The sequence below is a fragment of the Klebsiella sp. R390 genome (assembly GCF_051131745.1).
Lineage (GTDB): Bacteria > Pseudomonadota > Gammaproteobacteria > Enterobacterales > Enterobacteriaceae > Klebsiella.
The window spans coordinates 1489579-1545670 of sequence record NZ_CP180445.1 but is presented as its reverse complement, the minus strand read 5'-3'; the positions used below and the strand labels follow the sequence as shown (position 1 = coordinate 1545670).

Here is a 56092-nt window from a genome sequence, read left to right as displayed (position 1 = left end):
AAAAAGTTAGAGGGTAGATCGGCGCCTTCCTGCGCGTTGACCGTGCTGGCGAGACGCAATGCGGCCCCGTCGTTGGCGGCGGGCGACATGGAGTAATGCTCGCGGGTATGCGGGCGGTATTGCGCCGCCAGTTGCCCGGCGGCAAACCCGCCGGCGGCCAGCACCACACCACGGCGAGCCAGCAGCGTCTCCTGTTGCCCGTTGTGCTCAATGGTGACACCGGTGACGGCACCATCTTGCTCCACCAGGGACAGGACGTTGATGTTCAGGCGCAGCGTCATGCCTTTGCGCAGTGCCACCGTCGCCATGCGGGCAATCAGTGCGTTGCCCATCGCCAGGCGGGTGCCGCGATGATGTTTGAGGCGGTCGCGGCCGTAGCGCAGCAGCAGCTTTGTGCAGTGCGATAACGAGCGTAGCGAGCGGCGCATATCGAGGAAATGCTGAATATCAACGCGGTTCACCATCATGCCGCCAAACAACAGCATGCCCGGCGGCGGCGCGCGGAGATCGCGAAAGCGCTCGCCGAGCAGGCGGCCGTCATACTCGACCACTTCCAGCGCGCGTCCGCTATCGACCGCGCCGGGTTCATCAGGGTAATAGTCCGGCGAGAGTGGGCGCAGGCTGTACTTTACTGCGCCCTCTTGTTCGAGATAGGCCAGCGCCTCGCGACCGGAAGCAACAAACGCTTCGACGAACTCCGGGCGGTAATGCTGCTCACCGATAATGGTCTTCAGATAGGTTTTGATCTCCTCACCGGTGCCGCTTTTCCCCTGTGCCCGCGCCTGGTCGGTATCGTTGATCCACACTGCGCCGCCGGAAATGGCCGAGGTGCCACCAAACTGTGGCGCTTTTTCCAGCATCAGCACCGACAGCCCCTGGCAGCAGGCGGTGACGGCGGCAGCAAACCCGCCGGCGCCACTGCCGATGACAATCACGTCCCAGTTGTTCATGCCGCGGCTCCTTGCGCCTGCGGGATCGCGCCGATGAACTGCCCCATCAGCTGCATTTGCGCCAGCGCCATTTCCGGCCCGGTCTGGACTATGCAACCGCGGGCCTTGGCAAAGGTCAGCAGGGGCGTCATCACCGGGGCGGTGACGACGTCGGCGACGTGAGTTGTCGCGTCGAGTGTTTCCAGCAGGGGCTGCGGCAGCGGCAGCGGATCGAAATTGGCCATTCCCGCCGGAGAACCGTTCACCAGCAAATCAATGCCGCTCAGGGTGTCGGGCAGGGAAGTGAGGAGCACCTCAGGGAAGTGGGTCGCGAGGCGGTTATGCAGCAGCTGTAAGGTGTCCGGGTTCTGGTCGTGCAGCGCCAGCTGGCGGATGCCGGCTTCGCACAACCCCCATGCAATAGCGCTCCCGACGCCGCCGCAGCCGGAAAGCAGCGCGCTTTTTCCCGCAGCCTGAAAACCGTGAGCGTCAGCGGCAAGGGCGAAGCCAACGCCGTCCAGCATATCGCCCTGCAGACGGCCATCCGCCAGCTTGCGTACCACATTGACGGCGTTGAGGTGACGGGCGCGGGGCGTGAGCTCATCAACCAGCGCGGCGGCGCGCTGTTTGTGCGGCACGGTAACCAGTACGCCGCTCATGTTTTGCCAGCCGCGCAGCGCCTGCAGATAGTCAGCCACCGACTCGGGGGCGATATCCACCGGGATCATCACGCTGTCCATCTGCTGGTCAGCGAAATAGCGGTTGAAGTTCTCCGGCGATTTTACCTGGGTAATCGGATGGCCGATAACGGCGACGACCTGCGTGAATCCACTGACCATTTCAAACCTCATTTGTTAAATGAATGTTGTGAAAGTATTTCAGTGGAACCTGAGAGCGACAACGCAGAATTCGGACGTATTGGTTGTTAATCGCACCACCACTGCGATAATCGCAGTGAATCGATGTCAATGTTGCAGAAATGTGAGCCAATATGCAAAACACCATCCATCCACGTGATTTGATTGTCGGCCTGCAAAAGGGGCTGGCATTGATCCAGCTTTTTTCCAAAGATTTCCCCCGACTTAGCGTGCCTCAGGCGGCGAAAATGAGCGGCCTGACCCAGAGTGCCGCCCGGCGTTTTCTACTGACCTTACTCCACGAGCGTTATCTGCAGACCGATGGCCGTTACTATTGGCTGACGCCGAAAGCGCTGCGTTTGGGGCAGGCCTATGTTGATTCGGCGCAGTTTCCGCGGATGGTGCGACCGATCGTGGAGTACATTGCCAGCCGGACGGAGGAACACGCTTCGGTGGGGGTGATTGATGAAGATGAGCTGGTGTATATCGCGCGCAGCAAACATACCCCGTTTAACTCGACATCGGTGAGGTTAGGGGAGCGGGTACCGATATTTTGTACCGCCGGGGGACGACTGTGGCTGGCCTCGTTACCGGAAGAGGAGTGTGAAGCAATTCTGCAGCGGAGCAAACGTGAACAACGCACACCCTATACGGTGACGGATGTGCCGACGCTGATGGAACGGATTGCGGCGGTACGGCGTCAGGGTTATGCAACCATCGAACAAGAGTTTGAAATTGGCATGCTGGTGCTGGCGGTACCGTTATCCGACAGGGAAGGGGCCTACTGGGGGGCGTTGAGCCTGACTTCGCATCAGTCACGGACTTCTCTTGAGGCGCTGTGTCGTGACCATCTCGACTTGCTTTACAGCGCGCAGGCGATGCTGGTGGGCTAAGCATTACGCTTACAGCAAATGAGGTAAAAAATGGGCAGGTTGTTAACCTGCCCGGGGTATTACGCGACAGAGACGGTAATAAAGTTGTTCCAGTCATTCCCTGCATTAGTCACGAAAGTGGACCAGCTGTTTGATGCCGTGCTGACAAAGGTGTTCCAGTTGTCATGTCCGGCGGAAACAAAGGTGTTCCAGTTAGACTGACCGTTAAGAAAATTGCCGAATTCCCCTACGCTGCTCACCACGAAAGTGGCGAAAGATGTTCCTGATGTGGCGGTAAAATCCGCGAACCCACGCGCGGAGTTGACTACAAAGTTTGTAAAGCCAGAAGCCGCGTTCACCAGATTAAAACCACCAGAAACGTATTCCATTTCGCTAATAGTTAACTCTTTCATTTATATTCCTTTATTTAACGGATCGTGTATTTAACGGACCCTGATAGGTGAGCAATGCGCTCACAACGGAAGACTAACATCGTGGCAAAATATTAGGCGGGTGTGGATGTTGATTTTTTCATCATTTTTACATGAACATTTCAGCGAAAAATTCATACTGGTCTTCATAAATATGAAATTATATTGGTGATTTCTTGCCTGAAGTGAACACGATTCGAGTAGGGGAGGGCGTTCAGGGGGATGAATAAAAAAACAGCCCCCGGTCTTGCGAGCGGGGGCTGCTGAGCGATGACTTAATGCATTCTTATCTGACGTAGGCCAGCAGACTGTGTGAATCAGGCACCATAAAGTCGACGGACATCATAACCGACAGGGCGGTAATGGCGACGATGGAAAAGACGAACAGCTTACGCGCCCAGACTTTATCATCCGCCACTTTGTAACCGCGCAGGGCCATGCCCAGCCACCAGACGCTCACCGCGGCTGCCACGACCAGGTATTTATACCCGGCGTAACCGCCCAGAGAGAGCATCAGCGTGGCGACGGCAAAGGCCACGATGTACAGCGTGATGTGGTTTTTCGCCACGGAGATGCCTTTCACTACCGGCAGGACCGGAATGTTCGCCGCCTGATAATCCTTGAAGCGGAAAATCGCGATGGCGTAAGAGTGAGGCATCTGCCAGAGGCTGAAGATCGCCAGCAGAATCGCCGCGCCACTGTCAAAATTACCGGTGACCGCACAGTAGCCAATCACCGGCGGCGCTGCGCCGGAGAGTGAGCCAATCAGCGTGCCGTAAACGGAGTGGCGTTTCATGTACAGGCTGTAGACGCCGACATAAACCACGAACCCCATCACCCCCAGCCAGCAGGCCAGTGGATTAGCGCCGAACCACAGGAGCATAAAGCCAGCAATACCCAGCAAGGTGGCGTATACCAGCGAAACTGGTGGCGAGATCAACCCTTTGACCAGCACCCGGTTTTTCGTCCGTTCCATCTTACGATCGATGTCACGGTCGATGTAGTTGTTGAATACACAACCCGAGGCGACCACCAGGGACACTCCAAGGAGTGTCCATGCAAACAGCGGATAGTCGATGTGGCCTTTGGAGGCCAAAAGGAAACCGCCGATCACGGAGATCAGGTTGCCAAAAATGATGCCAGGTTTCGTGACTTGCAGGTATTGCTTAAACATACTCGCCGCTCTTAGTGCATCATCATGTTGTAGTTCAGGTTCCACATAATCCAGATGGAGCCTACCACTACGATTGCAATGATGATTACGGTGAAGATAAATGCGGTCAGGTTCCAACCCTCGTCAGACTTGCTGTTCATGTGCAGGAAGTACACCAGGTGTACGACAATCTGCACAACAGCAGTGACCAGGATGGTCCCCAGAATAGCCGCATGCGATGCGGAGCCACTCATGACCATCGCAAACGGAATCACCGTCAGAATGATCGACAGGACGAAGCCTGTCATGTAGCTCTTTACGCTGCCGTGAGAAGCGCCGTTATGATCGCTAGAATGACTCATTACATTGCCCCCATCAGATAAACAACCGAGAACACGCAGATCCACACTACGTCCAGGAAGTGCCAGAACAGACTCAGGCACATGATACGGGTGCGGTTAGTTGGGGTCAGGCCGCGACGAGAAACCTGTACCATCAGAACTGCCATCCAGATCAGACCGGAAGTCACGTGCAGACCGTGGGTACCAACCAGCGCGAAGAACGCTGACAGGAAGCCGCTACGATCCGGGCCCATACCTTCAACAATCAGGTGATGGAATTCATAGATTTCCATCGCGATGAACCCTGCCCCGAAGAGGAAGGTCAGCGCCAGCCAGGAAACAACCTGGCTCTTGTTGTTTTTGTACATGGCGATAGCCGCCATGCCGTAGGTGATGGAGCTGAACAGCAGCAGCGCGGTTTCAACCAGTACGAACGGCAGTTCGAAAATATCTTTGCCGGTCGGTCCGCCCGCCGTGCCGTTCACCAGAACGGCATAGGTAGCAAACAACGTGGCGAAGATAATGCAGTCGCTCATCAGGTAGATCCAGAAACCGAAGACTTTCATCGGTCCTGTATCATGGTGCCCGTGTTCGTGCGCGTGGGCGTTATGCGCAAGAGTATCAGTTGCCATTTTTCAGCCCTGCTTTGTTAATCTCGTCGAAATGCTGATTTTCCAGTTTCTCGACTACTGCAACCGGCACGTAGTAATCCACGTCCTCGTCAAAGCTCTTAATAATCCAGGTCACCAGGATGCCGACGAAGCTTGCAATCGCCAACCACCAGATGTGCCAGATCATTGCGAAACCAAACACCGTTGCGAAGGCGGCAATAACGATGCCCGCGCCGCTGTTTTTCGGCATGTGAATTTCTTCATAGCCGGCTGGTTTCTTGTACGCTTCGCCTTTTTCTTTCATTTCCCAGAACGCATCACGCTCGTGAATCTGCGGAACGATGGCGAAGTTGTAGAACGGCGGAGGAGAAGAGGTCGCCCACTCCAGCGTACGGCCGCCCCATGGGTCACCGGTCAGGTCACGGTTCTGATCGCGGTCGCGGATAGAAACGTAGAACTGAATCAGCTGGCACAGGATACCGCAGGCAATCAGCGCTGCACCACAAGCTGCGACAACCAGCATCGGGTGGAACTGCGGGTCAATCTGCTGGCTCAGGCGACGGGTCATACCCATGAAGCCCAGCACGTACAGCGGCATAAATGCAACGAAGAAGCCGATGATCCACAGCCAGAACGCGCGTTTACCCCAGGTTTCGTTCAGGGTAAAGCCGAAGGCTTTTGGCCACCAGTAGGTCAGGCCAGCGAAGCAACCAAATACCACACCACCGATAATAACGTTATGGAAGTGGGCAATCAGGAACAGGCTGTTGTGCAGAACGAAGTCTGCGCCCGGTACCGCCAGCAGTACGCCGGTCATACCACCTACTGAGAAGGTCACGATAAAGCCAATCGTCCACAGCATTGCGGAGTTGAAGACGATACGACCCTGATACATGGTAAACAGCCAGTTGAAGATCTTCACCCCGGTCGGGATGGCGATAATCATAGTGGTAATACCGAAGAAGGCGTTTACGTTTGCGCCAGCACCCATGGTGAAGAAGTGGTGCAGCCAGACGATGAACGACAGGACGGTAATACACACGGTTGCCCACACCAGCGAGGTGTAGCCAAACAGACGTTTACGCGAGAAGGTTGCAGCGATTTCGGAGAAGACACCGAATACCGGCAGAACCAGGATATACACTTCCGGATGGCCCCAGGCCCAAATCAGGTTGATGTACATCATCATGTTGCCACCCATATCGTTGGTAAAGAAATGGGTGCCCAGATAGCGATCCAGGGTCAGCAGCGCGATGGTGACGGTCAGAATTGGGAAGGAGGCGATAATCAGGATGTTGGCGCACAGAGATGCCCAGGTAAATACCGGCATCTTGAACATCGTCATGCCAGGGGCACGCATCTTGATAATCGTCACGAAGAAGTTAATACCGGTCAGCGTAGTACCAATACCGGAGAGCTGAAGTGCCCAGATCCAGTAATCGACCCCGACACCCGGGCTGTACTCAATTCCCGACAGCGGCGGATAGGCCAGCCAACCGGTCTGTGCGAACTCACCGACGCCCAGAGACAGGTTAACCAGAATCACACCGACAACGGTGAACCAGAAGCTCAGGTTGTTGAGGAACGGGAAGGCTACGTCGCGCGCACCGATCTGCAGCGGAACCACGAGGTTCATCAGACCGATAACAAACGGCATCGCTACGAAGAAGATCATGATAACGCCGTGGGCGGTAAAGATCTGGTCGTAGTGGTGAGGCGGCAGGAATCCTGCTTCCCCGGCCGAGGCCAGCACCTGCTGGCTACGCATCATAACGGCGTCAGCAAAGCCACGCAGCAACATCACGATTGCTACGATGACATACATGATACCAAGTCGTTTGTGGTCAACCGAAGTCAGCCACTCATTCCAAAGGTAGGACCACTTACCGAAGTAAGTGATTGCCGCCAGAAGCGCCAGTCCCCCGATGATAATCGCAGCCACCGTAACCACAATAATGGGTTCATGGTAGGGCACTGCATCCAGTGTAAGTTTTCCGAACATCGTTTTCTTCCTCGGCCCCTTAGTGAGCGGTTTCCGCGTGGCTCATGTCCATGCCTTCCATTCCTTCGTGCGCTGCGTGCTCGCCTTCCGGGTGGGACATCTCCATGCTCTTACCGTGAGACATAAATTTGTTAACAACATCTTTGAACAAATCAGGTTTCACGTCAGAGAAGTATTCCACTTTGTTGTATTCGCTAGGCGCAGCCAGTTTGTCGAAGGTCGCCATGGAATCCATTGCGTTCGATGACTGTTTTGCTTTCGCTACCCACTGATCGAAGGTTGCACGATCCGGCGTGGCGATAGCTTTGAACTTCATACCTGAGAAGCCCGGGCCGCTATAGCTTGCGGAGATACCGTCATAAGTACCAGCTTCGTTCGCGATCAGGTGCAGCTGAGTCTGCATCCCGGCCATTGCGTAAATCTGGCTGCCTAAACGTGGGATAAAGAACGAGTTCATCACGGAGTTGGAGGTTACTTTAAAGTGTACCGGTACGTTCGCCGGGAAGGCGATTTCGTTGACGGTAGCAATACCCTGTTCCGGATAAATAAAGAACCATTTCCAGTCCATCGAAACGACTTCGATGACGATCGGTTTCTCTTCGTGAGCAAGCGGTTTGCTTGGCTCAAGCGCGTGCGTGGTTTTCCAGGTCAGAACGGCCAGGAACAGGATAATCAGAATAGGAACCGTCCAGACCACCGCTTCAACTTTGTTGGAGTGTGACCAGTTCGGGCTATACTTCGCATCTTTATTGCTCGCACGATACTTCCAGGCAAATCCTACTGCCATTAAGACGGCGGGAATAACGACAATCATCATCAGGCCAAAGGCCGTCAGGATCAAAGAACGTTGCTCCAGTCCAATCTGTCCTTTTGGGTCAAGGAGCGCAGAATCACAACCACTGAGTAATACAGTACCTGCGATTAATGACATCCATCCCAAACTTTTATTGTATTTCCTAAGTCTCATTGAACGACCTCAATTCCACGGAATCTGGTGGCGCTTAAAGTGTACGGGCATTTTACGGGAAGGTTGCATTACTGTAAACATGATTGGAGCAGTGTCAGTTCCGTGTTAGTGGGTTCTGCTTGCTTTGTCACATATGTAACTGAGTATGACGACATCGCTTGCAAAGCCCGATATACGTAGGATCTACGAAGAAAGCGATAAAAATGGATGGGTTTATAGATGAATGGGTATAACCATCAGTAAAATAGAACAAATGATTAACAATTAATTATCAAATAAAAGACATTGGGCAGGGAAAATATTAAACCACTTTTGCTGAATCGGTTAAATTATTTAATGTTTTGAATAAAAGTTGTCAATAATTTCCGAAAATGTTAAGCGCACAAAACAACAAATGAAAAATGGAAAATATAGGATCGTTAATAAACCGTTATAATTACGTTGAGTAACTACAACGGTTTATTAGGCAGACCTGTACATTAAATCAGCGCCGTCTTGCGTAATGCCAGATAATCGAGAAGGCTGCCGAGCAGGATGCCGCCGACGGCTGTCAGCGCCGCCACTTCCAGCAAGCCTGGCAGGAATGAAAATGCGGTGAAATCCAGCGCATTCAGCACCAATAGCAGCAGCCATATTCCCAACATCAATGTTCCGAGGGCGAGGATCAGCAGCGCCAGCCTGTAGGTCTGCGCGTATTCCGTGCGCGGCAAGAAGGTTCCGCTGCGTTGGGTGTGTTCGAGTGTGCTGCGACACAACAGCAGCAGCAGGATACCGGGCACTGCCGCAAATACTGAGAACAGATAAAACGTTGGCCAGCCGTGGGCTTCAACAAACCAGCCGGCAATCGGCCCAACATAGACACGCCCGACTGCTGACAGCGCTGACAAGAGGGCAAACTGAGTGGCGGAAAAAGATTTATTGCACAGCGTCATTAATAGCGCGACAAACGCCGCTGTTCCCATGCCGCCGCACAGGTTTTCGAAAAAGACCGCCGTCGCCATCGAGTACAGATGTTTGTCTGTTATCGATAGCAGCCAGTAACCGGCATTTGATACGCCCTGTAGGATCCCGAAAATGAGCAGGGCGCGGAACAGGGTAAGGCGTTGCATTAATATGCCGCCGTACAGCGCGCCGACGATCGTGGCGAACAGACCCAGCGTTTTATTTACCATCCCGACTTCGCCAGCATCGAAACCGACGCCGCGGATCAGGAAGGTCGTGGTCAGACTCATGGCGAAAGCGTCGCCGAGCTTATAAAGGACGATCAACAACAGAATCAGCCAGGCGTTGTTGCGTCCGAAGAAATCGCGCAACGGCTCCGCGACAGCCTGCTCGAGGCTCCTCGGGACCGGAATAACGTCGCTCGGCTCCGGTGCCAGCAACGTGGCAATAATGCAGGGGATCAGCAGCGCGGCCATCAGCCAGTACATGCCCTGCCAGCCCAGCCAGCGATCGGCCAGCCACAGCGCCAGTCCGCCAGAAACCAGCATCCCTAAGCGATAGCCCAGTACGCTAATCGCTGCGCCGGTACCACGCTCTTCTGCCGGAAGAATATCGGTTTTCCAGGCGTCGAAGACAATATCCTGGGACGCAGAACAGAAGGCGATAACCACCGCCAGGGCAGCCATCCAGCGCAACTGAGTCGCGGGCTCAAGGAATCCCATCGCCGCAATGGCAATCAACAGCAGGCATTGTGTGGTCAGGAGCCAGCCGCGGCGCCGGCCAAGGAACGGCGGTGTGTAGCGGTCCATTAAGGGCGACCAGAGAAACTTAAAGACGTAAGCCTGGCCAACAAGAGAGAAGAAGCCGATGGTTTTCAGATCGATATTTTCAACCGTCATCCACGCCTGGAGCGTGCCTGAGGTCAAAGCAAGCGGTAAACCAGAAGCAAAACCGAGAATCAGCAGGATAGCTGATTTAGGCTGCTGAAAAATGCGTAAATAATGATTAGACATGGCTTATAGCGTAAACCCGGCGCGAGGCCGGGTTTACCAACAGATTAACGTGCGTTTTGCTTGATGAAATCGTGAATGCTGGTGTCCTGCGCCATATCGGCGATGGTATCGGTCAGGACGCTGTTGACAGCATTAGCAATGTTCTGGTTAGAGGCCTGGAAGGCACCTTCAACAGAATAGCTGGCGCGATAATTTTTGGTCATCTTAGTGCCGTTAGCGGCGGTAGCGATAATCGCAATATCGGCCTTGGTGGCGATGTTGTAACGCACGTTACCCTGGGAGACATCGGCATACAGTTTGTTGACGATGATCTGCAGGTCAACGGCACCGTTCGGTCCGATCATATAACCGCGAGCGGTCATTTGTTTTTCAAGCACTTCCTGCAGCAGGAAACGCAGATCGCGGGAGGCGGTCAGTGTGACCTGCTGGTTATCGCGCGTCACTTTTGCCAGCGCCTGGTCCGGACGCTGGTCAGCGCCGTTAATGCTGACGGTTACGCCCATCAGGCTCGGATCCTGCTGTGGCAGGCTCATTTTCGGCGATACATCAATGGTGGTCGGTGGCGTAGCGCATCCTGCCAGCATAAACAGCGCGACCAAAGGAAAAAGAATTTTCTTAAACATGTTCAGGGTCTCAACGCAGGGGGTGGTTTTACTCGTCATATTTGATGCTACAGGGGCGTTAGCGGCTGTTGCTGTAGTTCAAGCTATGTCGGGTAATTGAGAAAGATTCCCGCCATCATAACATTGCCAACGGCGAGGGGAAGTGGCAACGCATGTAATTTCATCGCGTTGTCTGTTTTATGACCTTTACCCATTTTTATCGCGATCCTGGCGGGCGTTCTGGCGTCAACAGTGAGTAAACTAAATACTTTTGAATGAAAATATAAGAAGAATGCTAATTTTTTGTTGTTTTCCCCTAATGGAAGCGGTAAAAGCGGCTAACATTTAAAAGGAATGGCGGCATCTCAGCGTTGTCGGAGGAGAAAATTCATGATGATACGTGAGCAGATCGAAGCAAAACTTAGAGCAGCGTTCGACCCGGTGTATCTCGAAGTCGTGGATGAAAGCTATCGCCACAATGTGCCTGCGGGTTCTGAAAGTCATTTTAAAGTGGTGTTGGTTAGCGATCGTTTTACCGGCGAGCGTTTCCTTAATCGTCACCGGATGATTTACGGTACGTTGACCGAGGAACTGTCGAGCACCGTGCACGCGCTGGCGTTGCATACCTATACGATTAAAGAGTGGGAAGGGCTTCAGGACACCATCTTTGCGTCTCCTCCTTGTCGCGGAGCAGGAAGCATCGCCTAGAAATCGCATTTGCAACTGCCGGAGCTTTTCCAGTATGTTGCGTGAAGATTTATCCAAAAACGGCCTACGGGCCGTTTTGTTTTGCCTGAAAATGTGCTCAGTGGGCACTTTTTAAGGCAAATTTGCGCGGGAATTGTGAAAAATGCCGCAGCAGTGGGCGACAACCGTTCTCGACTCACAAAAGTGATGCCGCTATAATGCCGCGTCTTATATTATGAATGTCTTCGGGATGATTCTGACGACAGGGAATGTGTTTCTGATTTGAAGAGGGCATCCCGGTTCTGCGAAGCCACTGACACGCGCTTCCAGAGTTGACCGAGCACTGTGATTTTTTTGAGGTAACAAGATGCAAGTTTCAGTTGAAACCACTCAGGGCCTTGGGCGCCGTGTAACGATTACTATCGCCGCTGACAGCATCGAGAATGCTGTCAAAAGCGAGCTGGTCAACGTGGCGAAAAAAGTTCGCATTGACGGCTTCCGTAAAGGGAAAGTGCCGATGAATGTTGTTGCTCAGCGTTATGGCGCATCCGTTCGCCAGGACGTGCTGGGTGACCTGATGAGCCGTCATTTCGTTGACGCTATCATCAAAGAGAAAATCAATCCGGCCGGTGCGCCGAACTACGTTCCAGGCGAATACAAGCTGGGTGAAGACTTCACCTACGCGGTAGAATTCGAAGTTTACCCGGAAGTTGAACTGCAGGGTCTGGAAGCAATCGAAGTTGAAAAACCGGTTGTTGAAGTGACCGAAGCTGACGTCGACACCATGCTGGACACCCTGCGTAAGCAGCAGGCTAACTGGAAAGACAAAGACGGCGCTGTTGATGCAGAAGATCGCGTCACCGTTGATTTCACCGGTTCTGTTGACGGCGAAGAGTTCGAAGGCGGCAAAGCGACTGACTTCGTACTGGCAATGGGCCAGGGCCGTATGATCCCAGGCTTTGAAGACGGCATCAAAGGTCACAAAGCTGGCGAAGAATTCACTATCGACGTGACCTTCCCGGAAGAATACCACGCAGAAAACCTGAAAGGTAAAGCAGCTAAATTCGTCATCAACCTGAAAAAAGTTGAAGAACGTGAACTGCCGGAACTGACTGCTGAATTCATCAAACGTTTTGGCGTTGAAGATGGTTCCGTAGAAGGTCTGCGCGCTGAAGTGCGTAAAAACATGGATCGCGAGCTGAAAGGCGCCGTGCGTAACCGCGTGAAGTCTCAGGCTATCGAAGGTCTGGTCAAGGCTAACGACATCGATGTCCCGGCTGCACTGATCGACAGCGAAATCGACGTTCTGCGTCGTCAGGCTGCTCAGCGTTTTGGTGGCAACGAGAACCAGGCGCTGGAACTGCCGCGCGAACTGTTTGAAGAGCAGGCTAAACGCCGCGTTGTTGTTGGTCTGCTGCTGGGCGAAGTTATTCGTACCAACGAGCTGAAAGCTGACGAAGAGCGCGTTAAAGGCCTGATCGAAGAGATGGCTTCCGCTTACGAAGATCCGAAAGAAGTTGTTGAGTTCTACAGCAAAAACAAAGAACTGATGGACAACATGCGTAACGTTGCGCTGGAAGAGCAGGCTGTTGAAGCCGTTCTGGCAAAAGCCAAAGTGTCTGAAAAAGCCACTACCTTCAACGAACTGATGAACCAGCAGGCGTAATTTCGCCTACCAGGTTTAACGTTCAGGTAAAACCCGTTGCCGAGAGGCGCGGGTTTTTTTTATCGCAACGATAGCCTCAGGATGAGTGTGAAAACGCGATATCAATGATAGCGTTACGACAAAAGCTTGTTATGCTTGAATTATGATTGCATCGTCCCCATTACGAGGAGACGAAACTGCACATGTGGAATCATGCATAATGACGACACGTGATTTCCCAGAATTGTTCAGGTTGCCGGCATTCGTCTGATATCCAGCTAATTTGAGCGATGACGGGTAGAAGGCTCTGGCTGATAATCCGTCCATAAGGTTACAATCAGTGCGGCAGGTTTATTCAAATTTTATCCAGGAGACGGAAATGTCATACAGTGGCGAACGAGATAACTTTGCACCCCATATGGCCCTGGTGCCGATGGTCATTGAACAGACCTCGCGCGGTGAACGTTCTTTTGATATCTATTCCCGTCTGCTCAAGGAACGCGTCATCTTTCTGACCGGCCAGGTAGAAGACCACATGGCGAACCTGATTGTGGCGCAGATGCTTTTTCTGGAAGCAGAAAACCCGGAAAAAGACATTTATTTATACATTAACTCTCCGGGCGGGGTGATCACCGCCGGGATGTCGATTTACGACACCATGCAGTTCATCAAGCCTGACGTGAGCACCATTTGTATGGGCCAGGCGTGTTCAATGGGCGCCTTCCTGTTAACCGCAGGGGCAAAAGGCAAGCGTTTCTGCCTGCCGAACTCTCGCGTCATGATCCACCAGCCGCTGGGCGGCTATCAGGGTCAGGCGACGGATATCGAGATTCACGCCCGTGAGATCCTGAAAGTGAAGGGTCGGATGAATGAACTGATGGCACACCATACGGGTAAATCCCTGGAGCAGATTGAGACCGACACCGAGCGTGATCGTTTCCTTTCCGCCTCTGAAGCGGTGGAATACGGCCTGGTCGATTCCATTTTGACCCATCGTAATTGATGCCCCTGGCGTGAGGGTGCCGCTATACTTGTCTGGAGTAAGGCGGCACAACGCTGATGAGCGGCTTGCGCCTGAGAATGGCATTTGCGTCGTCGTGTGCGGCACAAAGAACTTAATAAGAGGTTTGGACTCATGACAGATAAACGCAAAGATGGTTCGGGCAAACTGTTGTATTGCTCTTTTTGCGGCAAAAGCCAGCATGAAGTGCGTAAGCTGATCGCCGGGCCATCCGTGTATATCTGCGACGAATGCGTTGACTTATGTAACGACATCATTCGCGAAGAGATTAAAGAAGTTGCGCCGCATCGCGAGCGCAGTGCGCTGCCGACGCCGCACGAAATTCGCCACCATCTGGACGATTACGTTATCGGTCAGGAACCGGCGAAAAAGGTGCTGGCCGTCGCGGTCTACAACCACTACAAACGTCTGCGCAATGGTGACACCAGCAACGGCGTTGAGCTGGGTAAAAGTAACATTCTGCTGATCGGGCCGACTGGCTCCGGTAAAACGCTGCTGGCCGAAACGCTGGCGCGCCTGCTGGATGTTCCGTTTACGATGGCGGACGCCACCACCCTGACTGAAGCCGGTTACGTGGGTGAAGACGTCGAAAACATCATTCAAAAACTGTTGCAGAAATGCGACTACGACGTGCAGAAAGCACAGCGCGGTATCGTGTATATCGATGAAATCGACAAGATTTCTCGTAAATCCGATAACCCGTCGATCACCCGTGATGTATCAGGGGAAGGCGTGCAGCAGGCGCTGCTGAAGCTGATCGAAGGTACCGTGGCTGCTGTGCCGCCGCAGGGTGGCCGCAAGCATCCGCAGCAGGAATTCTTGCAGGTTGATACCTCCAAGATTCTGTTTATCTGCGGCGGGGCGTTTGCCGGTCTGGATAAGGTCATCTCCCACCGCGTTGAAACCGGCTCAGGTATTGGTTTCGGCGCGACGGTGAAGGCGAAATCCGACAAAGCCAGCGAAGGCGAGCTGCTGTCCCAGGTTGAGCCGGAAGATCTGATCAAATTTGGTCTGATTCCGGAGTTTATCGGCCGTCTGCCGGTCGTAGCGACCCTGAACGAGCTGAGCGAGGACGCGCTGATCCAGATCCTGAAAGAGCCGAAGAATGCCCTGACCAAACAGTATCAGGCATTGTTCAATCTGGAAGGTGCGGAGCTGGAGTTCCGTGATGAAGCGTTGGATGCGATCGCTAAAAAAGCGATGGCGCGTAAAACCGGTGCCCGTGGCCTGCGTTCAATCGTTGAAGCTGCACTGCTGGATACCATGTACGATCTGCCGTCGATGGATGACGTCGAAAAAGTGGTGATTGACGCTTCGGTGATTGATGGCCAAAGCAAGCCGCTGCTGATCTACGGTAAACCGGAAGCACAACAAGCATCTGGTGAATAATTCACCAAATTGCTCAAGCAGTTAACCAAAAAGGGGGGATTTTATCTCCCCTTTTATTTTTCCTGCATTCCTGCCGTTGAATGTGTGGAATACATCCCCATATACTGGTTTACATATTAACAGCGTCGCGATGGAAGGTCGTGCCGCTGGCTACCTGGCGGACTTTAAACTAAGAGAGAGCTCTATGAATCCTGAGCGTTCTGAACGCATTGAAATCCCCGTATTGCCGTTGCGCGATGTGGTGGTTTATCCGCACATGGTCATACCCCTGTTTGTAGGGCGGGAAAAATCTATCCGTTGTCTTGAAGCGGCTATGGACCATGATAAAAAAATCATGCTGGTTGCGCAGAAAGAAGCTTCGACGGATGAGCCGGGTGTAAATGATCTTTTCACCGTCGGGACCGTGGCGTCAATTTTACAGATGTTGAAGCTGCCTGATGGCACCGTCAAAGTGCTGGTTGAAGGCCTGCAGCGCGCGCGTATTTCTGCGTTATCTGACAACGGCGAGCATTTCTCTGCTAAAGCGGAGTATCTCGAATCGCCAGCAATCGAAGAGCGCGAGCAGGAAGTACTGGTGCGCACCGCGATTAGTCAGTTTGAAGGCTACATCAAGCTGAACAAAAAAATCCCGCCAGAAGTGCTGACGTCGCTCAACAGCATCGACGATCCTGCACGCCTGGCCGACACCATCGCTGCCCACATGCCTCTGAAGCTGGCTGATAAGCAGTCCGTCCTCGAGATGTCCGACATCAACGAACGTCTGGAATATCTGATGGCGATGATGGAATCGGAAATCGATCTGCTGCAGGTTGAGAAGCGTATTCGCAACCGTGTGAAAAAACAGATGGAGAAATCTCAGCGTGAGTATTATCTGAATGAGCAGATGAAGGCCATCCAGAAAGAGCTCGGCGAGATGGACGATGCCCCGGACGAGAACGAAGCGCTGAAGCGTAAGATCGACGCGGCGAAAATGCCGAAAGAGGCAAAAGAAAAAACCGAAGCGGAACTGCAAAAACTGAAGATGATGTCACCGATGTCGGCGGAAGCGACCGTCGTACGTGGCTATATCGACTGGATGGTGCAGGTGCCGTGGAATGCGCGCAGCAAAGTCAAAAAAGATCTGCGTCAGGCTCAGGAAGTCCTCGATACTGACCATTACGGCCTTGAGCGCGTGAAGGATCGTATCCTTGAGTATCTTGCAGTGCAGAGCCGCGTGAACAAGCTCAAAGGGCCAATTCTGTGCCTGGTAGGGCCGCCGGGGGTGGGTAAGACCTCTCTGGGCCAATCTATCGCCAAAGCCACCGGACGTAAGTACGTGCGTATGGCGCTGGGCGGCGTGCGTGATGAAGCGGAAATTCGCGGCCATCGTCGTACCTACATTGGCTCCATGCCGGGCAAATTGATCCAGAAAATGGCGAAAGTGGGCGTTAAAAACCCGCTGTTCCTGCTTGATGAGATCGATAAAATGTCTTCTGACATGCGCGGCGATCCGGCTTCGGCGCTGCTGGAGGTGTTGGATCCAGAACAAAACGTGGCCTTTAACGACCATTATCTGGAAGTGGACTACGACCTCAGCGATGTCATGTTCGTGGCAACCTCTAACTCCATGAACATTCCAGCACCGCTGCTGGATCGTATGGAAGTGATTCGTCTGTCCGGTTACACCGAAGATGAAAAACTGAACATTGCCAAACGCCACCTGCTGTCAAAACAGATTGAGCGTAATGCGCTGAAAAAAGGCGAGCTGACCGTTGAGGACAGCGCGATTGTCGGGATTATTCGTTACTACACCCGTGAAGCTGGCGTGCGTGGACTGGAGCGTGAAATCTCCAAACTGTGCCGTAAAGCGGTGAAACAGCTGCTGCTGGATAAGTCCCTGAAGCACATCACGATTAATGGCGAAAACCTGCATGATTTCCTCGGCGTACAGCGCTACGACTACGGTCGTGCGGATAGCGAAAATCGTGTTGGCCAGGTTACCGGTCTGGCGTGGACGGAAGTGGGCGGCGATCTGCTGACCATTGAAACCGCCTGCGTGCCGGGTAAAGGCAAGCTGACCTACACCGGTTCGTTGGGTGAAGTGATGCAAGAGTCTATTCAGGCGGCGTTGACGGTGGTGCGTTCTCGTGCGGATAAACTGGGTATTAACTCGGATTTCTACGAAAAACGCGACATTCACGTCCACGTTCCTGAAGGGGCAACGCCGAAAGATGGTCCGAGTGCCGGTATTGCCATGTGCACCGCGCTGGTCTCCTGCCTGACCGGGAATCCGGTACGCGCCGATGTCGCGATGACCGGGGAAATTACCCTGCGTGGCCAGGTGCTGCCGATCGGTGGTCTGAAGGAAAAACTGCTGGCAGCGCATCGCGGTGGCATTAAGACTGTTCTGATTCCTGATGAAAATAAACGCGATCTGGAAGAAATTCCTGACAACGTTATCGCTGATTTAAACATTCATCCGGTGAAACGAATCGAAGAAGTTCTGACACTTGCGTTGCAGAATGAGCCTTTTGGCATGCAGATCGTCACCACAAAATAGTGATTTCGCGCAAATAGCGTTAAGAAAAGTGGGGCTGGGAAGTAAAATCGTACTTGCCAGCCTTTTTTTGTATAGCTAACTTAGATCGCTGGCAGGGGGTCATCTACAACTCTGTTGTAAGGGCATGACAGTCCTGATATAACTGCTGCGCGGTCGCACCACGAAGGATTCTGGTGCGATATAAATTATAAAGAGAGGAAGAGAACAGTGAATAAATCTCAACTGATTGACAAAATTGCTGCGGGTGCGGACATTTCTAAAGCTGCAGCCGGACGTGCGTTAGATGCTTTAATTGCTTCTGTTACTGAATCTCTGCAAGCTGGGGATGATGTTGCGCTGGTTGGGTTTGGTACCTTTGCGGTAAAAGAGCGCGCTGCCCGTACTGGCCGCAACCCGCAAACCGGTAAAGAAATTACTATTGCCGCCGCTAAAGTTCCGGGTTTCCGTGCCGGTAAAGCGCTGAAAGACGCAGTAAACTGATCAAGTTCCCGTCAGGGAAGGTGACGAAATACAAGGGCGCATCGTGAGATGTGCCTTTTTTCTTTGTCCAGAACCCGACTTTATGTGTGTTTATGCGCACTTGTGGGCTGACAATCACCCCATTTTCTTGTCAAAATAGGTCCTCACGCGCGGCAGCCATCACGTGCTATGCTGCGCGAGCTAAAGTCATCTACAGCGGAGCGTTGTTACACCATGATGGACAACCTACGCACGGCCGCGAACAGCGTCGTGCTCAAGATTATTTTCGGTATCATCATTGTCTCGTTCATATTGACCGGGGTAAGTGGTTACCTGATTGGCGGCAGCAGCAACTATGCCGCGAAAGTTAATGACCAGGAGATTGGTCGTTCACAGTTTGAGAATGCCGTTGCCAGCGAACGTAATCGTATGCAGCAGCAGCTTGGCGATCAGTTTTCGGAACTGGCAGCTAACGAAAACTACATGAAAACCATGCGTCAGCAGGTGCTGAACCGTCTGATTGATGAGTCCCTGCTGGATCAGTATGCCCGCGAACTAAATCTGAGCGTCAGCGACGCCCAGGTCAAACAGGCGATCTTCCAGACCCAGGCTTTCCAGACGGACGGCAAATTTAGTAACGAACGCTTTGGCAGCATCGTGGGCCAAATGGGGATGACTACCGACCAGTATGCACAGGCGCTGCGTAACCAGCTGACCACGCAGCAACTGGTTAACGCCATTGCCGGCACCGACTTTATGTTGACCGGTGAGTCCGATGAGCTTGCAGCGCTGGTTTCGCAGCAGCGTGTGGTGCGTGAAGCGACCATTGATGTTAACGCGCTGGCGGCGAAACAGACGGTGACCGATGCGGAAGTTGACGCATACTACCAGCAGAATCAGGCGCGTTTCATGGCGCCAGAGCAGTTCCGTGTTAGCTACATCAAAATGGATGCCGCTAGCATGCAGGAAAACGTTTCTGACCAGGAGATTCAGTCCTGGTATGACCAGCACCAGGATCAGTTCACTCAGCCGCAGCGTAACCGCTACAGCGTGATTCAGACCAAAACCGAAGCCGATGCCCAGGCCGTGGTTGACGAGCTGAAGAAAGGGGCTGATTTCGCCACCCTGGCGAAAGAAAAATCTACCGACATTATCTCTGCCCGCAATGGCGGCGATATGGGCTGGATGGAAGATGCTGCAACGGTGCCGGAGCTGAAAAATGCCGGCCTGAAAGAGAAAGGCCAACTGTCCGGCGTGATCAAATCCTCTGTCGGCTTCCTGGTTGTGCGCCTTGATGACGTTCAGCCGGCGAAAGTGAAACCTCTGGCTGACGTTCGTGATGATATCGCGGCGAAAGTGAAACAGGAAAAAGCGCTGGATGCCTACTACGCACTGCAGCAAAAAGTAAGCGATGCGGCCAGCAACGATAACGAATCACTGGCAGGCGCGGCGCAGGCTGCGGACGTGAAAGTGAGCGAAACCGGCTGGTTTGGTCGCGACAATCTGCCGGAAGAGCTGAACTTTAAACCGGTTTCCGATGCCATCTTCAACGGTGGTCTGGTGGGCGAGAACGGTTCGCCGGGTAGCAACTCCGATATCATCACCGTGGATGGCGATCGCGCATTTGTTCTGCGTATCAGTGAGCATAAAGCGGAAGCGGTCAAACCGCTGGCGGACGTGAAAGATCAGGTTACCGACATCGTGAAGCACACCAAAGCTGAACAGCAGGCGAAACTGGATGCAGATAAATTGCTGACCGCGCTGAAAGACGGTAAAGGTGACGAGGCGTTGAAAGCCGCTGGTTTAAGCTTCGGTTCCGCACAGACGCTGGCACGTACCGGTCAGGATCCATTAAGCCAGGCAGCGTTTGCACTGCCGTTGCCGCAGCCGGGTAAACCGACCTACGGTATCGGTAGCGATCTGAAAGGTAACGTGGTTCTGCTCGCGCTGGACGAGGTGAAACCGGGCGATATGCCGGAAGCGCAGAAAGCCGCGATGGTTCAGGGTATTACCCAGAACAACGCTCAGATTGCTTTCGAAGCGCTGATGAGCAACCTGCGTAAGACCGCGAAAATTAAGCTCGGCGATACCATCGACCAGCAGCAGTAATCTCGTGACGCTTCGCAAAAATCAGTAACGTGATGTAATCCTCAAAGGCCGCTTTCGCGGCCTTTTCCATTTCTGTCGATCGGCTTTTGCTCGCTTTTTTCTCCCTCGCTATGGTGTCCGTGCTGTCTACACACAAGGAGATCACAGCATGAAACAAGATGTTAAAACGATGATGGCCGCAACCGTGTTACTTTGGGCGGCGGGAAGCCAGACGGTGCTGGCGGCACCGACCAGCGATAAAGCGGCAGCGGCGGTCAAGCACGAGAGCGTGCCGTCGCCGCAGGCAAAAGCACCGGCGGCGTTAAAAGCCGCAGCGGGGGAGGCCAGAGTCAGCATCAACAGCGCCAGCGCGGAAGAGCTGATGCAGGCGATGAACGGCGTCGGTCTGAAAAAAGCCCAGGCGATTGTCAGCTATCGCGAAGAGTTCGGGCCATTTAAAACGGTGGACGATCTCAAGCAGGTGCCCGGAATGGGGCTCTCTCTGGTAGAGCGAAACCTGGCGCATCTGATGCTGTAATTTTTCGTTCCGGGCTTGCACAGCCGCAAATCTTTGCCAGACTAAAGAGGTCACGAAAGTGGTGTGACCTCTGACCTCAATATGACAATAAGACTAAGGCATTTGCGCTATGCAGACACAAATCAAAGTTCGTGGATATCACCTGGATGTTTATCAGCACGTCAATAACGCTCGCTACCTTGAGTTTCTGGAAGAGGCGCGTTGGGATGGCCTGGAAAACAGCGCCGCGTTCCACTGGATGACCGCTCGCAACATCGCCTTTGTGGTGGTGAATATCAATATTAACTATCGTCGCCCGGCGGTGCTGGGGGATGTGTTAACCGTGACCAGCCATCTGCAACAGCTTAATGGTAAAAGCGGCACCTTAAATCAGGTGGTTACCCTGAATCCAGAGGGCGACGTGGTGGCCGATGCGGCGATCACTTTTGTCTGCATCGATTTAAAAACTCAAAAGGCACTACCGCTGGACGGCGAGTTGCGCGAGAAGCTTGAAGAGATGGAGATGCGCTGAGAGCGGTGGTCGATTGGTTTATAGCCTCGCCAGCGGGGGGATTCCCGAAGGCGGGGCTGCGCACTTGGTTGGCTACGCGTCCTCAGCAGACTGCGATCCGATAGCCCGGGCAGGCGCGTCGCGCTGCCCCGGGAAATAACCGGTTATTTTAGCCCGGTTTTCTGCTTCATCAGCGCCATTACGGCAGTTTTATCGTCCTGGTACTGTTTCAGACCGTTGGCGCGCAGGTTACAGGCGGCACATTGCCCGCAGCCATCACCTTTAATCCCGTTATAGCAGGTCAGGGTGTCATTGCGCACCAGTTCCAGTTGACCCCAGTAATCAGCCAGGGCCCAGGTTTCAGCTTTATTCAGCCACATCAGCGGCGTCTCGAAGCGGATATCTTTTGCCATGCCCAGGCTGACCGCATGGTGGAGTGCCTTGACGAACTCGTCGCGGCAGTCCGGGTAGCCGGAAAAATCGGTCTCGCAGACGCCGGTGATGATCGCTTCAGCCTTAACCTGATAGGCGTAAATTGCCGTCAGCGTTAAAAACAGGATATTGCGTCCAGGCACGAAGGTATTTGGGATACCGTCGGCATTCGGCTCATAGTCCGGTACCGGGATGCTATCGCGGGTCAGGCTGCTGACGGCTAGCTCGTTGAGCAGCGTGACGTCCAGCACCTTATGCGCCACGGCACCCAGTTTCAGCGCCAGTTCACGAGCGACGTCAATTTCCGCGCGGTGGCGTTGGCCATAATCAAAAGTGACGCAGTGCACTTCATCATACTGTTTCAGAGCCTGCACCAGGCAGGTCGTTGAATCTTGTCCTCCGCTGAAGACAACTACGGCGCGTTTCATAGCAATTCCTGACAATCAAAGTGAAAGCAATATGGTAGCGCTTGATGGGCGCGGCGACCAGCTTCATCACGGCGCAGATGCCGGTAGCCAGGCGCAGGTGAAATCGAACCAGCCGCGCGCATTAAGCTGCAGGCCGTTCACCCCCGGCGGAGCACTAATACGATAATTGTAATTGAACAGCGGCGTCATAATGGCGTCGTCCATCAGTCTGTTGAACACGTTGCGCAGGGCGTCGTTACGGCTGCGTTCTTCTGGCTGGGTCTGAACGGCGTCGAGGGTCGCCTGTAAATGGGCATATTGCGCTCCGGTCAACACATTGGGCCACATTGCATCGCAGCGTAGCCACTGCTCCAGAGTGTATTCCGGTGATTCACCGATTAGACGATCGCCCATAATGAGATCCGCCTGCGGCAGATCCTGGCAACCCTGCCAGTTTTTCGCATCGTAAAAAATGAGCGTCAGTTCGCAGTCAAGTGCGGCAAGCCGTAGGCGAAGCTGTTCTGCCATCGTATGCAGTTCGACGGGCAGGTGGTACAGCAGCGTAAGTCGTTTTGGTAACGGGACATCCTGGTTCTCCGGTCCATGAGGGATCGCCCATCCGGGAAGAACCTCGTTGCTGGGAGTGATCAGATCTTCGTCAAGAGGAAGGGTTTCCAGCAGTGAAGAACGATGAATTAACGACACCAGACGCTGTGCCTGGGCGTTGCTGAGCCGGGGGCTCTGGTGCAGCGCCAGATAACAAAAACCGAGGCTGATGCTGTTGCTGACCTGGCGCAGATTAGTAAGCTCATCCGGATCGCCAATGGTAATTTGCACCGGGTGGCGACAGCTGGTGCCAAGGTTTTGTTCAAATAACTGGGGGGTTATCCAGTACTCCACCGCCTGAATCAGGGGGTGGTTCAGATGATAACGCGGATGATTTTCCAGTCGAACCAGTTCAGGGCTGAACAGCGCCAGGCGGAACGGACCGCTACCGACCGTCGGATCGTCGGGATGGGCCAGTACGCTACAATAGCTGGCGAGGCGAAACGGCAGCCAAAAGTCCGGGCGAAACAAGGTGATCGTCAGGCACTGAGCATGCGTCACATCGATCTGTTTAATGCTGGCAAACAGCGTGCGCAGGGCCGGTATCCTGAGCAACATGAGTAAACGCTGCTGGATCTGCGCGGTTTCCAGAGAATCGCCGTTATGCCAGAACAGCGTTGAGCGAATAAAGAACTGCCAGCGCAGGCCGTCAGCTGAAATCTGCCAGTGGTGGGCCAAATCTCCGACTGGAGAGCGGCTTTGCGCATCAAATCGCGTCAGGCCAGAGAAGACCTGTCCGGCCAGATGCTGTTCCGCGCGACCAGGTAAGAAACCCGGCTGAAGCGGATCGAGCGGGCGATAATAGGGAATACGCAGGGTCGGCGTATTGTTCTGCCACTGGCCGCCAAGAAACGGTGAGAGCAGGGCCTTAAGCTCGCCCGTCGCCAGTTGAGCCAGCTCCAGCGCATTTTTCTGCTGCCCGTTGTTCAATGCCAGCTCCATCATCTCGTTCCGTAGCGTTTCCGGCGAGCGATGAAATGTCAGGGTGCCGCGCTTCCCACGCCCGGCGCTGGACTGCCAGCTCAACCAGCCGGCCTGCTGGGCCTGGCGAAGCAGGGTTCGAATATGGCGCTCGCTGCAAAAACAACGGGCAGATAGCTCGCCGACGGTGACCTGCTGCGGTGCGCCGGACGAGGGCTGCCAGAGGCGCTGGTACTGGTTCAGGCGATTTAATAACCTCATTACACGTTATCCTTTTAGCTGCCTCTGAGGCCAGTGATAAATCCGGAACAATATAATCTATCTATTCACTATTACTTCCGTATATCTCAGGCAATACTGGAACTCAAGCAAAACTCATCACGCTCTGGGGAGCAGAACATGGCAAGACTCGCTGCATTTGATATGGACGGCACGTTGTTGATGCCGGACCATCGTCTGGGAACGACGACGCTCGCGACGCTCAGACGTCTGCGTGAGCGTGATATCACCCTGACTTTTGCCACGGGACGCCATGCGCTGGAAATGCGCCATGTTATCGGTGAGTTTGCGCTGGATGCCTACTTAATTACCGGCAACGGTACGCGGATCCATACTCTGAACGGCGAAGAGCTGCACCGCAGCGATCTGACCCCGGATGTCGCGGAGACGGTGCTTCACCGTCACTGGGACACCGCAGCCAGCATGCACGTATTTAATGACCAGGGCTGGTTTACCGGGCAAGAGATGCCCGAGCTGCTGAAAGCGCATATTTTCAGCGGCTTTCGCTATCAGATTGCCGATCCAAAGCGGATGCCGGGCAATAAAGTCACCAAGGTGTGCTTCTGCGGCGATCACGACGATCTCCAGCGCCTCCAGGTTCAGCTGGCTGAAGCGCTCGGCGAACGGGCACATATCTGTTTCTCTGCGTTCGATTGCCTGGAAGTGCTGCCGAATGGCTGCAATAAAGGCGCTGCGCTGGCGGTGCTTGGCCAGCATATTGGCGTGTCGATGCAGGATTGTATGGCGTTCGGCGACGCCATGAACGACCGCGAGATGCTGGGAAGCGTCGGGCGCGGCGTGATTATGGGCAACGCGATGCCGCAGCTCAAAGCCGAGCTGCCGCATTTACCGGTTATCGGGGACTGTCGCCACGAGGCGGTCTCTCATTTTTTAACGCATTGGCTGGATAATCCTGATCTTCCTTATTCCCCCGAATAAATAGACCCTTCCAGCAGCCAGACACCTCGGTGTCTGGCTTTTTTTATTGTCCGTTTACCATCGCCGTAATTTTTGCCTGCCACGGCGCGATATCGCCAATATGGCTCGCCACCCACTGCGGGTTGTAATAGCTTTCGAGATAGCGCTCGCCGCTATCGCACAGCAGGGTGACAATGGAGCCGCTGCGTCCTTCTGCACGCATTTGCACGGCAAGCTCGAGCACGCCCCACATATTGGTCCCGGTAGAGGCACCAACCTTCCGACCCAACAGCGTTTCCAGCCACAGAGCGGTGGCGACGCTGGCCGCGTCCGGCACCCGCAGCATGTCATCGACTACATCCGGGATAAATGACGGTTCGACCCGCGGGCGACCTATCCCCTCGATTTTACTTCCGATGGTGCTGCGCAGTGTGCTATCGCGGCTCTGCCAGTAATCGAGGAATACCGAGTTTTGTGGATCAACGACCAGTAACTGCGTGTCATACCCCTGACAGCGGATATAGCGGCCAATGGTCGCTGAGGTTCCCCCGGTACCGGCGCTCATCACGATGTAAGAGGGCTGCGGATGTGGTTCATGGGTCATCTGGCGGAAAATGCTGTCTGCAATATTGTTGTTGCCGCGCCAGTCTGTTGCGCGCTCGGCGAAGGTAAACTGGTCCATATAATGGCCGTTCAGTTCGCGGGCCAGCATCTCGGAGGCGGCATAGATTTCACACGCACTTTCGACGAAATGGCAGCGGCCGCCATAAAACTCAATTTGTTCGATTTTGCGTTTTGCCGTGCAGGACGGCATCACGGCGATAAACGGCAGGCCCAGCAGACGAGCAAAATAGGCTTCAGACACGGCGGTTGAGCCGGAAGACGCTTCAATGATCGTGGTGCCTTCCTTAATCCAGCCATTGCACAGGCCGTACAGGAAAAGTGAACGGGCCAGGCGGTGCTTCAGGCTGCCGGTAGGATGGGTGCTCTCATCCTTCAGATAGATCTGGATACCTGGGAACCCGGGCAGCGCCAGGCGAATAAGGTGCGTGTCGGCGGAACGCTGATAATCGGCGTTAATTTCACTAATGGCATGTTTTACCCAGGCGCTATTCATCGTTGTTTCCTGTTTGTCATTTTGTGCCCAGCTTAGCGGAAGTGTGAGGAAAAATTGTTGCTATTTAGCCTTTCGATTACACTGTAGGGAGTGAAATTTTCTCCGAGAGCGCCCAATGTTAGATAAAATTGACCGTAAGCTGCTTTCTCTGCTGCAAACCGACTGCACCCTCTCTTTGCAGGCGCTGGCCGATGCCGTTAATCTGACCACCACTCCCTGCTGGAAACGGCTGAAGCGCCTGGAAGATGAGGGTATCCTGCGGGGGCGCGTGGCGCTGCTGGATGCAGAAAAACTGGGCCTTGGTCTGACGGCATTTGTGCTGATTAAAACCCAGCACCACAGCAGCGACTGGTACTGCCGCTTTGTCAGTGAAGTCACCCAGATGGCGGAAGTCCTTGGCTTCTGGCGTATGGCAGGAGAGTACGATTACCTGCTGCGAGTGCAGGTGGCGGACATGAAACGCTACGATGATTTTTATAAACGGCTGGTGAACAGCGTGCCGGGGTTGTCTGATGTCACTTCGAGTTTCGCGATGGAACAGATAAAATACACTACGGCCTTACCTATTGATTAGCGGCGCTTGCCGCGACGATTGACACACTCAGGATTTTACTGCTTGCGATTATTTGCCCAACTCAGCTGGTACTTCCGCCGGGAGTGGCGCCGTTATCTCGGTGCCATTGCCTTGCTGATCATTATCGCCATTTTACAACTGATCCCGCCGAAAGTCGTAGGGATCGTGGTTGATGGCGTCACCAGACAACATTTTAGCGCCGGGACGATTTGGTTGTGGATCGGCTCGTTGGTGCTGATCGCGGTGATGGTCTATCTGCTGCGCTACGTCTGGCGCGTACTGTTGTTTGGTGCGTCCTATCAGCTGGCGGTGGAGCTGCGGGAAGATTTTTATCGCCAGCTTAGCCGCCAGCATCCCGCCTTTTACCTGCGCCACCGTACCGGGGATCTGATCGCGCGTGCGACCAACGACGTTGACCGGGTGGTCTTTGCCGCAGGGGAAGGGGTGTTGACCCTGGTAGACTCACTGGTGATGGGCTGCGCGGTGTTCATCGTGATGTCGACGCAGATCAGCTGGCAGCTCACGCTGCTGGCGCTGCTGCCGATGCCGGTGATGGCGCTGGTGATTAAGCGCAACGGCGATGCGCTGCATGAACGTTTCCGCGTTGCGCAGGCGGCGTTCTCCAGCCTGAACGACCGAACCCAGGAGAGCCTGACCAGTATCCGCATGATCAAAGCGTTTGGTCTTGAAGATCGCCAGTCGGCGCAGTTCTCTGCCGATGCAGCGGATACCGGAAAGAAAAACATGCGCGTGGCGCGCATTGATGCGCGATTCGACCCGACGATTTATATCGCCATTGGCACCGCGAATCTGCTGGCAATCGGCGGAGGGAGCTGGATGGTGATACAGGGCAGCATGACGCTCGGCCAGTTGACCAGCTTTGTGATGTACCTCGGGCTGATGATCTGGCCGATGCTGGCGCTGGCGTGGATGTTTAACATTGTCGAGCGCGGCAGCGCGGCCTATAGCCGCATCCGCACGATGCTCGAAGAGGCGCCAACCGTCAACGATGGTAGTGAACCGGTGCCTGAAGGTCGCGGCGTGTTGAATGTTGCGGTGCGCGAGTTTATCTATCCGCAGGCGCATAAGGCTGCGCTGGAAAAGGTGAGCTTTGTGCTTCAGCCAGGGCAGATGCTGGGTATTTGCGGGCCGACCGGCTCGGGAAAAAGTACTATCTTGGCGCTGATCCAACGTCACTTTGATGTCACCCAGGGGGATATTCGTTTTCATGATATTCCCCTGACCCAGCTGCAGCTCGATAGCTGGCGCGCCCGGCTGGCAGTCGTCAACCAGACGCCGTTTCTGTTTTCCGATACCGTCGCTAATAACATTGCGCTCGGCAGGCCTGATGCGACGCCGGAGCAAATTGAGCGCGCGGCGCGGCTGGCCAGCGTACACGACGACATTCTGCGTCTGCCTCAGGGGTATGAAACGGAAGTGGGTGAACGCGGCGTGATGCTCTCCGGGGGGCAGAAACAACGTATATCGATTGCTCGTGCGCTGTTGCTTGAGGCGGAGATCCTGATCCTTGATGATGCATTGTCGGCGGTAGATGGCCGGACAGAACACCAGATCCTGCACAACCTACGGCAATGGGGCGAAGGGCGCACGGTGATCATCAGCGCCCATCGTCTGTCAGCCTTAACGGAGGCCAGCGAAATTCTGGTGATGCAGCACGGGCATATCGTCCAGCGCGGTCGCCACGACGGGCTGGCGGCTCAACCTGGCTGGTACCGCGATATGTATCGTTATCAGCAACTGGAAGCGGCGCTGGACGATGCGCCGCAAGAACACGAGGAGGCCACCGATGCGTAGTTTTGCCGAACTCTGGCCCACCTTAAAACGCCTGCTGGCTTACGGTTCTCCGTGGCGTAAGCCGCTGATTATTGCGGTGGTGATGATGTGGATTGCCGCCGCTGCTGAAGTCAGCGGTCCGCTGCTGATCAGCTATTTTATCGATAATATGGTGGCGAAGAATTCGCTGCCGCTGAAGCTGGTGTGCGGTCTGGCGGTGGCCTATCTTGGATTACAGATCCTCGCGGCCACCCTGCACTATAACCAGTCGCTGCTGTTTAACCGTGCCGCCGTCGGCGTGGTACAACAACTGCGAAGCGATGTGATGGATGCGGCACTGCGCCAGCCGCTCAGCGAGTTTGACACCCAGCCGGTTGGGCAGTTGATCTCCCGTGTGACCAACGACACCGAAGTCATTCGCGACCTGTATGTGACCGTGGTGGCGACCGTACTGCGCAGCGCCGCGCTGATTGGCGCGATGCTGGTGGCGATGTTTAGCCTCGACTGGCGGATGGCGCTGGTGGCGCTGGCCATCTTCCCGGCAGTGTTGATTGTCATGCTGATTTATCAACGTTACAGCACACCTATTGTGCGGCGAGTACGTGCGTGGCTGGCGGATATCAACGATGGCTTTAATGAAGTGATTAATGGCATGGGCGTCATCCAGCAGTTCCGCCAGCAGGCGCGGTTCGGTGAGCGGATGCGTGAAGCCAGCCACGCTCACTATCTGGCGCGTATGCAGACGCTGCGCCTTGACGGTTTCCTCCTGCGTCCGTTGTTGAGCCTGTTTTCAACCCTGGTGCTCTGCGGGCTGCTGATGTTGTTTGGATTCAGTGCCGTCGGCACGATTGAAGTCGGGGTACTGTATGCCTTTATCAGCTACCTTGGGCGCCTGAATGAGCCGCTGATTGAGCTGACGACGCAGCAGTCGATGCTCCAGCAGGCGGTTGTTGCCGGCGAGCGAGTGTTTGAACTGATGGATCGCCCGCGCCAGGCGTGGGGACAGGATAATGCCCCGTTGCGCAGCGGCAGAGTATCCATCGAAGATCTGTCGTTTGCCTACCGCGGCGATCGGCTGGTGCTGAAAGAGATTAATCTGGAGATCCCCTCCCGTGGTTTTGTGGCCCTGGTGGGCCATACCGGCAGCGGGAAAAGCACCCTGGCCAGCCTGATGATGGGCTACTACCCGCTGACCCAGGGGGAGATCCGCATCGACGGGCGTCCGCTCGCGTCGTTAAGCCACAGCGCCTTGCGCCAGGGCGTGGCGATGGTGCAGCAGGATCCGGTGGTGCTGGCCGATACCTTTTATGCCAACGTCACCCTCGGTCGTGACATCAGCGAGGTGCAGGTTTGGGAGGCGCTGGAATCGGTGCAGCTGGCAGATCTGGCGCGCAGCATGGATGAAGGGATCTACACCCAGTTGGGCGAGCAGGGGAATAATCTCTCCGTAGGGCAGAAGCAGTTGCTGGCACTGGCACGGGTGCTGGTCGATACCCCGCAGATATTGATTCTCGATGAGGCGACGGCAAATATCGATTCCGGTACCGAGCAGGCGATTCAGCAGGCGCTGGCCAAAGTACGCCAGCACACCACCCTGGTGGTGATTGCGCACCGCCTGTCAACGATCGTGGAGGCCGATACCATTCTGGTGCTCCATCGCGGACAGGCCGTTGAGCGTGGTAATCATCAGCAACTGCTGGCGGCAAAAGGGCGCTACTGGCAGATGTATCAGCTGCAGCTGGCCGGTGAAGAGCTGGCGGCCAGCGCGCAGGAAGAGTCGCTGACCGCCTGATGCACCATAAACAGGCAGTGGTTTTGTGGCGAATAAATGTGGTGCAAAAATGCAACGCGTCGCGCACCGTTTTGGTGCGTTTTTGGCCGAAACGGATGCTTTTCTGAGGCATTCTTCCCCCATTCTTGTCTTTTCGTTGTGAAAAGGGCCGCTATGCGGTCCTTTTTCATTTCTGGCATAGCCCTTGCTTTATTCCCTGTGTGTTAGCTGCTGCCATTACGAATTCTGAGCGGAGGGGACTTATGAAGCTGGTTACCGTGGTAATCAAACCATTCAAACTGGAAGATGTGCGTGAAGCGTTATCTTCCATCGGCATTCAGGGCCTTACGGTCACTGAGGTAAAAGGGTTTGGCCGTCAAAAGGGTCATGCTGAGCTGTACCGTGGTGCCGAATATAGCGTCAATTTTCTGCCAAAAGTGAAGATTGACGTCGCGATTGCCGACGATCAGCTTGATGAGGTCGTTGATGTGATTAGTAAAGCGGCCTACACCGGAAAAATTGGCGATGGCAAAATTTTTGTCGCCGAACTGCAACGCGTTATTCGCATCCGCACCGGCGAAGCCGACGAAGCGGCACTGTAACGACCAGACCACACAGTGATGGGGATCGAGAAAATGAAAATAGCGACAATGAAAACGGGTCTGGGTGCGCTGGCACTTCTTCCGGGGCTGGCCATGGCCGCACCGGCAGTGGCAGATAAAGCTGACAACGCCTTCATGATGATTTGCACCGCGCTGGTGCTGTTTATGACAATTCCGGGCATCGCGCTGTTTTACGGCGGCCTGATTCGCGGCAAGAACGTGCTCTCAATGCTGACTCAGGTGATCGTCACCTTTGCGCTGGTGTGCGTGTTATGGGTGGTTTATGGCTATACGCTGGCCTTCGGGACCGGCGGCAGCTTCTTCGGCAGCTTTGACTGGGTGATGCTGAAAAATATTGAACTGAAAGCGCTGATGGGCACTTTCTATCAGTACATTCATGTGGCGTTCCAGGGCTCCTTTGCCTGTATTACCGTTGGCCTGATTGTTGGTGCGCTGGCTGAGCGTATCCGCTTCTCCGCGGTGCTGATTTTTGTGGTGGTATGGATGACGCTCTCCTATGTGCCGATTGCGCATATGGTCTGGGGTGGCGGTCTGCTGGCAACCCATGGTGCGCTTGACTTTGCCGGCGGTACCGTCGTGCATATCAACGCCGCGGTGGCCGGGCTGGTAGGTGCTTATATGATGGGCAAACGTGTTGGCTTCGGCAAAGAAGCGTTTAAACCACATAACCTGCCAATGGTCTTCACCGGTACAGCGATCCTCTACGTTGGCTGGTTTGGCTTTAACGCCGGTTCTGCGAGCGCGGCGAACGAAATTGCGGCCCTGGCTTTCGTCAACACCGTGGTGGCGACCGCTGGTGCGATTCTGGCCTGGACCTTCGGCGAATGGGTGACTCGTGGTAAACCCTCTCTGCTGGGTGCTTGTTCCGGTGCCATTGCGGGTCTGGTTGGTGTGACGCCAGCATGTGGTTACATCGGCGTCGGCGGCGCACTGATTGTCGGTATCGCCTCGGGTCTTGCGGGTCTGTGGGGTGTCACCGTGCTGAAACGCTGGTTACGTGTGGATGACCCTTGCGATGTCTTTGGTGTGCACGGCGTGTGCGGCATCGTGGGCTGTATTCTGACCGGTATCTTTGCTGCCACCTCTCTGGGCGGTGTGGGCTACGCAGAAGGCGTCACCATGGGCCATCAGCTGCTGGTTCAGCTGGAAAGTATCGCTATCACCATCGTCTGGTCCGGTATTGTCGCCTACATCGGCTACAAAGTGGCGGACATGACCGTGGGCCTGCGTGTACCGGAAGAGCAGGAACGCGAAGGGCTGGACGTCAACAGCCATGGCGAGAACGCGTACAACGCCTGATAATTTGAGTTGTCTCCTGTAGTAGCAAAGCCTCCCGACGGGAGGCTTTTTTTATGCGCTACGCTTACGCATTACGATTGCGCATAACTCCTTCCTGCACCGTTGAGGCTACCAGGGTGCCATCCTGGGTATAAAACTCTCCGCGCACAAAGCCGCGGGCGCTGGAGGCAGAGGTGCTCTCTACGCTGTATAGCAGCCACTCGTTGATGTTGAACGGGCGGTGGAACCACATGGAGTGGTCGATCGTGGCGACCTGCATGCCAGGTTCAAGGAACCCGACACCGTGCGGCTGCAGGGCCACCGGCAGAAAGTTAAAGTCTGAAGCGTAGCCCAGCAGATACTGGTGGATACGGATATCTTCCGGCACCGCGCCGTTGGCCCGGAACCACACCTGGCGGGTCGGTTCTGCCACATGGCCTTTCAGCGGGTTATGAAACTCTACCGGGCGGATCTCCAGCGGTTTATCGCTGAGAAACTTATCTTTGGCCTGCGGCGGCAGCAGGTGGGCCAGCTTGCGTGCGATATCCGTTTCGGACGGCAGTCCCTCCGGCGACGGGGCGGCCGGCATGGATTTCTGGTGTTCGTAGCCCGGCTCTGGCGCCTGGAAAGAGGCGGTCATATAGAAAATCGGCTTACCGTTCTGAATTGCCGCCACCCGGCGAGCGCTGAAGCTATTGCCGTCGCGCAGGACTTCGACGTCATAAATAATTGGTTTCTGGCTATCGCCAGGACGCAGAAAATAGCTATGAAACGAGTGGATCAAGCGATCGGCAGGCACGGTTTCTTTGGCGGCATACAGTGCCTGACCGACGACCTGGCCGCCAAATACCTGACGCAACCCCAGATCTTCGCTCTGCCCTCGGAATAACCCTTCTTCAATTTTTTCCAGATTCAGCAATGCCAGCAGATTGGTTAATGCCTGACTCATATTTATCCTCAATCAGTAATAACTGCGTCGCGCAGCGCGTATTGAGGGCAAGTATAACCTGGAATCGCAAGTGGTCCGATGGGTTCAATAATCTGAATAAAGGGTCATTTGCAGGAAGATAACTGAGATCTGTGCCACACTTATGCACGATAGAAATGTTCCAGCTCGCCAGTCGGCCGGACATACTCCTGTAGATAAAGGGATGAAAAGGAGAACATAATGAAATTTGCCTATATGTTTAGTGCTTTAGCTGTTGCCGCTACACTGACCGCCTGCGCGAATAATCACAGCGCCTCGACGACCAATGCAGCTGCTGCCCCCGATCCTTATGGTATTGCTTCGCTGAGCTCTTCTCAGCAGCAGCCTAATGTTTCAGGCACCATCGCTATCCGGCAAAAAGTAGCATTACCGCCGGATGCGGTACTGACGGTCACGCTGGCTGATGCTTCTCTGGCCGATGCGCCGGCACAGATCCTGGCGCAGAAAGCGGTACGAACCGAAGGCAAACAGCCACCGTACAACTTTGTCCTGCCGTATAACCAGGCAGACATTAAGCCGAATGCGCGTATTTTGTTGAGTTCGGCAATTACGGTGAATGGTCAGCTGATGTTTATTACCGATACCGTACAGACGGTGGTGACTCAGGGAGGGAATCGCGCCGACCTGCTGCTGGTTCCGGTGCAGCATACCGCCGTTCCGGTTGCAGGCGATACCGGCTCAACGACGACCGCACAGTAACCTCTACACACGCCCCTGTTCAGGGGCATTTTTTTGTCTTCAGTACACCCAGCGATAGTGCTGCAGGTCAATATGGCCGCTGCCGGATACCTGCACACCTTCCGCCAGCAGCGCCTGGCGCTGGCGCTGCAAATCCGGGCCGGTAAGCGAAATATCGCCGTAGCGATTGACGACCCGATGCCAGGGAAGCGTTGAGCCTTCGGGCAGTCGTTTGAGCACGCCGCCCACCTGACGCGCGGCGCGCGGTGAGCCTGCCAGTCGGGCAATATCGCCGTAGGTCGCGACGTAGCCTTCCGGAATGGAGGCCACAATCTGCCAGACCCGTCGGGGAAATGTATCGAGAGAATCCATTGTTGGTCCTGTCACCGGGAAAGGGTCAGGATAAGCGCTGGCAGAGTCGCTGTACAGGGACGGGCATTATGCCGGTTTCGCGACGGTGAATTCGAGTGACAGGCCGAGGATCTGCATGCCGTGGACGTTATCATCCGGGGTCATGGCAACCAGGCTTTCAAAAAATTTCAGCCGCCGGGACTGGCCATTGATGATCAGTTTTGCCCGTAGGGAAGGAAGTTGCTGAGAACTGATCGGATAAATGACGCGACCGCTGACCTCGATAGGCAGCTTGCGCAAATCCAGGCGTTGCAGGACACCGACCGTGGAATAGAGCAGCGCAACCGGGGTGATGGCCAGCAGAGTGCCGCTGCTCACGCTGACAAAATCCAGCACCAGTTCCGGGCGCAGAAAATGTAGCCCCTGAAAGGAGAGGGTGACGCCGTCAATCTCTGGCATCGCCAGAGTCGTTGTAAAACGCGGTGATTCGCTCATGCCATTACCATTGAGATAAAATACTGATTCATAAACCTGTTATTCCATGTTGTCAGTATGGATGCATACCGGGAAATGTACTGCGATAACGCTCGCAATACCTTGATCTCTACCCGATAGCGCCAGGCAGAACCTGGCCGGCTCGGGCAATGCAGCGGGTGTTGCACAATAAACCAGCATCCGGTCGGCGTTAGCTTGCAATTCGCCGGTGCAGTAGGGATAATGCGCCAGCGCGTTGGGTAACAACGCTCTCAATGGGGGCTCTGTTGGTTCTCCCGCAACGCTACTCTGTTTACCAGGTCAGATCCGGAAGGAAGCAGCCAGAGCAGACGACGTGTGTGCCGGGATGTAGCTGGCAGGGCCCCCACCCAATTCTGCTAAACGCATGATGTCCATCCTCTGTTTTGTGCATTGAAAGTGCAGTGATATAACTTCGATGTATCACTTAGGACGCCAATCAATGTCATATCTTATACTTTTCTGTCACAGGATCTGGCTCTCAATTTCGTGCTGAAAGTTGATGGGGTGTTATCTCTTCTATGCCCTTAAAATGGTGAAGCATTCAGGTAGATTGTCGTTGAGTAGCTCACCCCATTGGTGAAGCGGTACACGTCGCCTTTTACATCCAGATGAATACCACTATCAATTATATCAATCTTTGTGTTTCCATCAGATGTTGATAAGAAGGGCTGATATTTATCCCCTATATCTTTCAGGAAAGCCTCTTTTGTGACTTCTGCAGGGACTAAATAAAACTGGTACACAAATTTCGTCGTCGCACCCGCGCTACCCTCAGTGACGTAGAGCGACACTTTAGTGTTAACTTTCTCAACCTTGTAAACAGTCTGGTCGATTGGTGAGTTGAGTACCTTGTATGCACTGTAGCAAGCCACAATAAGCAACAGCACCACAACCCACTTAAAAACCTGAACGTTTCGCATAGTCTATCCCTGCTCTGATCCAGGTCTGGTCTTGGGGATCATCACCATATGAGTCTGGACCTGGATAATCTGCAAACTCAGGGCGGCTGGTACCGGCGAGAATTTGCGCTGCGCCTGCACCACGTAGCAAGACCTGATCCGGAATACCCGCTGCTGCTCCAACCGCACCATAGTTAAAGTTACCAAAGGCTGCGTATTTACTGCCACGCTGCTTATAGTCCCACGGCCCATGATTCCTTACCTGATAGTAAAACCAAACATAGGTTAGGGCTGAAGGCCCACGATGAAAACGCGCCATCATCATGTTATTAACGACATTTACACCTGGCGGGGTGATAGCGGAGATATCATACGGTGGGTGAGGGTTTGCGGCTAGCGTGGGATATCTCATGCTTGTGCTCGTTCATTCCAGCAATCGGTGAACATAATATTGCCGTCGCAGTGCTTCCAGGTGATCTTCTCATAGCGGAACTCAACACATTCAAGGTGGTTATGCTTTTCTTTGCTCGCATCTTTGGTGTCGTGCATTACAGGAGAAACACCAACAATCCTCACACCTTCAAGCAGCATGTTGAAATATTCCGCTTCCTGCCCAGCATCGTTGATCTTGTACCATTTGAACTCAGCAGACTTTAGCGTTTGACCTGTGGCAACCGCTTTGTAGAGGTAAGGTGAGGAACTATCAAATTCCTTTTGGATAATTAGCGCGGAGTGTTTGCGAGTCCCCGTGATCTTCCCGGTCATTGGGTCTGTTGGGATGTTCAGGCTGTGGGAGAAACCGTTGACCTCAATGCTGCCGTCACGGTCTTGGACGTCTACGGACCCCTTGATATCCGCGCCACCGTCATCTTTAAGCCATAGGTAAGCTGGAATAGCCATTTTCTCTTTTTCCTCATGTTGTAATGAAAAGCCACAGGGAAAGTGTACCTACTGAAGGGGGAGTGGTAAATGAAAAAAAATGAATAAAATCATCAATTTAGTTTTTATTAGGTTTGAATTAAGTGGTTCTTACTTTTGCTGCCCAGTTAGTGGGTTCAGCTGCTCTCTCAGCTCATGAAGAACAGTAAAAAATTTGGTGAGAGCAGTTATTCGCTTCAATGCTTTTGAGTACATTGAAATGCAGGGTTTTTATTCGAGAAGTCTTGGCCGGCAGGGCCCGCCCCCACCCAATTCTGGGGATCCTCGCTGTTTTTTTCATTTTCATTCAACGATAGCCGAACGCCACAACAACGCACGGTTTACGCCCCTTTTTTTGCAGTACGATGCCGGTGAACATGGGCCTGCAACGCTTTCCGTTTCCCGATCCCCCCTCTGCTTCTGTGCTATTATCGCTAACTATTACTTCTAAACAGCACTAATTTTTATTCTTTAAAGCTATATGTAATATTTCTGCAATGTTATTGAAATATTAATGTCATTTTTATGACACAAATAACAGGCAAATTAATTGTGCTAATTACTACCAGGTAACAAGTCTGAAATATATGTCTGGATCGGTTTGTTAACTTCGTGTATTAATTATTGTAAATTTTTTGCACGGGAAGCATGGCGATGACCACAGTTGTATTAAACGTAAAAATTGATGCAGAGTTAAAAGAAAAGCTGCGTCATTACGCGGAAGTAAATAACGAGAACCTGGGTACTGCAACGGAGAAACTGCTGCTGCTGGCTTTCCAAATAGCAGATTCGGCAGACGAGGCGGGGGTTTCGGAAGAAGATATTGATAGTCAGCATACCGAAGAAGAAACTTCTCCATTAACCCCTAAAGAAATCAAAGCGTTAAGAAAAATTCTGAAGAAGAAAAAATGAAACAACAACTCTCTACAGCCAGCAACTATAGCGAAGCCTGCGACATGTTACGTTCGGGGTATGTTAAGCATGTTCGCCTCAACTGGAATATCGGTAGTGATGAGTTTTTTCGCATTGCCTCCGACTGGTGTGACACCGGAGCAAAAATTAAAAAAGATGAAGACGGGTTTATTATCTCGTTAAAAAGTTTTCCTATTCCACGCCAGCATTAATGACATTCATTCATCGGTGTCATCGGGCTGACACATAGTCCTGACATGATGAAGTGCAATTTATAAAAAACATCTCAAATGCGTCATGGATGATGACTTTTTGACGGGCTGATGCCAGCCCGTCGATATTTTATTATATTATTTTCCGCATTCTTGAATTTTCATTCTGTTGTGAAATCCCAGCCCACAATGGCTGCAGCGTCGTAAAGGCACTGCGCAACTCCTCATCCGCCAGGGTGAAAGGCAAACGCAAATAACGATCGAAGGCACCCGCCAGACCGAAACGCGTGCCGGTACCAATATGAATCCCATGACTTTCTGCCCTCGCTGAGAACAGCGTCGCCAGCATTCCCGGTAATTCTACCCAAAATGACAGCCCGCCTTCCGGTGATGAAAAGCGCCACTGTGGGAAGAACTCTGTCATCAGCGCGCTGCACATATCACGGCGTGCGGCGAGCATCTCCCGACGTGCGGGCAGCAACGTTTTCTCATGTTCCAGCAACCAGCTACAGGCCAGTTGCTCAAGCAACGGCGTACCGAGGTCGAGCGAATCACGGGCCTGCATTAACGAGGCGATGGTTCGTGAAGAGGCGCGGATCCAGCCAATACGTAATCCTCCCCAGAAACTTTTTCCGGCAGAACCAATGGTAATCACCGGTGCATCAGGGTTGAAGGTCGCTAGCGGCGGGGGTGGCGGCGCGTTATACCACAAATCGACCATCGTCTCGTCGACGACCAACGTGGTGCGCGTTTGTGCCGCGATATCGGCGACCCGCTGACGGGTGGCGTTGTCCATGCAGCGACCGGTGGGATTGTGAAAATCTGGCATTAGCCAGGCCAGGCGGGGGGCCGTTTGGGCAATGGTCGCCGCCAGGCCATCGCAGTCCCAGCCTTGCTGCGGCAGAGCGACGCCGACCGGCCGACAGGAAGCACCCTGAATGGCGCTGATAGCCATGGGATAGGTTGGGGCATCGACCACAACCCGGTCGCCTGGCCCGGTCAGCAGCCGTAAAACCAGCGCAAAAGCGCTCAATGCACCGTTAACGATCATCACTTCATCGCTGCGAGTGGGAAGCCCTCGCTCGCCGTAGCGGCGGGCTATGGCCTCACGCAAAACCTGTAATCCGTGCTGATCGTAACCGGTATTCGTGAGGTACTGTGGCATCACGGTTAATGCCTGTTGGTAAGCCTGATGGATCTCCGGCCCGGCGCTCAAGGCGGCGGTTGCCAGATTTATCGATGACGGACGGAAGGCCACATCTCCTGCTGCGCCCGAACGTTCCGGTAGCGCAATGCGCGAACCGCTACCCTGACGGCTGTAAAGATAACCTTCCTCACGCAGCTGACCCAGCGCACTGGCAACGGTGGTGCGGCTGACGTTCAGGGCGCTGGCTAGCTCCCGTTCGCCGGGCAGGCGCGTTTCGAGGGTCAGGCGACCATCGAGGATCAGCAGGCGCAGGGCTTCCGCCAACTGGCGCCAGAGCGGCGTGCGGCCAGAAGGCGCCTGCCAGTGGCCCAGTAGACGAACCAGAGATTGCGTACCAAAGCGACGAGAAACCATAGCGATCCACTTTTCTAAAACTGGCCATTAATTATCAATCCATTTTTATCGATGATGGGGTTGTCCGCAATCATCCAGAGGTAAAAAATGTTACGTCGATTAGTGCAGCTTTATGTCGGTCTGGTCCTGTACGGCGTGTCGACCGCGTTGTTTGTTCATGCCAATCTCGGCGCTGACCCGTGGGATGTGTTTCATCTTGGCATCGGTAAGCAGCTTGGTCTCGATTTTGGCACGGTGATGATTCTGACCGGCGCCGCGGTGCTGCTGTTGTGGATCCCGTTGCGCCAGATGCCGGGGCTCGGGACCATCAGCAATGTCATCGTGCTGGGGCTGGCGGCCAACGCCACGCTCGCCGTTCTACCGCCGCTGGATTCGCTGGTGGTGCGCAGCCTGATGCTGGTCGGCGCTATCGTCATGAATGCCCTGGCGACCGGAATGTATATTGGTGCTGGTTTTGGTCCCGGACCCCGTGATGGGCTGATGACTGGCTTACATGCTCGTACCGGCTGGTCTTTACGTGGGATCCGCACGGCGATTGAGGTGTCGGTGCTGGTGATTGGTTGGGCGCTGGGTGGGACTTTCGGGGTCGGAACCGTGCTGTATGCCTTAACGATCGGCCCGCTGATTCAGCTGTGTCTGCCGTGGTTCCGTCAGCCGGTACAGACAGAACCGGCGGTCAGTCGTGGCGAAGTGGCCTCTTGATATGAGGCCACTGTCGGGAAAGGTAATGACCTCAGGGGAATCGGCACATTTTGAGGTTATTTTCCGCCCACTGGATAAACTCATCTTTCGGTAATGCCGGGCTGTACAACCAGCCCTGCGCATAGAGCACATCGTGCTCGCACAACCAGTCCCGCTGGCTTTGGGTTTCAACACCTTCGGCAATGGTCACCAGGTTAAGGGCTTTTGCCATCTTGATAATATGCGGCGTGAGCGGTTTGTACTCGAGGGCGTCGACGAAGGATTTATCAATTTTCAGCGTATCGACATCCAGTTTTTGCAGATAGCTCAGGCTGGAATAGCCGGTGCCAAAATCATCGATCGACACGCTGTGTCCCACCTGACGATAGCGGGCGATCACCGGCAGAGTGGTGGCGGGATCGATGAAGCCGCGTTCCGTCAGCTCAAGGGCGATTTGTGCCGGGGTAATTTTCCATTGTTCAAGCTGCTGCTGCATCAGTTTGGGCAGCCTTGGGGAGCGCAAATCATCCACCGAAAGATTGATTGAGATGTGGAGGTCCGGTTGATTATGCAGCCATGACCCCAGGTCGGTAAAAATCTTGCGGACGATATCTTCCGTTAAATGGGTGATCAGCCCGGTCTGTTCGGCAAGAGGAATAAAAATGTCCGGCGATAAAAAACTGCCGTCGGGCTGTTGCCAGCGGGCCAGCGCTTCGGCCCCAACGATTTTGCCATCCTTCAGCGAGACTATGGGCTGGTAATGGACCCGAATTGCGTCTGAGTGGAGCGCATCCAGCATGCCATAGCGCGGTGAGCGCAGGGTACGCAGCAGCCGTAGCAGCAAAAATGAGGTCAGCAGACTGATAAACAGACCAAGAGGCAGCCACAACATCAGCTGATGGCGAAATTTTTCCTGCAGCGGCAGCGTGGATGACCAGGTCGCGATAGCCAGCCCCAGTTCGGGAATACGGTGAAGGCGATAAACGGTATCGTCTAAGGTGAGCGTCTGGCTGTCGAGCTTCCAGATTCGCTCCCAGACTATCGGATCGAGGGGTTCGCTGCTGGTAATAATCTGCTTGAATTTAATGCCGAACAGGATTGCATGAATATTTTCCTGACCGAGCGGAATGATATCGATAAATGAGGCAGGGTCGATCATCACGATATGATGCTTACTGCCTAACGCCGTCATCTTGTGCTTCAGACCGATGTCGCTCACCGAGGTGAGCCAGGCGCGATAGCCGTCGGCGGTGATATGATCGGGTTCAGGGAAGGTGACAGGCGTACTGTGATCTTCAAGAGAAGAGCATTGCGGAATCGAATCCTTTACCCACAGGACTTCCTGTACATAACGATGGGTATAGGCGATGCGGCGCATGGCGAGCAGGTGCTGTGGACTGCAGGTTACAGCACTTTGGGTATCAGCTTCCTGCAGCGCTTCTCTTGCCTGATTTGCTACCTGTTGAATACGCGCCACGACCCGCGAAGAGTAGTTATCCAGTTCGGTATAAAACAGCATTTTTGCCTGGTTTGTCGCCAGCCAGATGCTTAAGGCTATTGGCACAATGACGGCAAGTATCAACACCCCGGTAACCAGACTCACCAGATTCCGGGTCGTCATGTGCATATCCTTATATTATGGGGGGTTTGTTGAGTATATCCGATAGTTGAGAAAGCTCGCAGACGAGACGTTATTTTTATTGTATTTAAAAAATGCCCGAATCACGTATGACGATGATATCGGGCAAACAGTGGATGATCCGTAGCGTTAGAGGCAATGAGCGATACGGAATAAAACGAGGGCTGTGGCTGGCATATTGGCAGCCTTCGCTACCAGCATCCGACATCAGTATAAAAGCGGTTCATGACAACCAGATGTTGTTAATGCGCATCCGGGGCCGTGATATCAGCACTGATCCGCTGATTGCTTTCATCAAAGACCATACAGAAGCGGTCGTCGAACGATACGTCGATTTTCTGCCACGGGCGGAAATGCACGTCGCCGGGCAGCAAAATTTTGACGTTGTCATGGCCGTAACACTGGCCGAACAGATAGGTGTTATTCCCCAGACGTTCCACCACTTCGCATTGAAACTCCACCACCGTGCCGCTGCGCACGTCGGTTGACAGGTGTTCAGGGCGGATCCCCAGGGTCACCGCATCGCCAGCTGTTAACGGCGTGGTGGTGATGTTTAGCGTCAGGCTGTGCTGTTGCGCCATCTGTACGGTGAGCTGCCCGGGCTGCCAGGCGGTCACGGTGGCGGGTAAGAAGTTCATCTTGGGTGAGCCGATAAAGCCGGCGACAAACTTATTGACCGGGTTGTAGTACAGCGACATCGGTGAGCCCATCTGCTCGACTTTCCCGTAATTCATTACCACGATTTTATCGGCCAGGGTCATGGCTTCAACCTGGTCGTGAGTGACATACACCATCGTGGTTTTCAGTTCATGGTGCAGTTTGGCAATGTGCAGGCGCATTTCGACGCGCAGTTCAGCATCGAGGTTAGAGAGCGGCTCATCAAACATGAAGACGCGTGGGTTGCGCACGATGGCGCGCCCGATCGCCACACGCTGACGCTGGCCGCCTGAGAGCTGCTTGGGTTTGCGATCCAGCAGGTGAGTTAACTGGAGCGTTTTGGCGACCATTTCGACCTGACGACGGATCTCATCTTTAGGGACTTTATTGACCTTCAGGCCATAGCCCATGTTTTCAGCCACGGTCATGTGCGGGTAGAGCGCGTAAGACTGGAAGACCATTGCCACACCGCGATGGGCAGGCACCACGTCGTTCATGACTTCATCGCCAATCAATACTTCACCATCGCTGACATCTTCGAGCCCGGCGATCATGCGCAGCAGGGTCGATTTCCCGCAGCCTGACGGCCCGACAAAGACTGCAAATTCACCGTCTTCGATATCAAGATTGACCTGGTGCAGCGTCACGGTGTCACCAAACCGTTTGGTGACATTCCTCAGTCGTATATTGGACATCAACATTCCCCGGGGTTAGTAATCGTTATATGCCGTTGGGAGTAGGGTTGCAGCAGTGATTGTATTACGTGTAACAATCTGACTGAACTATGCTCAACAGCGCTGAAATCATGTGACGACTATAACTTCCAGCATTTTCGTGCCCTACACCGATGTTTCATTTCTGCAATCATGATCACACAACTGGTAGCTTTAGGTGGTTTTGTTCGCACTCAAAGCGTAGCGTATAACAAATCATGAAAATCTGATTATGTCGCTGTAAACCGCCATTTATGAACAGATTCAGGAATGTTGATAAGTGGCAATGTCGAATAAAAACCAATAAATTGTTATACCTTCACATGAGGTTGATAATGAAAAAGAACACTCTTGCTGCGCTTATCCTCACTACGCTGGCCGCCGGACAGCTCGTCAGCCTGCAGGCTCAGGCCGCCGGACAACTGAACGTCTGGGAAGACATTAAAAAATCCGACGGCATTAAAGCCGCGGTAAGCGATTTTGAAAAACAGTACGACGTTAAGGTCAATCTGCAGGAGATGCCGTATGCGCAGCAGCTGGAAAAACTGCGCCTTGATGGCCCTGCGGGTATTGGTCCGGACGTTCTGGTCATCCCTAACGACCAGCTGGGTGGCGCGGTAGTGCAGGGGCTGTTGTCGCCGCTGACGCTGGCGGCGGACAAGCAGGAGGTCTTTACCCCGGCTTCGATTAACGCCTTCCGGATGGATAACGTGTTGTACGGCGTGCCGAAAGCGGTGGAAACCCTGGTGCTGATTTACAACAAAGACCTGATCGACAAGCCGCTGGACAGCCTGCAGGCGTGGTTTGACTATTCGAAAGCGCAGCGGGCGCAGAACAAATATGGCCTGCTGGCGAAGTTCGATCAGATCTATTACAGCTGGGGCGCCATTGGCCCGATGGGCGGCTATATCTTTGGTAAAAACGACAAGGGTGGATTTAATCCGCAGGACGTCGGTCTGAATAAACCTGGCGCGGTTGAAGCCGTCACCTTCCTGAAAAAATTCTACAGCGAAAAAGTCTTCCCGGCCGGGATCCTCGGCGATAACGGGCTGAACGCCATCGATTCCTTATTCACCGAGAAGAAAGCCGCGGCGGTCATCAACGGTCCGTGGGCTTTCCAGCCGTATGAAGCCGCGGGGATTAACTACGGCGTCGCACCGCTGCCGACGCTGCCTGACGGCAAGCCGATGAGCTCGTTCCTCGGTGTTAAAGGCTATGTGGTTTCGACCTGGAGCAAAGACAAAGCGCTGGCCCAGCAGTTTATCGAATTTATCAACCAGCCTCAGTACGTGAAGGCGCGCTATGTGGCGACCGGCGAGATCCCAGCCCTGAAAGCGATGATTGACGATCCGCTGATCAAGAATGACGAGAAAGCCAGTGCGGTCGCGGTGCAGTCCGCACGCGCCACGGCGATGCCGGGCATTCCGGAAATGGGCGAAGTGTGGGGGCCGGCAAATGCCGCGCTGGAGCTGAGCCTGACCGGAAAACAGGATCCGAAAGCGGCGCTCGATAATGCCGAAAAACAGATCAAGATGCAGATCGAGGCTATGCAGGCCAGCAACCAGTAATCGCGATGTTGGTCATTTACCGGTGACAGGCGTGAGCCTGTTTTCCGGAACATCAGGGCTTAGAGGTAAAGAAACGGGGGGCGCTCCTCCCGTTTTCAGAAGGAGTGGTGTGTGATTATCAATCCCAGCGAAAATATTGCCGAAGCACGCGGTGCAGGGCGCCATGCGTGGTGCAGTCTGCTGCTGGCTATCGTACCGGGTTTTGGCCAGTTTTATCACCGCCAGTGGCTGAAGGGGCTTGTCTTCCTGGTGCTGCTGAGCAGTTTCATGGGAATTTTTTATGACTTCCTGCAGGAAGGTCTGTGGGGGCTTTATACCCTAGGCGAAGAAGTGCCGCGGGATAACTCTATTTTCCTGCTGGCGGAAGGGATCATCAGCGTGCTGATCGTCGCTTTCGGTCTGCTGGTCTATTACCTTTCACTGCGCGATGCCTGGGTTAACGGTAAAAAACGCGATGAAGGTGTGGCCCTGAACAGCGTACGTAAACAGTACCAAATGCTGTTAAACGCTGGCTTCCCTTATCTGATGATTAGTCCCGGCTTTATTCTGCTGGTCTTCGTCGTCATTTTCCCCATTCTGTTTGGTTTTGCTATCGCCTTTACGAACTACAACCTGTACCACACGCCGCCGGCGAAGCTGGTGGACTGGGTTGGTTTTAAGAACTTCGTGAATATTTTCACACTCTCTATCTGGCGCTCGACCTTCTTTGACGTCCTGCAGTGGACGGTGGTGTGGACGCTGCTGGCGACGACCCTGCAGTGCACCGTCGGCGTGCTGCTAGCGATCCTCGTGAACCAGAAAGACCTGCGTTTTAAGCCGATGATTCGCACCATTTTTATCCTGCCGTGGGCGGTTCCGGGCTTTGTCACCATTCTGGTGTTCGCGGGGATGTTCAACGATTCGTTCGGGGTGATTAACAACGCGATTCTGTCGTTCTTTGGCATTGGACCGAAGGCGTGGCTGACCGATCCGTTCTGGACCAAAACAGCGCTGATCATGATGCAAACCTGGTTAGGATTCCCGTTTGTGTTCGCCATGACGACCGGTGTATTGCAGGCGATCCCTGACGATCTGTATGAAGCCGCAACCATGGACGGCGCCAGCGCCTGGACGCGTCTGCGGACGATTACCCTGCCGCTGGTGCTGTACTCGATTGCGCCGATCATCATCACCCAGTACACCTTCAACTTTAACAACTTCAACATTATCTATTTGTTCAACAACGGTGGGCCAGCGGTGGCGGGTTCGAACGCCGGCGGGACGGATATTCTGGTGTCGTGGATCTACAAGCTGACGATGTCCTCTTCGCAATATGCCATTGCGGCAACCATTACTATTCTGCTGTCGATTTTTGTCGTCGGCCTGGCGTTGTGGCAGTTCCGCGCCACCAAATCCTTCAAAAACGACGACATGGCGTAAGGGAAGTCACATGGCTAAATCACCCAGTATTAAACGCGAAAAGTGGATCCGCCTGTCACTCACCTGGCTGATTGTTATTCTGGTCTCGGTGGTGATTATTTATCCGCTTATCTGGACGGTCGGGGCGTCGCTGAATGCCGGAAACAGCCTGCTCAGCACCTCGATTATTCCTGAGAATCTGTCATTCCAGCACTATGCCGACCTGTTCAACGGTAATGTGAACTACCTGACCTGGTACTGGAACTCGATGAAAATCAGCTTCATGACCATGGCGCTCACCTTAATCAGCGTCAGCTTTACCGCCTACGCCTTCTCTCGTTTTCGGTTTAAAGGGCGACAGAACGGGCTGATGCTGTTTCTGTTGTTGCAGATGATCCCGCAGTTCTCTGCGCTGATTGCGATCTTCGTGCTCTCGCAGCTGCTGGGGCTGATCAACAGCCACCTGGCGCTGGTGCTGATCTACGTGGGCGGCATGATCCCGATGAACACCTGGCTGATGAAGGGCTATCTCGATGCGATCCCGAAAGATCTGGATGAGTCAGCGCGTATGGATGGTGCCAGCAGCTTCCGTATCTTCTTTGAGATAATCATGCCGCTGTCAAAACCGATCCTTGCGGTGGTGGCGCTGTTCTCCTTCACCGGCCCGCTGGGCGACTTTATTTTGTCGAGCACCATTTTGCGTACGCCAGACAAATACACGTTGCCGATCGGTCTTTACAACCTGGTCGCGCAAAAAATGGGCGCCAGCTACACCACCTATGCAGCAGGGGCGGTGCTGATTGCCGTTCCGGTCGCGATTCTCTATCTGGCATTACAAAAATACTTTGTTTCCGGCCTGACCGCTGGCAGTACAAAAGGATAACCCCATGAAAAGATTAACACCCGCTGTGCTTGCTGTTTGTCTGGCATGCAGTTTTTCCCCCGCTGTGCTGGCCGCGGAAGCACTGCAAACGCGTGCATTTAACGCGATGCCTGCAGACTTTATCAAAGGTGCGGATATCTCCACGTTGCTGGACGCCGAAAAGCACGGCGCCAAATTTTATAACCACAACAACCAGCTACAGGATCCTATCGCCATCCTGAAAGCCGATGGCGTGAACTATGTACGCCTGCGCCTGTGGGTCGATCCGAAAGATGCTCAGGGTCAGGGCTATGGCGGTGGCGATAACGATCTGGCGGCAACCCTGGCGCTGGCTAAACGGGCAAAAGCGCAGGGCATGAAGCTGTTGCTGGACTTCCACTACAGCGATTTCTGGACCGATCCAGGTAAACAGTACAAACCCAAAGCATGGGAGAAAATGGATTACCCGCAGCTGAAAACGGCGATCCACGACTACACCCGCGACACCATCGCCCGCTTTAAGCAGGAAGGTGTGTTGCCGGATATGGTGCAAATCGGGAATGAGATCAACGGCGGCATGCTGTGGCCAGAAGGCAAAAGCTGGGGGCAGGGCGGCGGCGAATTTGACCGCCTGGCAGGATTGCTGAATGCGGCAATCGACGGGTTGAAAGAGAACCTCAAGCAGGGTGAGCAGGTGAAAATCATGCTGCATCTGGCGGAAGGAACCAAGAACGATACCTTCCGCTGGTGGTTCGATGAAATCAGCAAGCGCAATGTGCCCTACGACATTATTGGCCTGTCGATGTACACCTACTGGAACGGTCCGATTAGCGCGCTGAAAGCGAATATGGATGATATCAGCAAGCGCTATAACAAAGATGTTATTGTCGTGGAGGCGGCCTACGCCTATACCCTGGAAAATTGCGATAACGCAGAAAATAGTTTCCAGGCGAAAGAAGAAAAAGATGGCGGTTATCCAGCAACGATTCAGGGGCAATATAATTATATTCACGACCTGATGCAGGCCGTTATCGATGTTCCTGAACATCGCGGTAAAGGTATTTTTTATTGGGAGCCGACCTGGATTGCGGTGCCTGGAAATACCTGGGCCACTCCGGCGGGCATGAAATATATCCATGATGAATGGAAGCAGGGAAATGCCCGGGAAAACCAGGCGCTATTTGATTGCCAGGGAAAAGTCTTGCCATCGGCGAAAGTCTTTAATTAATCGTAAAGTTTGACATTTCAGGATATTTATTATGAATAAGTTTTCGCCTTTGAGCCCAAAGGTCAACGCGCTATTGCATGGTGCTGACTATAACCCAGAGCAGTGGGAGAATTACCCCGATATTATCGAGAAAGATATTGCCATGATGCAGCAGGCTAACTGTAATGTCATGTCGGTGGGGATTTTCAGCTGGGCCAAACTTGAACCTCAGGAAGGCGTATTTGAATTTGGCTGGCTGGACAGCATTCTGGATAAGCTGTATGCCGCCGGGATTCACGTTTTTCTGGCGACGCCGAGCGGCGCCCGCCCGGCGTGGATGTCGCAGGCTTACCCGCAGGTGCTGCGGGTGGGACGCGACCGCGTACCGGCGCTGCATGGGGGACGGCATAATCACTGCATGACTTCGTCGGTTTATCGGGACAAGATTTTTAAAATCAATAGCCTGCTGGCAGAGCGGTATTCACAGCATCCGGCCGTACTGGGATGGCATATCTCCAATGAATATGGTGGCGAATGCCATTGCGATCGCTGTCAGGCGCGCTTTCGCGACTGGCTGAAAGAACGTTATCAGACGCTCGATAACCTTAACCATGCGTGGTGGAGTACATTCTGGAGCCACACCTATAGCGACTGGTCACAAATTGAATCTCCGGCGCCGCAGGGGGAAGTCTCGATTCACGGGCTGAATCTCGACTGGCGTCGCTTTAACACGGCGCAGGTCACCGATTTTTGCCGTCATGAAATTGCTCCGCTGAAGGCAGCGAATGCCGACCTGCCGGTGACCACCAACTTCATGGAGTATTTCTACGATTACGACTACTGGCAGCTGGCGCAGGCGCTGGACTTCATTTCCTGGGATAGCTACCCGATGTGGCATCGTGACAAAGATGAAACCGCGCTGGCCTGCTATACCGCGATGTATCACGACATGATGCGCAGCCTGAAAGGCGGCAAGCCGTTCGTCCTGATGGAGTCAACGCCCGGAGCCACCAACTGGCAGCCGACCAGTAAGCTGAAAAAACCGGGGATGCATATTCTCTCCTCTATGCAGGCGGTGGCGCACGGGGCCGATTCGGTACAGTACTTCCAGTGGCGCAAAAGCCGCGGCTCGGTGGAGAAATTCCACGGTGCGGTCATTGACCATGTCGGTCACCTGGACACCCGTATCGGCCGCGAGGTTAGCAAGCTGGGCGAGATGCTCAGTCGCTTACCGGGTGTAGTGGGCTGTCGCACTGAAGCGAAAGTGGCCATCGTTTTCGATCAGCAAAACCGCTGGGCGCTGGATGATGCTCAGGGGCCGCGTAATCTCGGCATGGAGTATGAAAATACCGTCAATGAACACTACCGGCCCTTCTGGGAGCAGGGGATCGCGGTCGATGTCATTGATGCGGATGGCGATCTCAGCGCCTATCAGCTGGTGATTGCGCCGATGCTGTATATGGTTCGCGATGGCTTTGCTGAACGGGCCGAGGCTTTTGTCGCTAATGGCGGGCATCTGGTGACCACCTACTGGACGGGAGTGGTGAATGAATCTGACCTTTGCCATCTTGGCGGTTTCCCGGGGCCTCTGCGCAACCTGCTGGGCATTTGGGCGGAAGAAATTGACTGCCTCAACGATGGCGAGCGTAACCTGGTGCAGGGCCTGGCCGGTAACGAAGGAGGCCTGCAAGGGCCATATCAGGTACGGCATCTGTGTGAACTGATTCATGCCGAAAGCGCACAGCCGCTGGCGACCTACCGGGATGATTTCTACGCGGGACGCCCGGCGGTCACCGTGAATCACTTTGGTAAAGGCAAAGCCTGGCATGTGGCATCACGTAACGATCTGGCCTTCCAGCGTGATTTCTTTGCCACCATCAGTAAAGAGCTGGCGCTGCCGCGGGCCATCGATAGCGAGCTTCCGCCGGCGGTAGTGGCGACGGCGCGCACCGATGGCGAAACGACCTACGTGTTCCTGCAAAACTATAGTGCGCAGCAGCACAGCGTCACCCTGCCGCAGGGCTACCAGGACAGTCTGACCGGCGCCGATATCACTGCGCCACTGACTTTAACCCCCTGGGATTGCCGTGTCCTCAGTCGTAAAGCGTAATTGCGCTTTCTCCGAACCTGCTCCTGGGAGCAGGTTTTTTTTTATCTGTACTTAATCAGGAGTGAACTATGGTGAGCTTAAAATCCTTTCTGCATTATTTCTCCGCACCTCGTCAGCCGGTGCCGTTGAATGACGCCGAGAAACAGCAAATACAGGGGTTAATTCAGGCCTTCGGCGGAGAGGAGAATATCGTGAATGTCGATGCCTGTATTACCCGTTTGCGGGTCACGGTGAATAACCTGGCAACGGTCGACTCTCAGGCTTTACAACAGCAGGGGGCCTTAGGGGTTATTATTCTCGGGCAACAGGTTCATGCTATTTTTGGCAAGCAATCGGATGCCCTGCGTCAATTGCTGGATGAGCATTTTACCAGCCGTAAATAAAGAAAAAGGGATAACTCAATCGCTGAGTTATCCCAAAATAAAAGCAATATTCCCGTCATGCTACAAATTACATTATTCCGGGCAATAGCAATGGCAATAATCATTACCGGAGGGTAATTACGACCTTACAGTGGAGATAATACAGGTACAAAAATTAATAGAACGATTACCACCAGGCCTCGACCTGGACCCCGAAGTTCCACGTATTGCTGGCAGTTTGATCTTCAAACGGTTTACCGTTCTCGGAATCATTAAGGTACGAGGCGAAAATACGTAATTCCGGGCGTGACATAAAGTCCGGACCATCTGCCAGACCCAGTGCAATTGTGTATTTCTCACCGGCTTGCTTGTAAGAGGTATTGTTCTTGTAGCTGTCTTTCTGGTAGAAACCACCCACTTCGCCAATCAGACGCACATAGTCTGTGAACTGATACTGGCCACGCGCAACGAGCGAGAATAGACGCGTTTTATCGGTGTAGTCGGTGATGTCGTCAGCAGAACCCCAGGTCAGTACATGGTTAATCGAGAATTTTTCGGTGATTGGGATCAGGCCGGTGTTGATGACGCGATAGCCGGTGGCATCGTTGACCTCGTTCCACATGTCATACCAACCGCCGCCCTGGGAGACCATATTCTGTGCCAGCCCTTTGTTCGCGTACTGCAGCACCAGTTTGTTGTAGCCGCCCAGCATATCCTGGCTGATTTCACCGGTCAGCATCACGCCGTTATCAGCATCGTACAGCCCGCCGTAGCTATCCTGCTTCTTGGTGGTGTTAGGCATGGCGTAGTCGATACCGAACTCCGTCCATGAACCAGACCACGGCTTCCAGCCTGCATAGCGCAGGTCGATATAGTTAATATTGACGTCGTTGTCGCCGTCGACGCGATAATCGACATCGTTGGCGTCACCGCGGATCCAGGCCAGAGAAACGGCACCCGGGCCTACGGTGTAGTTTTCGATACCGGCACCGGAGCCGGAGATGTTCCAGTATTTGGTATCAATGATGTGCAGATCGTGACGTTGATAGTAGCGTTTACCGCCCCAGATGACCGCATTAGGATCGCCAGGGATCAGGCCTTTGATCTGCAGGTTTAACTGACGCAGGCCAAATTCCGCGTCGTCATTGAGGGTCGATTCGTTATCGTTAGACCCGTCAGAAACCATGCTGACCATGCTGTCGAGATAGAAGCTGACATCGTCCTTTTTGTACACCTCTGAACCCAACTCCAGCTCGCCATAGGTATCGGATTCGTTACCCAGACGGCCAATTTTATTCTTTTGCCATTCGGCCTGGCTACCGTCACCGGAGACCCCAACTCCGGCTCGCAGATAACCATGAAAATCAATGCCAGGAACAGAGGCGGAAGCGGCCAGCACGGAGGGAGAAACCAGTGCAGCAGCTAACGCAACAGAAAGGGCGCGCAGCGTAGTGTTCATGTCAATCCTCTTATTGTTTTGTATTACGTTCACATTAACGCTGTCATGAAATGCCTAAATGTAAATCAAGGCAAATGAACGATCGCGATTGTGTGATAAACTGCAAATAAAATGGCGTAAATTGTTACGGTTGGTGAGAGTATTCACAATTTGCTGTGTTGTGAGCGTCATACTTTTCGTGTCTAATTATCGCAATGGAATGTTGAGAAGAGCGTTTTTTCAAATGGCCCCTGTTACAATCCAGGGATAACAACATAAGGAACCGGACCATGAAGTCTAAAAGCGCAACGTTAGAAGACGTCGCTCGTCATGCGGGCGTCTCTTATCAGACCGTGTCCAGGGTGCTGAATAAATCTGCCAATGTATCTGAAGCCACACGGCACAAGGTGGAGAAATCCATTGAGTTGCTGCGGTATGTCCCGAACCGCCTCGCACAACAGCTGGTGGGTAAGCAGAGCCGAACGGTAGGGCTGGTGACGATTTCACTCTCCCTGCACGCCCCTTCACAGGTCGCCGCGGCGGTAAAACGCTATGCGAATGTCGAAGGTTATCAGGTGCTGATTTCGATGATTGATGAGAGCGTCAATCAAAGTATCCAGGAATCCATCAATGAGCTGAAGTCTCAGCTGGTTGATAAGGTCATTATCAACGTGCCCCTGGAGACCGAAGAGGCCCAGAAAATCGCGGCTGACAACGATGACATCGTCTGTCTTTTCCTCGATGTTGACCCTTACAGTTCGGTGTTTAACGTTTCGTTTAACCCGGCCGATGGCACCCGTGCGAGCGTCAAATATCTGTTTGAGATGGGGCATCGGGATATTGCGTTGCTGGCAGGCCCGGAGAGCTCGGTATCGGCAACGCTGCGCCTGAAAAGCTGGATGGAGACCCTGGAAGGATATGGTTTGCAGCCGGTCACGGTAATTCGCGGTAACTGGGATGCGCAGAGCGGCTATGCCGGGGCGTTACAGATGCTGCGTGAGACGCCGAAATTCTCGGCAGTACTGGTAGGAAATGACCAGATGGCGCTGGGCGTGCTGAGCGCGTTCCATCAGCATCAGGTACCGATCCCAGGTGAAAAATCGGTAATTGGCTACGATGATACCTACGAAAGCTCCTTCTTCTATCCGGCGCTGACGACGGTTTCCCTGGACCTCGATTTGCAAGGCAAAGAGGCCGTGCGCCGTCTTCTCGATAGCGGGGATAGCGATACATCGCATACCTCGTCGATTTTGCCTGCCAGACTGGTGGTGCGTCACTCTACCGGGCCGAAAACCGAGCAGGGGAAAAACCTGCAGGCTATTGCCGAACAACTGCGCGCACTTGCTCATCAGCTCAATCCGTAATCCGCCACGGGCGGCCCACGCCGCCTGTTATTCTGTCTTCTGGTTCTGCTTTCCTGGTTTTGACTTGCTATTCCATGAACTTTTCAGGGTTGATCTTTGCGTTGGTGCGGCGTAACCTTGCTGTTATGTTATAACATATCTAGTGGGGTTAACATGAAAGCCAATATCCACCCGCATTACCGTACCGTGGTGTTCCACGACACCAGCGTGAATGAATATTTTAAAGTGGGATCGACGATCAAGACCGAGCGTGTGATTGAACTGGAAGGGGTGACCTATCCCTATGTCACCCTGGATGTGTCGTCAAAATCGCACCCGTATTACACCGGTAAACAGAAAGCCTTCAACAACGAAGGCAGTACGGCGCGTTTCCGCCAGCGTTTCGGCGGTTTTATTGATGCGAAAAGGAACTAACGATGCAGGTACTCAACTCGCTGCGTAGCGCCAAACAGCGCCACCCGGACTGCCAGATTGTGAAACGCAAAGGGCGGCTGTACGTGATATGTAAGAGCAACCCTCGCTTTAAAGCCGTACAGGGGCGCAAAAAGCGGCGTTAATCTTCCAGCGCGCGGAAATTCTCCAGCGTATGGCGCTGTTGGCCATCGGCACTAAAATTCTCGCTGGCCAGCCACTGTTGCATCGCCTTATCCACCTGCGGCCACTCGCCGTCGATTATCGAGAACCAGTCGGTATCGCGGTTGTGGCCCTTTATCACCAACGCCTGACGAAAGCGTCCCTCGAAATGAAACCCCAGCCGCAGCGCCGCCCGGCGTGAAGGTTCGTTCAGGCTGTTGCATTTCCATTCATAACGACGATAGCCGAGCGTATCGAAGGCGTAGCGCATCAGCAGCCAGTGGGCTTCCGTTGCCATGACCGTCCGGCTGAGCAGCGGTGAGAAATGCACATGCCCGACTTCAACCACGCCATGATTCGCATCGATACGCATCAGCGCCAGCGAGCCAACCGGCTGGTTGGTCTGCCGATCGATCACCGCAAAATGCATGGGATCGCGGAGATTCTCCACGCTGGCAACCCAGGCGCTATATTCCTCCACGCTGCTGTCCGGCTCGCGCAGCAGCCAGGTCCAGCTGCGGGTATCCGGAGCCAGTTGATGTGCGGCAAAGAGTGCACCGGCATGAGCGGTAGTCAGCGGTTCAAGGTGGCAGTTGCGGCCCTGTAGAACGAGGCGCTCCGGGTAAGGGCGTGGTTGCCAGTCGGGCAAGGCTTCGCCAACGGGTTGACCGAATGCGTTTTGCTGATTCATGGGATTTCCTTGTCTGGATGAGTAGGGTGAGACTACGGTTTTACTGGTTCCATAAAAAGAGCCATCAGAGTATGTTTTGATGGTGCCACGAGGAGCCGCGATGAATATCCCTGACGATGCCTTTTTCACCCTGCTGGAACACTCCCTCAACCGCCGGAGCCACGGAACCCTCCAGCGCACGCTTTATCACGCGCTGCGCGAGGCGATTCTGCAGGGCTCTCTGGTGGGGGGAAGTCGTCTACCCGGTTCGCGGACCATTGCTGAACGACTTAATCTGTCGCGTAATACCATCAACGCAGCGCTGGATCAGTTGGCAATGGAGGGTTATCTGTCACGTAGTCGTCAGGGCACCTGGGTGGCGAGGCAGCTTTCTGCTGGTGAGAGCGAAGGACCACCTTGTGCTATTGCGCTGCCGGAGAGGCTGCTGGCGTTGCCAGCGGGGACCCGCCGGGATTCACCCGTGCTGGCGTTTACCCCTGGTACGCCAGCGATAAACTATTTCCCCTTGCCCGTCTGGCGGCGGCTACTCGACCGGGTGCTACGGGAAGAGGGCTATGCGCTGCTGGGGTATGGCGATGCGGCGGGCGATCCTGCGTTGCGGGAGGCTATTGTGCGCCATCTGGCGCTGTCACGTGGGATCCGCTGTGATGCCCGGCAGGTGGTGATCACCGAAGGCGCGCTTGAAGGCGTGAGCATTTGTACGCATCTGCTGAGCGTGGCGGGTGATACCGCGTGGGTCGAAGAGCCGGGTTATCCTGGGGCGAAGAGCGTATTTCTGAAGGCCGGACTGCGTATCAAAGGGATACCGGTTGATAGCGAAGGGATGTGCCCGGATACTAACGCCAGTACGACGCCGCGCCTGATTTTCACCTCGCCTTCACACCAGTATCCTTGTGGAGCAGTCATGAGCGCGCGACGGCGTCTGGCGCTGCTGGACTATGCCCGGCAGCACGATGCGTGGATTATTGAAGATGATTACGATAGCGAGTTTCGCTACAGCGGTGAGCCGATTCAGGCGATGTCAGGCATGCTAAAGCAGGCACCGGTGGTCTATCTCGGTACCTTCAGCAAAACGCTGTTCCCGGCACTGCGTGTCGGTTTCGTGGTGATGCCTCCTGCGCTGGCGGAAGCGGCACAGGGAATCGTCGGGTCGCTGCTACGCGGCGGCCACCGCGCCGAGCAGCGTGCTCTGGCGTTGTTTATTGAAGAGGGGCACTACGCCCGTCATCTGGCGGCGATGCGTCGGCTGTATCGTGGGCGGCAGCTGCAGTTGCGAGAGGCCCTTGAGACGGAGCTTACCCAACCCTGTGAGATTCTGGGCGGGGAGGGCGGTTTGCATTTGACGGTGGCCATCGACGGGATTGACGATGGCGCGATAGTTGAGAAGGCGCGGCAGTTTCAGCAGGCACCGGCGGCGCTAAGTCGCTTTTACCTTAATGCCGCACAGGCGCGAAGTGGGTTGGTGCTGGGGTACGGTAATACCTCTGCCTCGCACTTT

54 protein-coding genes and 1 other RNA gene (2 of these 55 running past the window's edge) are annotated in these 56092 nt (G+C 54.1%); 31 read left to right on the top strand and 24 right to left on the bottom strand.

Features of this window, described 5'->3' with window-relative positions; genetic code table 11:
• Positions 1 to 950, bottom strand: the 5' portion of a protein-coding gene (locus ACMYSP_RS07225; protein ID WP_434586162.1) for an FAD-dependent oxidoreductase. It extends 751 nt beyond the left edge of the window; only the first 950 of its 1701 coding nucleotides appear in the window; it begins with the start codon at positions 948 to 950; the stop codon falls past the left edge of the window.
• Entirely contained in the window at positions 947 to 1768 is an 822-nt protein-coding gene (locus tag ACMYSP_RS07220) for a shikimate dehydrogenase family protein (protein ID WP_434586161.1), read from the bottom strand. Before ACMYSP_RS07220 ends, ACMYSP_RS07225 begins: the two co-directional genes overlap by 4 nt.
• A gap of 152 nt (positions 1769 to 1920) precedes the next feature.
• Here ACMYSP_RS07220 and ACMYSP_RS07215 point away from each other — a divergent pair, with 152 nt between their 5' ends.
• A complete protein-coding gene (locus ACMYSP_RS07215; RefSeq protein WP_434586160.1) occupies positions 1921 to 2679 on the top strand; it encodes an IclR family transcriptional regulator domain-containing protein in 759 nt (252 codons plus the stop codon).
• Positions 2680 to 2738: 59 nt separating this feature from the next.
• Here the strand turns inward: ACMYSP_RS07215 and ACMYSP_RS07210 are convergent, their stop codons facing one another.
• The 8 genes from ACMYSP_RS07210 to ACMYSP_RS07175 form a co-directional block, all read right to left on the bottom strand.
• A complete protein-coding gene (locus ACMYSP_RS07210; protein WP_434586159.1) occupies positions 2739 to 3071 on the bottom strand; it encodes a hypothetical protein in 333 nt (110 codons plus the stop codon).
• Between the two features lie 304 nt (positions 3072 to 3375).
• The gene (gene cyoE / locus ACMYSP_RS07205; protein ID WP_123755692.1) at positions 3376 to 4263 is read right to left on the bottom strand and encodes a heme o synthase; all 888 of its coding nucleotides are present in this window, start codon (positions 4261 to 4263) and stop codon (positions 3376 to 3378) included.
• A gap of 11 nt (positions 4264 to 4274) precedes the next feature.
• Positions 4275 to 4604: a cytochrome o ubiquinol oxidase subunit IV gene (locus ACMYSP_RS07200; protein ID WP_132728431.1), complete on the bottom strand. Its 330-nt coding sequence runs from the start codon at positions 4602 to 4604 to the stop codon at positions 4275 to 4277.
• Positions 4604 to 5215 (bottom strand): cytochrome o ubiquinol oxidase subunit III, encoded by a 612-nt coding sequence (locus tag ACMYSP_RS07195; RefSeq protein WP_434586158.1) that lies wholly within the window; start codon positions 5213 to 5215, stop codon positions 4604 to 4606. The genes ACMYSP_RS07200 and ACMYSP_RS07195 overlap by 1 nt, the downstream gene beginning before the upstream one ends.
• Positions 5205 to 7196 (bottom strand): cytochrome o ubiquinol oxidase subunit I, encoded by a 1992-nt coding sequence (gene cyoB, locus ACMYSP_RS07190; protein ID WP_434586157.1) that lies wholly within the window; start codon positions 7194 to 7196, stop codon positions 5205 to 5207. Before cyoB ends, ACMYSP_RS07195 begins: the two co-directional genes overlap by 11 nt.
• Positions 7197 to 7215: 19 nt before the next feature.
• Positions 7216 to 8163, bottom strand: a complete 948-nt coding sequence (gene cyoA, locus ACMYSP_RS07185) for a cytochrome o ubiquinol oxidase subunit II (RefSeq protein ID WP_123755695.1) — start codon at positions 8161 to 8163, stop codon at positions 7216 to 7218.
• 479 nt (positions 8164 to 8642) lie between these two features.
• Positions 8643 to 10118 carry a muropeptide MFS transporter AmpG gene (ampG, locus tag ACMYSP_RS07180; protein ID WP_434586155.1) on the bottom strand — a complete coding sequence of 492 codons (1476 nt, stop codon included), beginning with the start codon at positions 10116 to 10118 and terminating at the stop codon, positions 8643 to 8645.
• 44 nt (positions 10119 to 10162) lie between these two features.
• Positions 10163 to 10741, bottom strand: a complete 579-nt coding sequence (locus tag ACMYSP_RS07175) for a lipoprotein (protein WP_434587033.1) — start codon at positions 10739 to 10741, stop codon at positions 10163 to 10165.
• Between the two features lie 369 nt (positions 10742 to 11110).
• Between ACMYSP_RS07175 and bolA the strand changes: the two genes are divergently transcribed.
• The 9 genes from bolA (at position 11111) to ACMYSP_RS07130 (ending at position 21597) form a co-directional block, all read left to right on the top strand.
• Positions 11111 to 11428 carry a transcriptional regulator BolA gene (gene bolA / locus ACMYSP_RS07170; protein ID WP_123755697.1) on the top strand — a complete coding sequence of 106 codons (318 nt, stop codon included), beginning with the start codon at positions 11111 to 11113 and terminating at the stop codon, positions 11426 to 11428.
• Between the two features lie 346 nt (positions 11429 to 11774).
• A complete protein-coding gene (gene tig, locus ACMYSP_RS07165) occupies positions 11775 to 13073 on the top strand; it encodes a trigger factor (RefSeq protein ID WP_434586154.1) in 1299 nt (432 codons plus the stop codon).
• 358 nt (positions 13074 to 13431) lie between these two features.
• Positions 13432 to 14055 (top strand): ATP-dependent Clp endopeptidase proteolytic subunit ClpP, encoded by a 624-nt coding sequence (gene clpP, locus ACMYSP_RS07160; RefSeq protein WP_123755699.1) that lies wholly within the window; start codon positions 13432 to 13434, stop codon positions 14053 to 14055.
• A gap of 132 nt (positions 14056 to 14187) precedes the next feature.
• Complete coding sequence (gene clpX / locus ACMYSP_RS07155) at positions 14188 to 15462, top strand: ATP-dependent protease ATP-binding subunit ClpX (RefSeq protein WP_123755700.1); 1275 nt, start codon at positions 14188 to 14190, stop codon at positions 15460 to 15462.
• A gap of 184 nt (positions 15463 to 15646) precedes the next feature.
• Entirely contained in the window at positions 15647 to 18001 is a 2355-nt protein-coding gene (lon, locus tag ACMYSP_RS07150) for an endopeptidase La (protein WP_434586153.1), read from the top strand.
• Positions 18002 to 18208: 207 nt separating this feature from the next.
• Positions 18209 to 18481 carry a nucleoid-associated protein HU-beta gene (hupB, locus tag ACMYSP_RS07145; protein WP_002444653.1) on the top strand — a complete coding sequence of 91 codons (273 nt, stop codon included), beginning with the start codon at positions 18209 to 18211 and terminating at the stop codon, positions 18479 to 18481.
• A 213-nt stretch (positions 18482 to 18694) separates the two neighbouring features.
• Positions 18695 to 20569, top strand: a complete 1875-nt coding sequence (ppiD, locus tag ACMYSP_RS07140; RefSeq protein ID WP_434586152.1) for a peptidylprolyl isomerase — start codon at positions 18695 to 18697, stop codon at positions 20567 to 20569.
• A 148-nt stretch (positions 20570 to 20717) separates the two neighbouring features.
• Positions 20718 to 21086: a helix-hairpin-helix domain-containing protein gene (locus tag ACMYSP_RS07135; protein WP_434586151.1), complete on the top strand. Its 369-nt coding sequence runs from the start codon at positions 20718 to 20720 to the stop codon at positions 21084 to 21086.
• Between the two features lie 109 nt (positions 21087 to 21195).
• Positions 21196 to 21597: a YbgC/FadM family acyl-CoA thioesterase gene (locus tag ACMYSP_RS07130; RefSeq protein ID WP_434586150.1), complete on the top strand. Its 402-nt coding sequence runs from the start codon at positions 21196 to 21198 to the stop codon at positions 21595 to 21597.
• 143 nt (positions 21598 to 21740) lie between these two features.
• On the opposite strand, the gene queC is transcribed toward ACMYSP_RS07130, so the two are convergent.
• Both queC and ACMYSP_RS07120 read right to left on the bottom strand, forming a co-directional pair.
• Entirely contained in the window at positions 21741 to 22436 is a 696-nt protein-coding gene (queC, locus tag ACMYSP_RS07125; protein WP_434586149.1) for a 7-cyano-7-deazaguanine synthase QueC, read from the bottom strand.
• A gap of 66 nt (positions 22437 to 22502) precedes the next feature.
• Positions 22503 to 24203, bottom strand: coding sequence for an SgrR family transcriptional regulator (locus ACMYSP_RS07120; RefSeq protein WP_434586148.1), 1701 nt, complete (start codon positions 24201 to 24203; stop codon positions 22503 to 22505).
• Positions 24204 to 24341: 138 nt separating this feature from the next.
• On the opposite strand from ACMYSP_RS07120, the gene cof reads away from it, so the two are divergent.
• On the top strand, positions 24342 to 25160 hold the full coding sequence (gene cof / locus ACMYSP_RS07115) for an HMP-PP phosphatase (protein WP_434586147.1): 819 nt from the start codon (positions 24342 to 24344) through the stop codon (positions 25158 to 25160).
• 43 nt (positions 25161 to 25203) lie between these two features.
• Here cof and ACMYSP_RS07110 read toward each other — a convergent pair whose 3' ends face one another.
• Positions 25204 to 26256: a PLP-dependent cysteine synthase family protein gene (locus tag ACMYSP_RS07110; RefSeq protein WP_434586146.1), complete on the bottom strand. Its 1053-nt coding sequence runs from the start codon at positions 26254 to 26256 to the stop codon at positions 25204 to 25206.
• A gap of 115 nt (positions 26257 to 26371) precedes the next feature.
• On the opposite strand from ACMYSP_RS07110, the gene ACMYSP_RS07105 reads away from it, so the two are divergent.
• The 5 genes from ACMYSP_RS07105 to amtB all read left to right on the top strand — a co-directional run bounded on the left by ACMYSP_RS07105 (position 26372) and on the right by amtB (position 32317).
• Positions 26372 to 26830, top strand: coding sequence for an Lrp/AsnC family transcriptional regulator (locus ACMYSP_RS07105; RefSeq protein ID WP_123755709.1), 459 nt, complete (start codon positions 26372 to 26374; stop codon positions 26828 to 26830).
• A 42-nt stretch (positions 26831 to 26872) separates the two neighbouring features.
• Positions 26873 to 28645, top strand: coding sequence for a SmdA family multidrug ABC transporter permease/ATP-binding protein (locus ACMYSP_RS07100; RefSeq protein WP_434586145.1), 1773 nt, complete (start codon positions 26873 to 26875; stop codon positions 28643 to 28645).
• Positions 28638 to 30416: a SmdB family multidrug efflux ABC transporter permease/ATP-binding protein gene (locus ACMYSP_RS07095; protein WP_434586144.1), complete on the top strand. Its 1779-nt coding sequence runs from the start codon at positions 28638 to 28640 to the stop codon at positions 30414 to 30416. The genes ACMYSP_RS07100 and ACMYSP_RS07095 overlap by 8 nt, the downstream gene beginning before the upstream one ends.
• Positions 30417 to 30658: 242 nt before the next feature.
• On the top strand, positions 30659 to 30997 hold the full coding sequence (gene glnK, locus ACMYSP_RS07090) for a P-II family nitrogen regulator (RefSeq protein ID WP_004858743.1): 339 nt from the start codon (positions 30659 to 30661) through the stop codon (positions 30995 to 30997).
• 33 nt (positions 30998 to 31030) lie between these two features.
• Positions 31031 to 32317: an ammonium transporter AmtB gene (gene amtB, locus ACMYSP_RS07085; RefSeq protein ID WP_434586143.1), complete on the top strand. Its 1287-nt coding sequence runs from the start codon at positions 31031 to 31033 to the stop codon at positions 32315 to 32317.
• A 64-nt stretch (positions 32318 to 32381) separates the two neighbouring features.
• On the opposite strand, the gene tesB is transcribed toward amtB, so the two are convergent.
• Positions 32382 to 33245 (bottom strand): acyl-CoA thioesterase II, encoded by an 864-nt coding sequence (gene tesB / locus ACMYSP_RS07080; RefSeq protein WP_434586142.1) that lies wholly within the window; start codon positions 33243 to 33245, stop codon positions 32382 to 32384.
• Between the two features lie 219 nt (positions 33246 to 33464).
• Here tesB and ACMYSP_RS07075 point away from each other — a divergent pair, with 219 nt between their 5' ends.
• Positions 33465 to 33983 (top strand): YbaY family lipoprotein, encoded by a 519-nt coding sequence (locus ACMYSP_RS07075; RefSeq protein WP_434586141.1) that lies wholly within the window; start codon positions 33465 to 33467, stop codon positions 33981 to 33983.
• Between the two features lie 39 nt (positions 33984 to 34022).
• Here the strand turns inward: ACMYSP_RS07075 and ACMYSP_RS07070 are convergent, their stop codons facing one another.
• Positions 34023 to 34334 carry an MGMT family protein gene (locus ACMYSP_RS07070; RefSeq protein WP_434586140.1) on the bottom strand — a complete coding sequence of 104 codons (312 nt, stop codon included), beginning with the start codon at positions 34332 to 34334 and terminating at the stop codon, positions 34023 to 34025.
• Positions 34335 to 34400: 66 nt separating this feature from the next.
• Positions 34401 to 34808 carry a dTDP-glucose pyrophosphorylase gene (locus tag ACMYSP_RS07065; protein ID WP_434586139.1) on the bottom strand — a complete coding sequence of 136 codons (408 nt, stop codon included), beginning with the start codon at positions 34806 to 34808 and terminating at the stop codon, positions 34401 to 34403.
• A 264-nt stretch (positions 34809 to 35072) separates the two neighbouring features.
• Between ACMYSP_RS07065 and ffs the strand changes: the two genes are divergently transcribed.
• Positions 35073 to 35169: signal recognition particle sRNA small type (gene ffs, locus ACMYSP_RS07060), an RNA gene on the top strand.
• Between the two features lie 184 nt (positions 35170 to 35353).
• On the opposite strand, the gene ACMYSP_RS07055 is transcribed toward ffs, so the two are convergent.
• Genes ACMYSP_RS07055 through ACMYSP_RS07045 form a run of 3 tightly spaced genes read right to left on the bottom strand, consistent with a single transcriptional unit; the run spans position 35354 to position 36628 of the window.
• Positions 35354 to 35749 (bottom strand): hypothetical protein, encoded by a 396-nt coding sequence (locus ACMYSP_RS07055; protein ID WP_434586137.1) that lies wholly within the window; start codon positions 35747 to 35749, stop codon positions 35354 to 35356.
• Positions 35727 to 36140 (bottom strand): polymorphic toxin type 44 domain-containing protein, encoded by a 414-nt coding sequence (locus ACMYSP_RS07050; protein ID WP_434586136.1) that lies wholly within the window; start codon positions 36138 to 36140, stop codon positions 35727 to 35729. The genes ACMYSP_RS07055 and ACMYSP_RS07050 overlap by 23 nt, the downstream gene beginning before the upstream one ends.
• The gene (locus tag ACMYSP_RS07045; RefSeq protein WP_434586135.1) at positions 36137 to 36628 is read right to left on the bottom strand and encodes an Hcp family type VI secretion system effector; all 492 of its coding nucleotides are present in this window, start codon (positions 36626 to 36628) and stop codon (positions 36137 to 36139) included. Before ACMYSP_RS07045 ends, ACMYSP_RS07050 begins: the two co-directional genes overlap by 4 nt.
• Before the next feature lie 672 nt (positions 36629 to 37300).
• Between ACMYSP_RS07045 and ACMYSP_RS07040 the strand changes: the two genes are divergently transcribed.
• Both ACMYSP_RS07040 and ACMYSP_RS07035 read left to right on the top strand, forming a co-directional pair.
• Entirely contained in the window at positions 37301 to 37558 is a 258-nt protein-coding gene (locus ACMYSP_RS07040) for a hypothetical protein (protein ID WP_434586134.1), read from the top strand.
• Entirely contained in the window at positions 37555 to 37770 is a 216-nt protein-coding gene (locus ACMYSP_RS07035; RefSeq protein WP_123755717.1) for a hypothetical protein, read from the top strand. Before ACMYSP_RS07040 ends, ACMYSP_RS07035 begins: the two co-directional genes overlap by 4 nt.
• 133 nt (positions 37771 to 37903) lie before the next feature.
• On the opposite strand, the gene ACMYSP_RS07030 is transcribed toward ACMYSP_RS07035, so the two are convergent.
• On the bottom strand, positions 37904 to 39331 hold the full coding sequence (locus tag ACMYSP_RS07030) for a PLP-dependent aminotransferase family protein (protein WP_434586133.1): 1428 nt from the start codon (positions 39329 to 39331) through the stop codon (positions 37904 to 37906).
• A gap of 87 nt (positions 39332 to 39418) precedes the next feature.
• Here ACMYSP_RS07030 and ACMYSP_RS07025 point away from each other — a divergent pair, with 87 nt between their 5' ends.
• Positions 39419 to 40033: a YczE/YyaS/YitT family protein gene (locus tag ACMYSP_RS07025; protein WP_434586132.1), complete on the top strand. Its 615-nt coding sequence runs from the start codon at positions 39419 to 39421 to the stop codon at positions 40031 to 40033.
• A 31-nt stretch (positions 40034 to 40064) separates the two neighbouring features.
• Here the strand turns inward: ACMYSP_RS07025 and ACMYSP_RS07020 are convergent, their stop codons facing one another.
• On the bottom strand, positions 40065 to 41633 hold the full coding sequence (locus ACMYSP_RS07020; protein WP_434586131.1) for an EAL domain-containing protein: 1569 nt from the start codon (positions 41631 to 41633) through the stop codon (positions 40065 to 40067).
• A 260-nt stretch (positions 41634 to 41893) separates the two neighbouring features.
• Complete coding sequence (locus ACMYSP_RS07015) at positions 41894 to 43003, bottom strand: ABC transporter ATP-binding protein (RefSeq protein ID WP_434586130.1); 1110 nt, start codon at positions 43001 to 43003, stop codon at positions 41894 to 41896.
• Positions 43004 to 43356: 353 nt separating this feature from the next.
• Here ACMYSP_RS07015 and ACMYSP_RS07010 point away from each other — a divergent pair, with 353 nt between their 5' ends.
• The 6 genes from ACMYSP_RS07010 (at position 43357) to ACMYSP_RS06985 (ending at position 50549) form a co-directional block, all read left to right on the top strand.
• Complete coding sequence (locus ACMYSP_RS07010) at positions 43357 to 44589, top strand: maltodextrin ABC transporter substrate-binding protein (RefSeq protein WP_434586129.1); 1233 nt, start codon at positions 43357 to 43359, stop codon at positions 44587 to 44589.
• A 111-nt stretch (positions 44590 to 44700) separates the two neighbouring features.
• Entirely contained in the window at positions 44701 to 46008 is a 1308-nt protein-coding gene (locus ACMYSP_RS07005; protein ID WP_123755723.1) for a carbohydrate ABC transporter permease, read from the top strand.
• Between the two features lie 10 nt (positions 46009 to 46018).
• A complete protein-coding gene (locus ACMYSP_RS07000) occupies positions 46019 to 46870 on the top strand; it encodes a sugar ABC transporter permease (RefSeq protein WP_434586128.1) in 852 nt (283 codons plus the stop codon).
• A gap of 4 nt (positions 46871 to 46874) precedes the next feature.
• Positions 46875 to 48077, top strand: coding sequence for a glycoside hydrolase family 53 protein (locus ACMYSP_RS06995; RefSeq protein ID WP_434586127.1), 1203 nt, complete (start codon positions 46875 to 46877; stop codon positions 48075 to 48077).
• Positions 48078 to 48108: 31 nt separating this feature from the next.
• The gene (locus ACMYSP_RS06990; protein WP_434586126.1) at positions 48109 to 50166 is read left to right on the top strand and encodes a beta-galactosidase; all 2058 of its coding nucleotides are present in this window, start codon (positions 48109 to 48111) and stop codon (positions 50164 to 50166) included.
• 68 nt (positions 50167 to 50234) lie between these two features.
• Positions 50235 to 50549, top strand: coding sequence for a glucose PTS transporter subunit EIIB (locus tag ACMYSP_RS06985; protein ID WP_434586125.1), 315 nt, complete (start codon positions 50235 to 50237; stop codon positions 50547 to 50549).
• 166 nt (positions 50550 to 50715) lie between these two features.
• Here the strand turns inward: ACMYSP_RS06985 and ACMYSP_RS06980 are convergent, their stop codons facing one another.
• Positions 50716 to 51987 carry a maltoporin gene (locus ACMYSP_RS06980; RefSeq protein WP_123755728.1) on the bottom strand — a complete coding sequence of 424 codons (1272 nt, stop codon included), beginning with the start codon at positions 51985 to 51987 and terminating at the stop codon, positions 50716 to 50718.
• Between the two features lie 269 nt (positions 51988 to 52256).
• Here ACMYSP_RS06980 and ACMYSP_RS06975 point away from each other — a divergent pair, with 269 nt between their 5' ends.
• The 3 genes from ACMYSP_RS06975 to ykgO all read left to right on the top strand — a co-directional run bounded on the left by ACMYSP_RS06975 (position 52257) and on the right by ykgO (position 53887).
• Positions 52257 to 53330, top strand: a complete 1074-nt coding sequence (locus tag ACMYSP_RS06975) for a LacI family DNA-binding transcriptional regulator (protein ID WP_434586124.1) — start codon at positions 52257 to 52259, stop codon at positions 53328 to 53330.
• A gap of 153 nt (positions 53331 to 53483) precedes the next feature.
• Entirely contained in the window at positions 53484 to 53744 is a 261-nt protein-coding gene (locus ACMYSP_RS06970; RefSeq protein WP_123755730.1) for a type B 50S ribosomal protein L31, read from the top strand.
• 2 nt (positions 53745 to 53746) lie between these two features.
• The gene (gene ykgO / locus ACMYSP_RS06965; RefSeq protein WP_003859006.1) at positions 53747 to 53887 is read left to right on the top strand and encodes a type B 50S ribosomal protein L36; all 141 of its coding nucleotides are present in this window, start codon (positions 53747 to 53749) and stop codon (positions 53885 to 53887) included.
• Here the strand turns inward: ykgO and ACMYSP_RS06960 are convergent.
• Positions 53884 to 54594 (bottom strand): GNAT family N-acetyltransferase, encoded by a 711-nt coding sequence (locus tag ACMYSP_RS06960; protein ID WP_434586123.1) that lies wholly within the window; start codon positions 54592 to 54594, stop codon positions 53884 to 53886. The two genes, ykgO and ACMYSP_RS06960, sit on opposite strands and share 4 nt — an antisense overlap.
• A 100-nt stretch (positions 54595 to 54694) precedes the next feature.
• Between ACMYSP_RS06960 and ACMYSP_RS06955 the strand changes: the two genes are divergently transcribed.
• Positions 54695 to 56092: the 5' portion of a PLP-dependent aminotransferase family protein gene (locus tag ACMYSP_RS06955; RefSeq protein WP_434586122.1), read on the top strand. 60 nt of this gene lie beyond the right edge of the window; the window shows 1398 of its 1458 coding nt (coding positions 1–1398); the start codon lies at positions 54695 to 54697; the stop codon falls past the right edge of the window.

What these genes read in the sequence shown, in the direction of transcription:
- ACMYSP_RS07220 (WP_434586161.1), bottom strand. Translation starts at nt 1,768, where the DNA reads ATGGTCAGTGGATTCACGCAGGTCGTCGCCGTTATCGGCCATCCGATT.
- ACMYSP_RS07215 (WP_434586160.1), top strand. Translation starts at nt 1,921, where the DNA reads ATGCAAAACACCATCCATCCACGTGATTTGATTGTCGGCCTGCAAAAG.
- ACMYSP_RS07210 (WP_434586159.1), bottom strand. Translation starts at nt 3,071, where the DNA reads ATGAAAGAGTTAACTATTAGCGAAATGGAATACGTTTCTGGTGGTTTT.
- cyoE (WP_123755692.1), bottom strand. Translation starts at nt 4,263, where the DNA reads ATGTTTAAGCAATACCTGCAAGTCACGAAACCTGGCATCATTTTTGGC.
- ACMYSP_RS07200 (WP_132728431.1), bottom strand. Translation starts at nt 4,604, where the DNA reads ATGAGTCATTCTAGCGATCATAACGGCGCTTCTCACGGCAGCGTAAAG.
- ACMYSP_RS07195 (WP_434586158.1), bottom strand. Translation starts at nt 5,215, where the DNA reads ATGGCAACTGATACTCTTGCGCATAACGCCCACGCGCACGAACACGGG.
- cyoB (WP_434586157.1), bottom strand. Translation starts at nt 7,196, where the DNA reads ATGTTCGGAAAACTTACACTGGATGCAGTGCCCTACCATGAACCCATT.
- cyoA (WP_123755695.1), bottom strand. Translation starts at nt 8,163, where the DNA reads ATGAGACTTAGGAAATACAATAAAAGTTTGGGATGGATGTCATTAATC.
- ampG (WP_434586155.1), bottom strand. Translation starts at nt 10,118, where the DNA reads ATGTCTAATCATTATTTACGCATTTTTCAGCAGCCTAAATCAGCTATC.
- ACMYSP_RS07175 (WP_434587033.1), bottom strand. Translation starts at nt 10,741, where the DNA reads ATGTTTAAGAAAATTCTTTTTCCTTTGGTCGCGCTGTTTATGCTGGCA.
- bolA (WP_123755697.1), top strand. Translation starts at nt 11,111, where the DNA reads ATGATGATACGTGAGCAGATCGAAGCAAAACTTAGAGCAGCGTTCGAC.
- tig (WP_434586154.1), top strand. Translation starts at nt 11,775, where the DNA reads ATGCAAGTTTCAGTTGAAACCACTCAGGGCCTTGGGCGCCGTGTAACG.
- clpP (WP_123755699.1), top strand. Translation starts at nt 13,432, where the DNA reads ATGTCATACAGTGGCGAACGAGATAACTTTGCACCCCATATGGCCCTG.
- clpX (WP_123755700.1), top strand. Translation starts at nt 14,188, where the DNA reads ATGACAGATAAACGCAAAGATGGTTCGGGCAAACTGTTGTATTGCTCT.
- lon (WP_434586153.1), top strand. Translation starts at nt 15,647, where the DNA reads ATGAATCCTGAGCGTTCTGAACGCATTGAAATCCCCGTATTGCCGTTG.
- ppiD (WP_434586152.1), top strand. Translation starts at nt 18,695, where the DNA reads ATGATGGACAACCTACGCACGGCCGCGAACAGCGTCGTGCTCAAGATT.
- ACMYSP_RS07135 (WP_434586151.1), top strand. Translation starts at nt 20,718, where the DNA reads ATGAAACAAGATGTTAAAACGATGATGGCCGCAACCGTGTTACTTTGG.
- ACMYSP_RS07130 (WP_434586150.1), top strand. Translation starts at nt 21,196, where the DNA reads ATGCAGACACAAATCAAAGTTCGTGGATATCACCTGGATGTTTATCAG.
- queC (WP_434586149.1), bottom strand. Translation starts at nt 22,436, where the DNA reads ATGAAACGCGCCGTAGTTGTCTTCAGCGGAGGACAAGATTCAACGACC.
- ACMYSP_RS07120 (WP_434586148.1), bottom strand. Translation starts at nt 24,203, where the DNA reads ATGAGGTTATTAAATCGCCTGAACCAGTACCAGCGCCTCTGGCAGCCC.
- cof (WP_434586147.1), top strand. Translation starts at nt 24,342, where the DNA reads ATGGCAAGACTCGCTGCATTTGATATGGACGGCACGTTGTTGATGCCG.
- ACMYSP_RS07110 (WP_434586146.1), bottom strand. Translation starts at nt 26,256, where the DNA reads ATGAATAGCGCCTGGGTAAAACATGCCATTAGTGAAATTAACGCCGAT.
- ACMYSP_RS07105 (WP_123755709.1), top strand. Translation starts at nt 26,372, where the DNA reads ATGTTAGATAAAATTGACCGTAAGCTGCTTTCTCTGCTGCAAACCGAC.
- ACMYSP_RS07095 (WP_434586144.1), top strand. Translation starts at nt 28,638, where the DNA reads ATGCGTAGTTTTGCCGAACTCTGGCCCACCTTAAAACGCCTGCTGGCT.
- glnK (WP_004858743.1), top strand. Translation starts at nt 30,659, where the DNA reads ATGAAGCTGGTTACCGTGGTAATCAAACCATTCAAACTGGAAGATGTG.
- amtB (WP_434586143.1), top strand. Translation starts at nt 31,031, where the DNA reads ATGAAAATAGCGACAATGAAAACGGGTCTGGGTGCGCTGGCACTTCTT.
- tesB (WP_434586142.1), bottom strand. Translation starts at nt 33,245, where the DNA reads ATGAGTCAGGCATTAACCAATCTGCTGGCATTGCTGAATCTGGAAAAA.
- ACMYSP_RS07075 (WP_434586141.1), top strand. Translation starts at nt 33,465, where the DNA reads ATGAAATTTGCCTATATGTTTAGTGCTTTAGCTGTTGCCGCTACACTG.
- ACMYSP_RS07070 (WP_434586140.1), bottom strand. Translation starts at nt 34,334, where the DNA reads ATGGATTCTCTCGATACATTTCCCCGACGGGTCTGGCAGATTGTGGCC.
- ACMYSP_RS07065 (WP_434586139.1), bottom strand. Translation starts at nt 34,808, where the DNA reads ATGAGCGAATCACCGCGTTTTACAACGACTCTGGCGATGCCAGAGATT.
- ACMYSP_RS07055 (WP_434586137.1), bottom strand. Translation starts at nt 35,749, where the DNA reads ATGCGAAACGTTCAGGTTTTTAAGTGGGTTGTGGTGCTGTTGCTTATT.
- ACMYSP_RS07050 (WP_434586136.1), bottom strand. Translation starts at nt 36,140, where the DNA reads ATGAGATATCCCACGCTAGCCGCAAACCCTCACCCACCGTATGATATC.
- ACMYSP_RS07045 (WP_434586135.1), bottom strand. Translation starts at nt 36,628, where the DNA reads ATGGCTATTCCAGCTTACCTATGGCTTAAAGATGACGGTGGCGCGGAT.
- ACMYSP_RS07040 (WP_434586134.1), top strand. Translation starts at nt 37,301, where the DNA reads ATGACCACAGTTGTATTAAACGTAAAAATTGATGCAGAGTTAAAAGAA.
- ACMYSP_RS07035 (WP_123755717.1), top strand. Translation starts at nt 37,555, where the DNA reads ATGAAACAACAACTCTCTACAGCCAGCAACTATAGCGAAGCCTGCGAC.
- ACMYSP_RS07030 (WP_434586133.1), bottom strand. Translation starts at nt 39,331, where the DNA reads ATGGTTTCTCGTCGCTTTGGTACGCAATCTCTGGTTCGTCTACTGGGC.
- ACMYSP_RS07025 (WP_434586132.1), top strand. Translation starts at nt 39,419, where the DNA reads ATGTTACGTCGATTAGTGCAGCTTTATGTCGGTCTGGTCCTGTACGGC.
- ACMYSP_RS07020 (WP_434586131.1), bottom strand. Translation starts at nt 41,633, where the DNA reads ATGACGACCCGGAATCTGGTGAGTCTGGTTACCGGGGTGTTGATACTT.
- ACMYSP_RS07015 (WP_434586130.1), bottom strand. Translation starts at nt 43,003, where the DNA reads ATGTCCAATATACGACTGAGGAATGTCACCAAACGGTTTGGTGACACC.
- ACMYSP_RS07010 (WP_434586129.1), top strand. Translation starts at nt 43,357, where the DNA reads ATGAAAAAGAACACTCTTGCTGCGCTTATCCTCACTACGCTGGCCGCC.
- ACMYSP_RS07000 (WP_434586128.1), top strand. Translation starts at nt 46,019, where the DNA reads ATGGCTAAATCACCCAGTATTAAACGCGAAAAGTGGATCCGCCTGTCA.
- ACMYSP_RS06995 (WP_434586127.1), top strand. Translation starts at nt 46,875, where the DNA reads ATGAAAAGATTAACACCCGCTGTGCTTGCTGTTTGTCTGGCATGCAGT.
- ACMYSP_RS06990 (WP_434586126.1), top strand. Translation starts at nt 48,109, where the DNA reads ATGAATAAGTTTTCGCCTTTGAGCCCAAAGGTCAACGCGCTATTGCAT.
- ACMYSP_RS06985 (WP_434586125.1), top strand. Translation starts at nt 50,235, where the DNA reads ATGGTGAGCTTAAAATCCTTTCTGCATTATTTCTCCGCACCTCGTCAG.
- ACMYSP_RS06980 (WP_123755728.1), bottom strand. Translation starts at nt 51,987, where the DNA reads ATGAACACTACGCTGCGCGCCCTTTCTGTTGCGTTAGCTGCTGCACTG.
- ACMYSP_RS06975 (WP_434586124.1), top strand. Translation starts at nt 52,257, where the DNA reads ATGAAGTCTAAAAGCGCAACGTTAGAAGACGTCGCTCGTCATGCGGGC.
- ACMYSP_RS06970 (WP_123755730.1), top strand. Translation starts at nt 53,484, where the DNA reads ATGAAAGCCAATATCCACCCGCATTACCGTACCGTGGTGTTCCACGAC.
- ykgO (WP_003859006.1), top strand. Translation starts at nt 53,747, where the DNA reads ATGCAGGTACTCAACTCGCTGCGTAGCGCCAAACAGCGCCACCCGGAC.
- ACMYSP_RS06960 (WP_434586123.1), bottom strand. Translation starts at nt 54,594, where the DNA reads ATGAATCAGCAAAACGCATTCGGTCAACCCGTTGGCGAAGCCTTGCCC.